46 protein-coding genes and 3 pseudogenes (1 of these 49 cut by a window edge) are annotated in these 42,966 nt (G+C 66.2%); 17 read left to right on the top strand and 32 right to left on the bottom strand.

From position 1 onward, the window contains the following. Positions 1-45 precede the first annotated feature (45 nt). The 3 genes from ACFHWU_RS17125 to rnhA (ACFHWU_RS17115) all read right to left on the bottom strand — a co-directional run bounded on the left by ACFHWU_RS17125 (position 46) and on the right by rnhA (ACFHWU_RS17115) (position 3,776). The gene (locus tag ACFHWU_RS17125; protein WP_416591020.1) at positions 46-1,146 is read right to left on the bottom strand and encodes a hypothetical protein; all 1,101 of its coding nucleotides are present in this window, start codon (positions 1,144-1,146) and stop codon (positions 46-48) included. Positions 1,147-1,808: 662 nt separating this feature from the next. After that, positions 1,809-3,116, bottom strand: coding sequence for a CehA/McbA family metallohydrolase (locus ACFHWU_RS17120; RefSeq protein ID WP_416555270.1), 1,308 nt, complete (start codon positions 3,114-3,116; stop codon positions 1,809-1,811). A 156-nt stretch (positions 3,117-3,272) separates the two neighbouring features. Continuing rightward, a complete protein-coding gene (rnhA, locus tag ACFHWU_RS17115; RefSeq protein WP_416555268.1) occupies positions 3,273-3,776 on the bottom strand; it encodes a ribonuclease HI in 504 nt (167 codons plus the stop codon). Positions 3,777-3,882: 106 nt separating this feature from the next. Here rnhA (ACFHWU_RS17115) and ACFHWU_RS17110 point away from each other — a divergent pair, with 106 nt between their 5' ends. Beyond that, positions 3,883-4,524, top strand: coding sequence for an SIMPL domain-containing protein (locus tag ACFHWU_RS17110; protein ID WP_416591019.1), 642 nt, complete (start codon positions 3,883-3,885; stop codon positions 4,522-4,524). 91 nt (positions 4,525-4,615) lie between these two features. Continuing rightward, the gene (locus ACFHWU_RS17105) at positions 4,616-5,182 is read left to right on the top strand and encodes a hypothetical protein (protein WP_416591018.1); all 567 of its coding nucleotides are present in this window, start codon (positions 4,616-4,618) and stop codon (positions 5,180-5,182) included. Here the strand turns inward: ACFHWU_RS17105 and ACFHWU_RS17100 are convergent. Together ACFHWU_RS17100 and rnhA (ACFHWU_RS17095) are read right to left on the bottom strand one after the other, a co-directional pair. Then, positions 5,138-6,253 (bottom strand): helix-turn-helix transcriptional regulator, encoded by a 1,116-nt coding sequence (locus tag ACFHWU_RS17100; protein WP_416555262.1) that lies wholly within the window; start codon positions 6,251-6,253, stop codon positions 5,138-5,140. The genes ACFHWU_RS17105 and ACFHWU_RS17100 overlap by 45 nt on opposite strands. Before the next feature lie 203 nt (positions 6,254-6,456). After that, positions 6,457-6,579 (bottom strand): annotated as a pseudogene (rnhA, locus tag ACFHWU_RS17095) (ribonuclease HI); the annotation flags it as partial. Positions 6,580-6,722: 143 nt separating this feature from the next. Here rnhA (ACFHWU_RS17095) and ACFHWU_RS17090 point away from each other — a divergent pair. Both ACFHWU_RS17090 and ACFHWU_RS17085 read left to right on the top strand, forming a co-directional pair. Next, positions 6,723-6,944, top strand: a pseudogene (locus ACFHWU_RS17090) (alpha/beta hydrolase); the annotation flags it as partial. 44 nt (positions 6,945-6,988) lie between these two features. Further along, positions 6,989-7,486: a YcxB family protein gene (locus ACFHWU_RS17085; RefSeq protein WP_416555260.1), complete on the top strand. Its 498-nt coding sequence runs from the start codon at positions 6,989-6,991 to the stop codon at positions 7,484-7,486. Here ACFHWU_RS17085 and ACFHWU_RS17080 read toward each other — a convergent pair. After that, entirely contained in the window at positions 7,458-8,441 is a 984-nt protein-coding gene (locus ACFHWU_RS17080) for a helix-turn-helix transcriptional regulator (RefSeq protein WP_416591017.1), read from the bottom strand. The two genes, ACFHWU_RS17085 and ACFHWU_RS17080, sit on opposite strands and share 29 nt — an antisense overlap. Positions 8,442-8,504: 63 nt before the next feature. On the opposite strand from ACFHWU_RS17080, the gene ACFHWU_RS17075 reads away from it, so the two are divergent. Both ACFHWU_RS17075 and ACFHWU_RS17070 read left to right on the top strand, forming a co-directional pair. Then, complete coding sequence (locus tag ACFHWU_RS17075) at positions 8,505-9,446, top strand: alpha/beta fold hydrolase (protein ID WP_416591016.1); 942 nt, start codon at positions 8,505-8,507, stop codon at positions 9,444-9,446. A 65-nt stretch (positions 9,447-9,511) separates the two neighbouring features. Continuing rightward, positions 9,512-10,663 carry a hypothetical protein gene (locus ACFHWU_RS17070; protein WP_416591015.1) on the top strand — a complete coding sequence of 384 codons (1,152 nt, stop codon included), beginning with the start codon at positions 9,512-9,514 and terminating at the stop codon, positions 10,661-10,663. Positions 10,664-10,730: 67 nt separating this feature from the next. On the opposite strand, the gene ACFHWU_RS17065 is transcribed toward ACFHWU_RS17070, so the two are convergent. Further along, entirely contained in the window at positions 10,731-11,675 is a 945-nt protein-coding gene (locus ACFHWU_RS17065) for an NAD-dependent epimerase/dehydratase family protein (protein ID WP_416591014.1), read from the bottom strand. A gap of 69 nt (positions 11,676-11,744) precedes the next feature. On the opposite strand from ACFHWU_RS17065, the gene ACFHWU_RS17060 reads away from it, so the two are divergent. After that, positions 11,745-12,182 (top strand): MarR family winged helix-turn-helix transcriptional regulator, encoded by a 438-nt coding sequence (locus ACFHWU_RS17060; RefSeq protein WP_281553203.1) that lies wholly within the window; start codon positions 11,745-11,747, stop codon positions 12,180-12,182. On the opposite strand, the gene coaD is transcribed toward ACFHWU_RS17060, so the two are convergent. From coaD to ACFHWU_RS17045, 3 genes are all read right to left on the bottom strand, one after another. Beyond that, positions 12,124-12,633: a pantetheine-phosphate adenylyltransferase gene (gene coaD, locus ACFHWU_RS17055; RefSeq protein ID WP_416555250.1), complete on the bottom strand. Its 510-nt coding sequence runs from the start codon at positions 12,631-12,633 to the stop codon at positions 12,124-12,126. The two genes, ACFHWU_RS17060 and coaD, sit on opposite strands and share 59 nt — an antisense overlap. Before the next feature lie 5 nt (positions 12,634-12,638). Continuing rightward, a complete protein-coding gene (locus tag ACFHWU_RS17050) occupies positions 12,639-13,223 on the bottom strand; it encodes an HD domain-containing protein (protein ID WP_416555248.1) in 585 nt (194 codons plus the stop codon). Between the two features lie 469 nt (positions 13,224-13,692). Further along, positions 13,693-14,820 carry a helix-turn-helix domain-containing protein gene (locus tag ACFHWU_RS17045; protein ID WP_416591023.1) on the bottom strand — a complete coding sequence of 376 codons (1,128 nt, stop codon included), beginning with the start codon at positions 14,818-14,820 and terminating at the stop codon, positions 13,693-13,695. A gap of 126 nt (positions 14,821-14,946) precedes the next feature. On the opposite strand from ACFHWU_RS17045, the gene ACFHWU_RS17040 reads away from it, so the two are divergent. Both ACFHWU_RS17040 and ACFHWU_RS17035 read left to right on the top strand, forming a co-directional pair. Then, positions 14,947-15,192: a toxin HicA gene (locus tag ACFHWU_RS17040; protein ID WP_281553199.1), complete on the top strand. Its 246-nt coding sequence runs from the start codon at positions 14,947-14,949 to the stop codon at positions 15,190-15,192. Further along, complete coding sequence (locus ACFHWU_RS17035; protein WP_416555244.1) at positions 15,192-15,536, top strand: type II toxin-antitoxin system HicB family antitoxin; 345 nt, start codon at positions 15,192-15,194, stop codon at positions 15,534-15,536. Before ACFHWU_RS17040 ends, ACFHWU_RS17035 begins: the two co-directional genes overlap by 1 nt. 93 nt (positions 15,537-15,629) lie before the next feature. Here ACFHWU_RS17035 and ACFHWU_RS17030 read toward each other — a convergent pair. Beyond that, a pseudogene (locus tag ACFHWU_RS17030) lies at positions 15,630-15,734 on the bottom strand (transposase); the annotation flags it as partial. A gap of 68 nt (positions 15,735-15,802) precedes the next feature. Here ACFHWU_RS17030 and ACFHWU_RS17025 point away from each other — a divergent pair. Then, the gene (locus ACFHWU_RS17025) at positions 15,803-16,174 is read left to right on the top strand and encodes a hypothetical protein (protein WP_416555458.1); all 372 of its coding nucleotides are present in this window, start codon (positions 15,803-15,805) and stop codon (positions 16,172-16,174) included. 236 nt (positions 16,175-16,410) lie between these two features. Here the strand turns inward: ACFHWU_RS17025 and ACFHWU_RS17020 are convergent, their stop codons facing one another. Together ACFHWU_RS17020 and ACFHWU_RS17015 are read right to left on the bottom strand one after the other, a co-directional pair. Then, a complete protein-coding gene (locus ACFHWU_RS17020; RefSeq protein ID WP_416591013.1) occupies positions 16,411-16,962 on the bottom strand; it encodes an SMI1/KNR4 family protein in 552 nt (183 codons plus the stop codon). A gap of 52 nt (positions 16,963-17,014) precedes the next feature. Further along, positions 17,015-17,290: a hypothetical protein gene (locus ACFHWU_RS17015; protein ID WP_416568187.1), complete on the bottom strand. Its 276-nt coding sequence runs from the start codon at positions 17,288-17,290 to the stop codon at positions 17,015-17,017. A 267-nt stretch (positions 17,291-17,557) separates the two neighbouring features. Here ACFHWU_RS17015 and ACFHWU_RS17010 point away from each other — a divergent pair, with 267 nt between their 5' ends. Further along, positions 17,558-17,752 carry a Clp protease N-terminal domain-containing protein gene (locus ACFHWU_RS17010; RefSeq protein WP_416555442.1) on the top strand — a complete coding sequence of 65 codons (195 nt, stop codon included), beginning with the start codon at positions 17,558-17,560 and terminating at the stop codon, positions 17,750-17,752. 97 nt (positions 17,753-17,849) lie between these two features. Here ACFHWU_RS17010 and ACFHWU_RS17005 read toward each other — a convergent pair whose 3' ends face one another. Beyond that, positions 17,850-18,182 (bottom strand): hypothetical protein, encoded by a 333-nt coding sequence (locus ACFHWU_RS17005; protein WP_416555238.1) that lies wholly within the window; start codon positions 18,180-18,182, stop codon positions 17,850-17,852. Positions 18,183-18,562: 380 nt separating this feature from the next. Here ACFHWU_RS17005 and ACFHWU_RS17000 point away from each other — a divergent pair, with 380 nt between their 5' ends. Beyond that, entirely contained in the window at positions 18,563-18,997 is a 435-nt protein-coding gene (locus ACFHWU_RS17000) for an NUDIX domain-containing protein (RefSeq protein WP_416555440.1), read from the top strand. Between the two features lie 47 nt (positions 18,998-19,044). On the opposite strand, the gene ACFHWU_RS16995 is transcribed toward ACFHWU_RS17000, so the two are convergent. The 5 genes from ACFHWU_RS16995 to ACFHWU_RS16975 all read right to left on the bottom strand — a co-directional run bounded on the left by ACFHWU_RS16995 (position 19,045) and on the right by ACFHWU_RS16975 (position 21,689). Then, positions 19,045-19,782: a hypothetical protein gene (locus ACFHWU_RS16995; RefSeq protein WP_416555236.1), complete on the bottom strand. Its 738-nt coding sequence runs from the start codon at positions 19,780-19,782 to the stop codon at positions 19,045-19,047. A gap of 189 nt (positions 19,783-19,971) precedes the next feature. Next, on the bottom strand, positions 19,972-20,700 hold the full coding sequence (locus ACFHWU_RS16990) for a GOLPH3/VPS74 family protein (RefSeq protein ID WP_416591012.1): 729 nt from the start codon (positions 20,698-20,700) through the stop codon (positions 19,972-19,974). Continuing rightward, positions 20,697-20,990 carry a flavin reductase gene (locus tag ACFHWU_RS16985; RefSeq protein ID WP_416591011.1) on the bottom strand — a complete coding sequence of 98 codons (294 nt, stop codon included), beginning with the start codon at positions 20,988-20,990 and terminating at the stop codon, positions 20,697-20,699. The genes ACFHWU_RS16990 and ACFHWU_RS16985 overlap by 4 nt, the downstream gene beginning before the upstream one ends. Further along, complete coding sequence (locus ACFHWU_RS16980; protein ID WP_416591010.1) at positions 20,954-21,211, bottom strand: hypothetical protein; 258 nt, start codon at positions 21,209-21,211, stop codon at positions 20,954-20,956. Before ACFHWU_RS16980 ends, ACFHWU_RS16985 begins: the two co-directional genes overlap by 37 nt. Positions 21,212-21,275: 64 nt before the next feature. Continuing rightward, positions 21,276-21,689: a DivIVA domain-containing protein gene (locus ACFHWU_RS16975; protein ID WP_416591009.1), complete on the bottom strand. Its 414-nt coding sequence runs from the start codon at positions 21,687-21,689 to the stop codon at positions 21,276-21,278. A gap of 945 nt (positions 21,690-22,634) precedes the next feature. Between ACFHWU_RS16975 and ACFHWU_RS16970 the strand changes: the two genes are divergently transcribed. Both ACFHWU_RS16970 and ACFHWU_RS16965 read left to right on the top strand, forming a co-directional pair. Further along, positions 22,635-23,957: a hypothetical protein gene (locus tag ACFHWU_RS16970; RefSeq protein ID WP_416591008.1), complete on the top strand. Its 1,323-nt coding sequence runs from the start codon at positions 22,635-22,637 to the stop codon at positions 23,955-23,957. After that, entirely contained in the window at positions 23,954-24,829 is an 876-nt protein-coding gene (locus ACFHWU_RS16965) for a phosphotransferase family protein (RefSeq protein ID WP_416591007.1), read from the top strand. The genes ACFHWU_RS16970 and ACFHWU_RS16965 overlap by 4 nt, the downstream gene beginning before the upstream one ends. A gap of 124 nt (positions 24,830-24,953) precedes the next feature. On the opposite strand, the gene ACFHWU_RS16960 is transcribed toward ACFHWU_RS16965, so the two are convergent. Next, positions 24,954-26,522, bottom strand: coding sequence for an AIPR family protein (locus ACFHWU_RS16960; RefSeq protein ID WP_416591006.1), 1,569 nt, complete (start codon positions 26,520-26,522; stop codon positions 24,954-24,956). A 673-nt stretch (positions 26,523-27,195) separates the two neighbouring features. Here ACFHWU_RS16960 and ACFHWU_RS16955 point away from each other — a divergent pair. After that, entirely contained in the window at positions 27,196-28,527 is a 1,332-nt protein-coding gene (locus ACFHWU_RS16955; protein WP_416591005.1) for a helix-turn-helix domain-containing protein, read from the top strand. 83 nt (positions 28,528-28,610) lie between these two features. Further along, positions 28,611-29,219: a 2'-5' RNA ligase family protein gene (locus tag ACFHWU_RS16950; protein WP_416591004.1), complete on the top strand. Its 609-nt coding sequence runs from the start codon at positions 28,611-28,613 to the stop codon at positions 29,217-29,219. A 91-nt stretch (positions 29,220-29,310) separates the two neighbouring features. On the opposite strand, the gene ACFHWU_RS16945 is transcribed toward ACFHWU_RS16950, so the two are convergent. The 7 genes from ACFHWU_RS16945 to ACFHWU_RS16915 form a co-directional block, all read right to left on the bottom strand. Beyond that, the gene (locus ACFHWU_RS16945; protein ID WP_416591003.1) at positions 29,311-30,561 is read right to left on the bottom strand and encodes a hypothetical protein; all 1,251 of its coding nucleotides are present in this window, start codon (positions 30,559-30,561) and stop codon (positions 29,311-29,313) included. A 74-nt stretch (positions 30,562-30,635) separates the two neighbouring features. Then, positions 30,636-31,835 (bottom strand): ATP-binding protein, encoded by a 1,200-nt coding sequence (locus ACFHWU_RS16940; RefSeq protein WP_416591002.1) that lies wholly within the window; start codon positions 31,833-31,835, stop codon positions 30,636-30,638. 278 nt (positions 31,836-32,113) lie between these two features. Then, positions 32,114-34,384 carry a hypothetical protein gene (locus tag ACFHWU_RS16935; RefSeq protein ID WP_416591001.1) on the bottom strand — a complete coding sequence of 757 codons (2,271 nt, stop codon included), beginning with the start codon at positions 34,382-34,384 and terminating at the stop codon, positions 32,114-32,116. 175 nt (positions 34,385-34,559) lie between these two features. Beyond that, the gene (locus ACFHWU_RS16930) at positions 34,560-35,333 is read right to left on the bottom strand and encodes an abortive infection family protein (RefSeq protein ID WP_416591000.1); all 774 of its coding nucleotides are present in this window, start codon (positions 35,331-35,333) and stop codon (positions 34,560-34,562) included. A gap of 191 nt (positions 35,334-35,524) precedes the next feature. Then, entirely contained in the window at positions 35,525-35,944 is a 420-nt protein-coding gene (locus tag ACFHWU_RS16925; RefSeq protein WP_416590999.1) for a hypothetical protein, read from the bottom strand. Positions 35,945-36,077: 133 nt separating this feature from the next. Then, entirely contained in the window at positions 36,078-37,391 is a 1,314-nt protein-coding gene (locus ACFHWU_RS16920) for a caspase family protein (RefSeq protein ID WP_416590998.1), read from the bottom strand. Beyond that, entirely contained in the window at positions 37,388-37,756 is a 369-nt protein-coding gene (locus ACFHWU_RS16915; RefSeq protein ID WP_416590997.1) for an effector-associated constant component EACC1, read from the bottom strand. Before ACFHWU_RS16915 ends, ACFHWU_RS16920 begins: the two co-directional genes overlap by 4 nt. Before the next feature lie 169 nt (positions 37,757-37,925). Here ACFHWU_RS16915 and ACFHWU_RS16910 point away from each other — a divergent pair, with 169 nt between their 5' ends. Then, a complete protein-coding gene (locus ACFHWU_RS16910; protein WP_416590996.1) occupies positions 37,926-39,323 on the top strand; it encodes an IS1380 family transposase in 1,398 nt (465 codons plus the stop codon). Positions 39,324-39,529: 206 nt separating this feature from the next. Here the strand turns inward: ACFHWU_RS16910 and ACFHWU_RS16905 are convergent, their stop codons facing one another. The 5 genes from ACFHWU_RS16905 to ACFHWU_RS16885 all read right to left on the bottom strand — a co-directional run. Further along, the gene (locus ACFHWU_RS16905) at positions 39,530-40,012 is read right to left on the bottom strand and encodes a transposase (protein WP_416591022.1); all 483 of its coding nucleotides are present in this window, start codon (positions 40,010-40,012) and stop codon (positions 39,530-39,532) included. Positions 40,013-40,146: 134 nt separating this feature from the next. Further along, positions 40,147-40,383, bottom strand: a complete 237-nt coding sequence (locus ACFHWU_RS16900) for a winged helix-turn-helix domain-containing protein (protein WP_416590995.1) — start codon at positions 40,381-40,383, stop codon at positions 40,147-40,149. Further along, entirely contained in the window at positions 40,292-40,555 is a 264-nt protein-coding gene (locus ACFHWU_RS16895; protein ID WP_416590994.1) for a helix-turn-helix domain-containing protein, read from the bottom strand. The genes ACFHWU_RS16900 and ACFHWU_RS16895 overlap by 92 nt, the downstream gene beginning before the upstream one ends. Before the next feature lie 263 nt (positions 40,556-40,818). Beyond that, a complete protein-coding gene (locus tag ACFHWU_RS16890) occupies positions 40,819-42,711 on the bottom strand; it encodes a glycoside hydrolase family 13 protein (protein WP_416590993.1) in 1,893 nt (630 codons plus the stop codon). Positions 42,712-42,714: 3 nt separating this feature from the next. Beyond that, positions 42,715-42,966: the end of a sugar ABC transporter permease gene (locus tag ACFHWU_RS16885; protein ID WP_416590992.1), read on the bottom strand. The gene runs 609 nt beyond the window's last position; the window shows 252 of its 861 coding nt (coding positions 610-861); its start codon lies off the right edge, out of view — the gene reads right to left on this strand; its stop codon occupies positions 42,715-42,717.

Genomic DNA, 42,966 nt, shown 5'->3' with positions numbered 1-42,966 from the left:
TGCTGTCCGCGGGCAGGGACTCAACTGTCCGTCAACAAGGATTTTTCAGTGTCCGCTAGCAACGAGCCCACCCGCAGCGAGCCAGGGCAGCAGCCGAGGATCCGCCCAACCGCCGCGCACCACCGCCATGTTGACTCCCAGCAGTACGACCGAGCCGGCAAGCGTCGGTCGCAGTGGTCGGCCTCGGTAGGCGGCGGCGCACAACAGGCACAGTGCGGCACACACGATGCCGCACAGTTGCAACTCGTGCATCCACACCCGCCCCTCCTGGGTCGACCACCCCTGCCAGCCGGCGGGCTCCGAGGACGGCCATGAGCCGTCCGGCAGAGGGCCCGTCCAGGAGTTCTGTACCCCGATGTTGGGGGTCAGGTAGGCCAAGGTGACCGCCCAGGCCAGGACCGAGTAGACCGCACCGGCGAGGGCGGTGCGGTGCCACCACGGGCCACGTGCGACAGCCGGGGTCTGGCCGGTCAAACCTGCGCCGGTCAAACCTGCGCCGGTCACGGTCGGGCTGGTCCGTTCGGACCCACGCTGACCGGGGATGCCCCGGCCGGGATCGGGTGCCGTCGACGTGCTGGTCGCGGCGGCCTCGATCGGCCGGGCGAGTCTGATCGCATGGGCCAGGGCAAGCACCATCGAGACGAGGGTCAGATTGGGCAGGATCGCCAGGGCGGCCTCTATCGGCAACGAGGTGTCGAAGGCGTCGTACGTCAACAGCAGGATCGGTTCGCGTACCAGATAGGTGAGCCACCACCAGGGCTGACCCGCCGCTTCGGCCGGTGTCTGGGGTGCCACCAGCACCATCGTGTAGGCGCTGACCAGCGTCAGGGCGGGAGCGGCCAGCACGGCCGAGCCGACGGCCGACACCAGACGCCTGCGGCGGGACAGCGCCGCGACGCCCGCCGCCACCGGCGGGAGCAGCACCGACAGACAAAGTGCCACGGCGACGGCGAACCAGGAGCCGTCCCAGACCCTGTTCGCGCTACGGGCCAGCACATCGAGGGTGAGCAGGCCGGCTGTCACGGGTAGGGTCGCCCACCCACAGCCTGCCGGGCTGACCGGCCGGCCGGCACGTCGTCGCAGCAGCCGCCGGGCCAGCAGCGTGCCGACGACTGCCGCGATAAGGATGTAAGCCACATAGCTCACGGCGAAGAAGGTAATGACCGAGGCCATCGGTGTACGCGCCACCGCGTCGATCAGCCAGGCCAGGTGAGGACACCGCCATCGCTGCCGTGACCAGCACGAACAGCGGCGCAAGGAACAGCCATCCCGCGTGTATCTGGGTGGGTGAGGGTCTGGGCAGCCGGGGCAGCGGTACCGGATCCGCGCCCGGCGGGCGGGCGAGCGCGAGACTGGCCGCGAAGCGGAGCTGCCGCCACTTCCGCGGCGCAGCGACAGCGCCTTCCCCATGGCCGAGGGCGTACAACTCGCCGGCCCACTCCCGGCTCATCTCCTTCGCGCAGGTGTGCCGGCCAACGCCGCGCCGCCGCAGCCAGCAGCCACTCGGCGATCCGCTGGGGCAAGGTGCTCACCACCCCGGCGCCGATGTGAAGGTGGCGGCGTCGGCGGCCCGAGTGCCACCGGCGCCGCGCGGGCGCAGTTTCGCCCGCAGGGCCGCGAGCTCGGCACGGGCCGCCACGACTGGGCTGACCGGTGGCCTGCATGAGCTCCAAGCCGTACCGGCCAGCCTGCGGATCGTCGAGGAGCACCGTCAACACCTGAGCCACACTGGTGGTGACCCGGACACGTTCGGGTCTATCCCTCAAACTGGTCCGGGTGTCCGCCGACGTTGCCTCCGCCACCTCTGCTCAGGGCTGCAGCCACCATGGACTGCTGTACGCCACCCCGAAGTCGTTGCACGGATGACCGGACGGGCCGGGCGTCGGGTTGGCCAGCTCCGGGTCGGAGACCCGCAGCACGACCCAGTCGCCGTCGGCGACGTCGAGCGGCACGGTGAAGTCGGCGACCGACCCGGAGACGGTGTCGACGACGTCAACGACGGTCGGCACCGAGGTCCCGGGGCGCAGCACCTGGATCCGCAGCGGCTTGCCGTCCCACACCGCACCCCGGTCCAGGTCCACCCGGAACCGGACGTCACCGGCGACCAGCCCGATGACCCCACCCATCCGTACGCCGTTGGCGGCCGCGTCCAGCCGCAGGCCGGACACCCGGGTGGCGAAGCAGCGGCGGGCCGCCATCGCCTCGAACACCGCCGCACGGGTGTTCTCGGCGACCCACAGACCGCTGCGGCCCTTGCCCTCGTGGAAGCCCCAGCTGGTCCCGTGCTCGTCGGTGACCCCGGTCAGACCCGGCCGCCAGCCGGCGTTGAGGCAGGCCACCAGCGGCGATGCCACCCAGGACGACCAGCCCTCGAACAGGTAGTCGTCGGTCCGGTTGAACATCTCCAGGCCGACGAGCTGCTGCCGCGCCGAGGCGTCGTACGAGAAGTTGTCGAACCGGCCGATCTCCCGCCCCGGGTGGTTGAAGCTGGCCAGGCCGCCGGGCCGACCGGCCAGCCACCGGTAGAGGCTGCCGGGGCTGCCGGCCCGCAGCAGGTCGGCGAAGTCCGAGGTGTTCCACACGTTGATGTGACCCTGCAACGGGTGCGACCACTCGAAGCCGCGGATCGCGGTGAACTGACCGGGGTCGTCGGCCGCGTTGGCGAGCGCACCGGTGGTCCGCCACTCCGACCGGCTGAGCCCGCTGATGGCGAACATCGTGGCGTGGTCGGTGAGCGCGGCGACGTCGAGTCCGGCCTCGCGCATCGAGGCGAACGCGTCGTCGGCGCTGCCGTCCCCGTCGGACATCACGGTGTGGTTGTGCAGGTCGGCGTGGACCAGGGTGGTCCCCTGGCTGATCCGCGACGCCCGGGAAGCGCCGGGCGCGGCCATCGCCGGCGCGCCGGCCGACGCCGCACCGGCTGTCATCGCGGTGCCGGCCCGCGCGGTGCCGGGAACGGCGGCGAGCATCAGCAGGCCGCCGGCGGCGGCCAGCATTGATCTGCGTCCGAGGCCGCCGGTCGGGTGCCCGGCAGGATCGATCTGGCCGTACGGAACCTGGTCCGCCTGGTGGTCGTCGGTCGGGTGATGGCAGTGGCGGGAATGTGATCGACTCATGCCAATCATTAAATCGATAGGAAGTCTTCCGGCACGCTACGCCGAACCGACCGGCGGGCGAACTCCAGGCGTCACCCCGCACGTCTCGGCGACGGCCTCGCCGGGAAAGGCGGGCTAGCCGCTGCTCGCCGAGGCCGGGTTCGGCACCGCTGAGTACTACCGCCGGGTACGGCGGCGCGGCTGCGGCACCGGCGGCAGCGCGACTCCCGCAGCCTCCAGCGAGTCCCGCTGACCGCGAGCGGCGAGGCGGTCGGCGCGTTCGTTCTCCACATGGCCGGCGTGGCCCTTCACCCAGTGCCAAACGACCTCGTCGTGGCGGGCGACGGCCGCGTCGAGCTCCCGCCACAGATCCTCGTTCTTGACCGGCTCGCCCGCCTTCGTACGCCAACCGTTGCGTTTCCAGTTCGCCATCCACGACAGGATGCCGTTTCGGACGTACGTGCTGTCCGTGTAGAGGTCGACGACGGACGGGCGGGTCAACGCGGCCAACGCCCGGATAGGGGCGGTGAGTTCCATCCGGTTGTTCGTCGTGGCACCGGCCTCACCACCGCACAGTTCCTTCTCGACCTCGCCGTAGCGCAGCAACGCACCCCAACCGCCCGGCCCCGGATTGCCGCTGCACGCACCGTCGGTCCAGATCTGCTCCCGCGTCGTCGCCACCCCCGTCACCCGGACAACCTACCGTGACCGGGTCAGGGCCCGCCCTGTGATCGCCGGTGCCGCACCGGTCGATGCCGTCGCGGAGCGTCCTTCTAGGATCTGGCAGATGCAACTGATTGAGCGACCCTGGGGTGTGACCGCGTTCGGCGCGGCAAGTGTAAAGGCCATGCCGAGCCTGGTCCGGGCCAGATTCCGGGTGGTACGGGTGGAGCAAACTCCCTCTGAGGCTTTCGCTACCGCAGCCGAAGCGGTACGCGCGGTGCGTCAGGTATTGCGGGAGCACGGCGTCGTCGACAGTGCGGTGGAGCGTTCCCGCCTGGATCTGAATAGTTCGTGGAGTGGCTACGGCCCGGAGCGGGTGTTTCTCGGCTACCAGTGTCAGGCGTCGTTCGCCATGGAGTCGGACCGGATGGACCTCGTCCAGCAGTTGCTCGACGACGTCGTAGCCGCCGGCGCAAACGAGATCGAGGCGGTGGACTTCGACGTCACGACCAAGGGCGAGATGCGCGCAGAGGCTCGACGCCAAGCGGTTGCCGCCGCCCGGCGCAAGGCCGAGCTGTACGCCGAAGCGGCCGGTGTCCGGCTCGGCGCGGTCGTGCACATCGACGACGTCGATCCGGAGAATGTGGGACACGAGCGGTACCGTGGGCACGGATCGGGCGGGCAGGCTTCCGCCCAGGATCTCGCGCCCGGGCACGTGGTGGTCTCCGCTGCGGTGATCCTCGGCTTCTCGATCACCCACGACTGAGAAAGTGGGCCGGCGGGTCCGCAGCCGGTGGCCGGCGCAATACGACGTTCGTCCCGTTGGCCCGTGCGCCGTCCGTCCCTACGGTGCGACCATGGTCAAATTCCGGTCCCGCCTCGCCTTCATAGCTGTCCTCTCGACGATCGCCCTGGCCGGGTGCACCGATTCGGGGTCCCCCGGCGAGCCCGCCGATACGACCGTCAGTAGTGACGACGGGACCACCGCGACCGCCGATGCGCAACCGGGGTCCGACGACCCGCCCGCCGACGGCGACGGCTACGAGCGATCCGACGAAGGCACCGGGGCGGTCACCGTCGACGGCACCATCCACCAGGACTTCGAGGGCGAGTGCGAGTTCATCAGGGATCTCGGTGTGCAACCTGTCGAGGATCCCTTCGCCGAGGACGTCCGGCTCCTTCTCGGCGTCGACAACTTCGACTCCGGCGACCCCGACGCCCAGTCGTTCACCGCCATCTCGAATCAGACGTTCCGGCACGTCAACCAGGAAAGCGGCTTCAAGAGCACCTTCGACTCGATCGAGATCGCCGGGCCGGTCACCCAGGGCGCGAGCGAGGACATCGCGCTGGTACGCCTGGTGGGCTCGACCAGTGCCGGCTCATCGGTCGAGATGGAGATCGTCTGCATCCTCGACAAGCCGTGACCGCTGGAAATCATCCGGCCCGCCCGTAGGCCGGGGCCCGAGCAGGACCGCCACGAGAGCCGCCCGGGACTGTACGCCGACGACGCTGAACGTCGCCTCCAGGTGTTTGCGCACCGTGGAGGCGGTGATGCCCAGCGCCCGGCCGATCTGCACGTTGGTCGCGCCGGCAATGACCAGCCGGGCGATCTCGGCCTGCCGGCCGGTCAGGCCCAACTCCCGGCAGCGGCGGCGGCGTACGGCGTCCCGGTCGCGCAACATCAACGAGTACGGGCCGACCGCCGTCGTGGCGACCATCGCCTCGACCGGGCAGTCGGCGGTACCGAGATGGATCGGCCTGGTCATTCTGCCGACCTGCCAGCGCGCCCCGATGGTCTCGCGGAGCCGCCGCCAGAACCACGTCGAGGTGAGGTCGGCTCCGACGCGCAGGTCGAGCCCGACCCGGTCACCGATCGCCTCCGCCTCCACGCTCGTGGTCAACACCGTGCCGCCCTCGGCGAGCCGGACCACGGTCCACCCGTCCGCTGCCAGGACGACGTCGTTGGCGCGGGCCCGTCCCGACCCACTGACCAGCCGGTACAGGTTGATCAGGTGCGGGCGCAGGTCGCACAGGACCTGATACTCGTCGGCGCTGAACGGCGAGCCGTCACGGTTGACCGTGAAGCCGGTCACCAGCCCGGGTTGGTTGAGGACGCCCAGTGCGGCCTGACTCTCGATGCCGTTCGCGGCGTAGAACTCCTGGAACAGAGCGGTCTGGCGAAATGCGTCTTTCGGGTCGACGTCCGCCCAGGACGCCACTGAGCCGCCGCCGGCAATGTGTGCGACCAGCGGGTTCTGTCGTGCGATGCGGCCGAGCGGTGCGGCGTACCGCTCGAACCACTCGATACCCGGGTACGGCCACAGGTATCCGGATACCACCTCGGTCCTGAGGTTGACCTCCGTGTACGACACGCTGACACAGGGCATGAGGCGGAAAAGCTCGCGACAGCCAGCCTCCGCGAACTCGCCAAGGTCGCGGGACCGGCTGACCGCCTCGACCACCGTCAGGAGGGCACCCGACCCGACGGTGGTCATCGCCGTACCACCGGCACCCGGTCGGTGTCGGGGAGGTGGGACGGTCGGAGGCAACCAGCAACGCTCATCCGCACAGTGTGCCCGACCGCTGCACCTCGACACCTTGGCGATACACCCTAACCATGATCAAATACCACATCTCAGGCGCAGTCGTGGACCGTCAACTGCGGCGTGGCGCGGCGCTTCGACGCGGCTGCGGCACCGGCCTCGCCACCGCACGGCTCCTTCTCGATCTCGCCGTAGCGCAGCAACGCACCCCAACCGCCCGGCCCCGGATTGCCGCCGCACGCGCCCGGGAGGCACTGGCCGAAGCGGTCTACCGCCAGAAGGTCGCCACGCTGTGCCGGCGCGCCCGCGAACTGCAGGCCACGCTGCCCGCAGCGGAAACACTGGCGACCGGTGGCGCCGGGCCGTTCCCGCCGGATTTCGGGCGTCCGAACGGCGCGGGCGGTCGTGCTCGGTCCGGTGCGCACGAGGTGTCGTACGGCTGACCGACGAGCGGCGGTTCGACGTACCGGTCGTGCTGGTGTGCCCGGAGTTCACGCCGGCCCATGCGCAGGAGATGATCACCGCCGGGCAGGTCCCCGAGCTGGCCCGGGCCAAGGACCTCGACCTGGTCGACATCGACTCCGGGCACTGGCCGATGCTCACCCGACCCGCCGAGCTCGCCCGGATCCTCGCCGATGTCTAGCTGCGGACAGCGGCGTTGGCGGGTACGGGCACTATCGTGCTGGGGTGCGCATCCGTTTCGACGTCCCGGCCGATCCCGACTACCCGGGCAGGGCGGCCGCCGCGCTCAGCCGGGTGCGGCTGGCCAAGTACGGCTACATCGGCGCGATCCTGGCGGTGACCGGGGTGGCCGCTTTCGTCGCCGCGCGGGAGTACGGCTGGGGCGAGCAGTTCTCGCTGCTGTGGATGTCGCTGGTCACCGCCGGCGTGCTGTCGATGCTGTACGGGCCGTGGGTGCGCTCACGCGCCCGGCGCCGGTCCGGCGAGTACGCGGTCGACGGCGGCTACGACATCACCGACGACACCATCACGATGCGCAGCGGTACGGAGTTCGGCGACATCGCCTGGGACAGGGTCAGCAAGGTGCTCGACACTCCCGGCTTCTGGATCGTGTACGTGGGCCGGATGCCGGCGACCGTGATCCCCCGTGAGTTGATGTCCGCCGACGACGTCGAGACGTTACGGGACTTCATGGTCAGCCGCGGCCTGCTCCAGACCGGGTAACGGGGCCTCGGCCGTACCGCTCGACGAGCGCGGTGCCGATCGAGGCCAGCTGGTCCCGCACACCGGCGGGGCCGGCGACCTCGAGCCATTCGACCAGCCAGGCGAGCTCGCCAGCAAGCGTGTACTCGCTGTAGCCACGGATCACCACCTCGACGCGGCCGTCGGTCGTGGGGCCACACACCTCGAGCCGGTCGCCGAGAGCCATCCGGAGCGTGCCGATCCTGTCGGGCGCGCAGACCGCCTGGATCTCGACGGGCATCCGTCTGCGGTCGACCTCGTCGGCGATCTCCCGCCAGCTTTCGGCGAGGTCGAAGTCCGCCGGCCGGTGCACGGCATCGTCGGTCGGCTCGACGGCCGACACCCGGTCGATCCGGAAGGTCCGCCGGCCGGCCTCGGTGGCGGCGACGAGGTACCACCACGGATCTTTGGCAACGACGCCCAGCGGGTGGACGGTCCGCTCGCTCACGCTGCCGGTGCTGTCGACGTAGCCGAGCCGCACCTGGACGCCCCGGATCACCGCGTCCTGGAGTTCGTCGAGGAAGCGTGGCGGCGGGCGGTCGGCCCGGCTGGTCCCCCACCGTTGCGGGTCCACGACGATCGACGACGCCGCTGCCTGCGCCTGGGCCCGGAAGGGCTCCGGCAGGGCCTGGACGAGCTTGCGCAGCGCTGCCTTGACCTCCGGTGTCGCGGCCGAGGCCGGGCCGGCGACCAGGAACAGGGCGCGGGCCTCGCCTGCGGTCAACCCGGACAGGTCGGTACGGGCACCGCCGACGAGGCGCCAGCCGCCGCCACGCCCCTGCGTGGCGTACACGGGCACCCCGGCCATGGCCAGGGCGTCGAGGTCGCGGCGGGCGGTGCGCTCGGAGACCTCCAGCTCCCGGGCGACCTCCGCCGCGGTCACCTGCTCGCGCTGCTGCAGCAGCAGGAGTACGGCCACCAGCCGGTCGGTTCGCATGCCGCCAAGATTGTCAGATAAACCGGTCATGAGGTGACCGGTTATGGTCGGCAGGATGGCGACATGAACTTTCCTGAGCCAAGTCTTGTCCCCGTCAACGGCGTGCAGCTCGAAGTCTTCGAGGCTGGCCGTCAGAACGCCGGTAAGCCGATCGTGCTCTGTCACGGCTGGCCGGAGCATGCCTTTTCGTGGCGCCATCAGATGCCGGCCCTGGCGGCGGCGGGCTACCACGTCATCGTCCCGAACCAGCGCGGCTACGGTAATTCGTCGCGCCCGACCGAGGTCACCGACTACGACATCGCGCACCTGTCGGGTGATCTCGTCGCGCTGCTCGATCACTACGGCTACAACGATGCCACCTTCGTCGGCCACGACTGGGGTGCGATGGTCGTCTGGGGGCTGACCCTGCTGCATCCGGACCGAGTCAACAAGGTGATCAACCTGAGTCTGCCGTACCAGGAGCGCGGCGAGACGCCCTGGATCGAGCTGATGGAAGCCGTACTCGGCGGCGACTTCTACTTCGTCCACTTCAACCGACAGCCAGGGGTTGCGGACGCCGTGTTCGACGAGAACACCTTCCGGTTCCTGCGCAACCTCTACCGGAAGAACCTGCCCCTGATGGAACCTCAGCCCGGCATGGCGTTCATCGAGCTGGCCAGGGCGGACACACCACTCGGCGAGCCGGTGATGAGCGACGACGAGCTGGCCGTCTTCGTCTCCGCCTTCGAGCCGACCGGGTTCACCGGCAGTATCAACTGGTACCGCAACCTCGACCGCAACTGGCACCTGCTGGCGGACGTCGACCCGATCATCCGACAGCCCACGCTCATGATCTACGGCGACCGGGACCTGATCGCGAAGTCCGACCGACTGGCAGAGTTCGTGCCCAACGTGGACGTGGTCACCCTGGACTGCGGTCACTGGATCCAGCAGGAGAAGCCGGAGGAAACGACCCGGGCAATCCTGACCTGGTTGGAACAGCAGGACGGCACCCGGGACAGGTAGACCCTGACGGCGTCCTGACGACCCAGGGTGGCCGTCGGCCCGAGGAGTAGATCTATCCTCCTTGGATGGAGAGTTCCGAGAGCAGATACCGTTGGGAGACCGCCAGCGCAGGGCAGATCCCGCCCGGCGCCGTTCCCCACGGCTACGAGGAGAACGGCGCGCTGCACGTCGGCAAGGTGCGGCCCGCTTTCGGCGCGGCCAACATCGGGTACGACAGGAACGAGTGCACGGTCGCGACGTGCGAGGTGCTGCTGGACCCGCAGCCGGCTCCTGCCCCGCGTGTCAGCGACCGCGCCGGGGTCCAGATGGAACCCACCTACGCCGACTTCGGCACCGACCCGGCACGCACCGGCAACGTCAGCATCACCGACATCGACCGGGCGAGGGACGCCGACGGTCACCTGGCCGTCGGGGCAGGCGGCTCGGTCGAGCTGGAGTTCGACGTACCCGACCCGGAGGTCGTCGGCGAGGCATGCGTCGCCGTCGTGGCGCTTGCGTCGATGCTCTCTGACTCGCCCGGATACGCCCCGCTCACCGTTCGCCTCAACGGCAGGCCACTGGCCGACCGGCTGCGGATCCCGAATGGTGGCGGGCTGCCGCAGCGGCTGATCTTCGCGGTCCCGGCTGAGGATCTGCTGGCCGGCCGCAACACGCTGCGGGTGGAGAGCGGTAACGACGCCGAGAGCATGCTGTGGCTGTACCGGGTGACGATCGACCCGATGCACGCGCACGACCAGGCCAGGTCGGCGCTCGAGAGCCAGCTGACCGCGGAACCGGTGCTGAGGTACGCCACCAGTCGGGGTGAGGTCACGATCTTCATCGACCGGGGCGAGCATTGCCTTCTCGAGCACGTGGCCTGGGCGGACGAGTCCGGCGCCGAGTACGCCGTCACCTTCGAGGCCCAGCAGGCTGCCTTCTACGGCTGGCGTCGCCAGCCGGGCAAGCGACCGAAGGAGTTCCGCGGCCAGCTCATCGAACGTAGTCCCGCCACCAGCGATGCCTCGCGATACGTGGCCCAGGAAGGCTGGGGTGGTGGCTGGTACCCCTCGCACGACCTCCTGCTCGCGGTGGGGGTGGGTGGTCGCCCGCTCACCCGGTTGGCCTGGCGCGACAGCCGGGGCGGAAACGGCACGATCGCCTTTGACGACGGCACGTTCCTGGGAATTCGCCAGCGGGTCGGAGCGGGCCCTGTCGGCTACCGGGGCCGAATGAGGTAGGAGCAACGCTGCCGGGCATCCCGGCCAGGCCGGACCACACCCCCTCACCCACACAGTCGGCCGGGAGTTACCGCTGGTTTCCCGCGCGCAGCCAGGCGATGTAGTCAGCGGCAGCCGCGGCGGTGTCGTACCGGGGGTTGAATCCGGTGTCCTCGTGCAGGCGGGTGATGTCGAGCCAGCTCACCGGGCGGCCTCCGCCCGAAGGAAGTTCGCACCGGAAGCCGGGGTCGACGGAGGCGATCGCGGTGACGACGTCGGCATTGCTCGTGGCACGACCAGAGGCGACGTTGTATGTCGAGTGGGTCAGCTTCTCGGCGAGCTGCAGCAACGCGAGTGCGCGACCGGTGTCCTTGACGTAGAGCAGGTCGAGAGCATCTTCGGCGTGCGGCGGTGCGAGGAGTCCGGACAGGTCGGGTTCGCTGCGCCGGGCTGCGGCATGAGCCAGGGAGGGCGCGGCGAAGAACGGGTCGGGCAGGTGTCCGCCGGGACCCCAGGTGCCGGAGATGCGGGCGTTGACGATGTCGACGTCTGTCACGTCCGAGAGGTGGCCGGCGAGGAGTTCGGTGATCTTCTTGAACGTCGGGATGGCGTGGCCGTGCCCCAAGGGGATCGGCACGTCCTCGGTCAGCGCGCCTTCAGAGGTGAAGCCGTAGACGCCGATGGTGCTGGCGGTGACGACGCGGCGCACACCCCAGGTCCGCGCGACGCGGACGATGTTGAGGAACGCCTCCAGGGCTCCTCCCGTCGCTCCGATCGGGTCGACGTCGGTCGCCGGCCAGGGCAGGGCGAGGGCGAGGTGCACGATTCCGGTGATCGGGTACCGACGGCCGACGGCGAGCAGCGCATCGAGGTCGGCGACGTCGGCCTGGACGACGTGGATGGGCAGGTCCGCCAGGTGTGGGAGGACCTGGGGGGTGCGGCGCTGGAGCAGGACGCACTCCTCGCCGGCCTCGGCGAGGGCGCGGACGGTGTGGGAGCCGATGAAACCGACCCCTCCGGTAACGATGATCATGACGAGCCTTTCGCAGTAAGTCTGATCGTCAGCAGTACTGACGATCAGACTATGCATAAGATGGGAGCCGTGTCCACTGAGCCGAGCGCCACCGCTGACCCGCACGAGGTCTTGGGGTACCTCCTCAAGCACGCGGCCCTGAAGCTCACCGCGTTGACCGACGCAGCGCTCGAGCCGCTGGGGATCGACAGCAAGGACTTCGGAGCGCTCCGGGTCCTGGCCCACCGGGAACCGACCTCGCAGCTGCAGGTGGCGCAGACCCTCGGTATCGACCGCACCACGATGGTCGCCTTGCTGGATGTGCTTGAGCGCAAGGGCATCATCACGCGACGACCGGACCCCACGGACCGGCGCAGGAATGTCGTTGAGCTCACCGAACAGGGGTTGCAGACCTACGACGCGGCACAGGTGGCGTACGGGAAGGCCGAGAGCGCGTTCCTGGCCGGGATCAGTCCGAGTGCAACAAGTCAGCTTCGCCGGACACTGCGGACCCTCGTGGAGAACTGACCCGACCCCCAGCGTCGTACGACGCACGGGCCGACTTCGCCGCATGCTGTGCTCGTGCGACGGTGGACGAGATGGCGGCCAGCTGCGGACGGGTCGGCAACCAGACGGTCCGGACACCGAGCCGCTCGTTCATCGCGGCGAGCTGGTGCTCGTAGTGGACGTCTGCAGCCGTACGCACGCCACGGACGATGACCGTGGCACCACGGCGCAGGCAGTAGGTGGCGGTCAGGCCGGCCCACGCGTCGACCTCGACGTTGCCCCAGTCCGCCGGGAGGGCGTCGCGCACGCGTACCGCCCTGGCCGTGGCCTCGGCGGTCGGTTGCTTGTCGGCGTTCACCGCCAGCAGCACGATGATCCGGTCGAACATCACCCGGGCACGGGCCACCAGGTCGCCGTGCCCCGGGGTGAACGGGTCGAACGTACCGGGATAGACCGCCAACGAACCGCGCACCGACGTCAGCCGTCCGTGATGGGGTAGCTGTTCTGGAAGGCGAGCCGCTGGTCAGCGTCCGCCGCGATGCCGTCAAGGTGATCGTCGAGGTTGACGAAGGCCTGCCAGGGTTCCTGCCCGGAGGCGGCAGCGAGACGGTCGACGACGAGTTGTTCGAGGTCGACGACCCGATTGGCTTTCCAGATCTTGTCGGCGAGGCTGACGAGCAGGTCTTCGCACTCGATGCCGGGCGACTGCCAACTGGCGTGCGTCGCGGCGAAGCGCGCCAGGTACGGACCGACGCCGGCGTCGAGCAGGATCTGTTGACCGGCCGGCTCGTGCCGCGAACCCGGCCCGGACAACTCCGCCACGTAAACGGTCTTGCCGATGTCGTGGGTGGCAGCGCCGAAGAGTACGGCGTCGCGATCGACGGCCAGGGCCGGGTAGTGGACGGCCAGCCAGCCCGTGAGCTGGGCGGCGACGTCGTATACGGCGCGCAGATGCGCGGCCAGCCGCGGCGGCGCGTCGAGCCTGAGCAGAAGGTCACCGACCGGAGCCGGCAGCGGCCGCAGCGGCGGATCATCCAGGGCATGGCGCAGCGTCAACGGCATATCTGCTCCATGGCGCTCGGCTGTTGGGTCCCGGCGAACAATCGTAGGGCGCAATCAACTGACCACGTGCCGCCGGTAGCGCGCAGCCCGCTGATCGGTCCGCCAGCACCAGGGGCGTTCGGGCAGTTCGACCTTGCGTCGTACGTTGGCCGGGCATCTGGTGTCCGAGGGGTACCGGACAACCTGGACCGATCGGGTGGTCCTGATCCCTGAGGGTGAAACCGGCTGACCGCGTGGATGCCCGCAAACCTGCGCCTGACCTGGGCGGAGGTCGCGGAGCCGGAAACGATCGAGGCCCAACTCTGTCCGGAGCGTGCACCCGCCGCTCAACGTTCGCGGAGTCGACCCCGGGCACCTCCAGGCGGCTGTGGTCGCAGCCCGGAGCTCGTACAACCCCAGCAGCCGCTTCGGATGCTCCGTTGTGGTGACGCCTACGCACGTCAAAATTGCCCCGTGAGGTGTCTGAGCGTCACCTCGACGCGCGTCTGCCGTCAGCAGCGCTTCGATGGGCATCTGGTGCGGGGGTGGGCAGGTCGTCGAGGGTCACGGTGCCGTGCAGCAGCTCGACGACCCGATCGGCGCTGATCACGCGACGCCGGTAGGCACGCATCGCCGCCTGCGCGTACGCCGGGGCGAGCGCCGGCGACCGAAGCTCCTGCGCGAACCGCGCGCCCCGGACCTCAAGGTAGTCGCCGGCCGTCGGCCGCTGCACCTGCAGCAGCTCGAACTCGGCCCGGGAGATCAGCTCCAAGGTGTACGCGTGGGAGACAACCGCCGACCAGCTCACCCGGTACTCGGCCGCCAGGACGATCAGCCGTTGCCGAGGGTGGTCCCACTCGCCCGACAGCTCGGCCCAGCGGGCCCTGACCGACGTTCGTGGCATCAGGAAGTGGATCGCGAAGGCGTCGATCAGCGCTTCGCGGTCGGACCGACCGGAGCCGCCACCGACATCCGCTGTGTACTCGTCGGCGAGCAGGTGGTGACCGAGCTCGTGCGCGAGATTCACCGGCCGCTGACCGGCGATCGCGGCACCGTTGACCAGCGCCACGCCCACCTGACCGGTCCGCAGATAGCCGCAGTCGATCACCCCCGGACCCAGGTCGAGCGAGAACGCGAGCAGGCCCAGCCGTTCGACCATCGCCTGCAGGTCGACCAAGGGGCCGTCCCCACAGCCGAGCAGGGCGCGCGCTTCGGCCGCGCCGGCTTCCGCTTCGGCGAGTGTGGTGACGCCCGATTGCAGGCCTGTGGCCGCCAGCGTCAGTGCTCCGACGTCGGACAGCAGCTCGACGTCGCGGCTGACCTGGTCCAGCGCGTCTTCCAGTCGCTGCACGTCATGGTCGGCCGAGATCCCGGCCCGCCGGCTGGCGAGGGTTTCCGCCGGGGCGGTGAGAAACCATTCGACGGTACGGCCGAGCAGCTCGGCGATCCGCGCCAGCTCAAGCGCGTCCAGTTGACGTTGGCCGAGCTCGACACGGGTCAACGCCGAGCGATGGACGCCAAGTCGTTCGGCCAGCTCGCGCTGGCTGAACCCGGCCAGCTCGCGGGCGGCGGCCACCCGGCCACCCACCTCCACCCAGCTTCGCAACGGCGCACGCATCACAGCCCCAATCTTGCCTCGCCGGTGTGAAAATCACACCGCTGAAGGATAGATCGGCAAGATCTAGTGCGCCTTCCATGCCCCGACAGGTTGCAGCTGTAGTACCACCGGCGGTACCATCAAGCCATGCCGTCCGTAGAGAAGCTCGTCGAAGCGATGCGAAGAAGCCAGCAAAACATCGCCTACAACGACCTCTACCGGGTGTGCGAGCACTACTTCGGGAAGCCGCGACAAGACAGCAGCTCCCATGCGGTGTTCAAGATGCCCTGGCCAGGCGATCCGCGAGTCAACATCCAGAACGACAAAGGCAAGGCCAAGGCGTATCAGGTGCGGCAGGTGCTCAAGGCGATCGAGAAGAAGGAGGTGCTGTGATGCAGTCCGCTGACCGGCCCGAGGTGTCTCACTTCACCTACCGCGTTACGTGGTCGGCCGAGGACGGCGAGTTTCTCGCTACCTGCGCCGAGTTCCCATCCCTCTCGTGGCTGGCATCCTCCCAGATCAAGGCTCTCCAGGGACTTCAGGATCTACTGCGTGAGGTGCTCGCCGACATGGAGGAGCAGGGCGAACAGGTGCCGCAGCCGTTCGCTGACCGCAGCTACTCAGGCAAGTTCAACCTCCGCGTCGGTGAGAGCCTGCACCGCGAACTCGCTATCCGCGCAGCTGAGGACGGCATGAGCCTCAACCAGTACGTCTTGCGAAAGCTCAACGCTGCCTGAACATAGAGCTACCGGAATGCGGGCCAGTGCTCCGGCCTTCAGGCCGGGGGGGTAGGCCCGCGCTGGGAGGGCCGCCAGGGCCCGAGCAGTGCCCTAACCTGGCCGGTTCTGCCGCTCGATGTACTGCTTCACGATGCTCGGTGGCGCGCCGCCGACGGAGCCGGCGAAGTACGAGCCCGACCAGAGAGCTTGTTGGCCCGGTGGTAGTGGCGTGCGAGGTCGGGGAACTCCTGCCGCGGGCTCTGGCAGCCAGCCCGTACTCGTTCGTGCGCCAAGCGGTCGCCGACCATCCGCTCGCCGACGCACGAACCCTGTCTACCTTGCCGACAGACGACCTCGACCGATGGGATCGCAACCGCCTGATCGCCACGATCGCCCGGCACCCGAACGCCGACCGGACAGTGCTGCTCGGCGTACTGGCGCAAAGGCTGATGATGCTGCGGCTGCCTGACGTCAGGCCGTATGCCTGCGCACTCGCCCTCGCGGAGCGTCCCGAGCTTGAACCCTTCGAGGTGTCAGCCCTCAACGATCAGCCTGGCGCCTCCCGCCGGATGCGCCACGGTGTGCGTCGTCGCCTGGCCATTCGTCCACCAGCCCACCGGTCGTTGTCGTCGCCGGACTACGCCGATCGATCATGATCAGGCTCCTGCCTACTGCCGGCGCGCGTGCTCACGTGCCGGCGGGTAGCCGGGCTGGTCTGGCATCCAAATGTGTCGTCGAGGTGAGGCTGACGCACGTCAAAATCGTGAGGTGAGGTATCTGAGCCTCACCTCGATGAAGTCCCCGCCGCCTCAACACCCGTGTCCGCCGCCCGCAGTACGGGCGACGAGCTCTGTCGTCACTTATTCGGGCGATCCCATGACGTCCGCTTCTCTCAGCACTCGTCGTCGTACTCGCTCTCGGGCCGCAACACCAGCAGGAAGGACACGAAATCTGGGGCGAGCACGGTCACCTGGTAGTCCCACTCTTGATCTACATGGACCACCTGCGGCTCGCCGTCCGGGCCGCAGTCCCGGTAGTCGAACGCGATCATGTCGTGCCCAGCAGAGGGGCAGGTCGCGAAGTACACGCCGATCGGCGGATAGGCCCATTCCTCGATCCAGAACCGACTGCCGGCTTCACCTGCCAGCGAGTATCGCTTCTTCCTCCCGATCCCCATGATGCCGTCCACGGCGACGTGATCCTGCGCCCATGTGGTCCGGCTCGGCGCAGGGCAGCACGGGTCACGCGGTATCCCGCCGTTGTGCGACCTCATCAGCGTCAGGTACGACGTCGGCAGACGGAAGCCCAGTTCGGCCTGCACCGACGCGATCAGAGCGTCCGACGGCGGCGCGTCGACGTAGGTGTCAAGCGCGTACTCGCTGTCGTCCCAGAACGAGGCCACAGCAAGGCCAGGATAGGCGTGCTGAACGGATTCATGGAACATAGTGCTCCTTGCGACCGGTGACGATTGCCGTGCCGTACCTGTCAGCTGGCCATCATGGGCTGCTGGTTCGCAGCGACGCTTCGATGGGCATCGGGTGCGGGGAGGGCAGGTCGTCGAGGGTCACGGTCCGGTGCAGCAGCTCGACGACCCGGTCCGCGCTGATCACGCCGCGCCGGTAGGCGCGCATCGCCGCCTGCGCGTACGCCGGGGCGAGCGCCGACGGCTGAAGCTCCTGCACGAACCGCACGCCACGGACCTCAAGGTAGTCGCCGGCCGTCGGCCGCTGCACCTGCGGCAGGTCGAACCCGGCCCGGGAGATCAGCTCCAAGGTGTACGCGTGGGAACGGCCGCCGACCAGCTCACGCGGTATTCGGCGGCCAGGATCGACTGGATCGAGGCCTGCTCCATCGCAAGCCGTCAGATCGGGCCAGTCGCCTCCATAGACGCCGTGCCGCCACTCTCGCCTTTCCGACTCGCCTCGACGGGGGCGTCGTGGAGCGGGATGCCGCCCTACAGGCAATCCGGCTCGGCCGCGCGCGCACCGGCACCGTCGAGGTGTTGTTGAGCATCCTGGAGCTGGACGAGCAGCTACACGCTGCCGGCGTGGACCTGCCGGAGCCGGTCGCCGAGCACAACACCGCCGGTCAGATCCGGTCACCCGTTCGCCGGCACGACACACCTGCTGGCGGGCATCCTGCGGGACCGCGACGGCCCAGCCGCTCGACTACTGCGCGGCCTCGGTGCCGACCCCGAGGCCATCTTCGAGCAGACATCCGTACGGCCAGATTGACGAACCGCGCAGCACACCGCTCCCGTGGCGGATGCGTTGGCTACCCGTTCTCTTGGCTGAGCTGGAGACAGGAACGGCTTCCGGGGACAGCCCAGGGTCACAGAAACCTGACGCCGGCTCTCGTGATGTGCGCCGCGAGAACCCTGTGTCCTCCATCGTCGCGCCAAGCTTCGGCGCGCCCACTCTCTCGCAGCAGTTCGTCACCTGCCACAAGGGTGCCGTGATCCCATTCGGCTGGCCAGCCGTCGAATCTGCGCACCTCGACGAGGCCTCGGGCCACCAACGAGACCAGGCCCGGCCCGAGGATTTCAGCGAACCAACTCGCTGACTCGGCCTCGTCCCAGCCGAGTTCCCACAGGGGAAGCGGCGAATCCTCCAGGGGGCAGAGGACCAGCTCTTCTGCGCGGTCCAGACCTTTGTCACCGTCCATCGAGTCCCTCCTCGGTGAGATCCGGTGCTCCCCACGCTTGAGCTGGATCAACCGCGATCCACTCATACCGGCGGGGCGTACTGGCTCCAGTGCGCAGCAACTCTTCGACGCGCTCGGAGATGTCGTCGTGCCCGCTCCGACCGGCCGCACGGGCAGCAAGCGTCCGCTGGCCAGACGGGCCAAGCTCTGCCGAGGAGCGCAACGCTACACGGACGTCGGCGACGGTCAGGCCCGGTAGATCCTCCACGAGGTCAGCCTCGCTCACTTCCTCAGCGACCATTCCAACGGCATGGCAGCACCGTATCCGGCCGACCGGCAGCTCCACGGGATCGACGCCACCCTTCGGCGTGCAGCAGTAGGCTGCTCGAGTGGCCGTACGAGTGGATGCTCGGATTGCCGGCGTGATCCTGGTCGATCCGGCAGGTCGGTTGTTGTTACAGCTCCGTGACGGCAATACCAGCGTCGACCCGTACCGCTGGTGCTTGCCGGGCGGGAACGTCGATCCGGGCGAGGATCCACTGACGGCCGCTCACCGGGAGCTGATCGAGGAAACCGGCCTCTCCGTGCCGGAGCTGCGCCTGTTCTGGCGGGGCCTCGCCCCGTCGGCGAAGTTCCCCGGCGCGGTTGGCGAGTTCTCGATCTTCTACGCGCCAACCGACGCCACGGACGAGGATGTGGTCTGCGGGGAGGGTGCCGCGATGCGGTTCGTGGCCGGCACCGACGTGCGCACCTTGGAGTTCGGACGGGCGTACGGCGAGATCGTCCCGAGGTTCCTGGACTCTCCGCTGTACCGCGAGCTGATCACGGCAGGTTGACCGATGGCAGGCAGCCGGGTGGATCGCTGCCACGGTTGGGCCGTCCGTCAGGAGACGCGTGTTGCGTGGGGCGGCGCGAGCAGATCGTCGATCGCTGCGTAGAACTCCTCGAAGCTATCGATCCGGTCGAGCTTCCCCAGGTAGCGGCGAAACGCCTGGCTGAAGTGGTCGGCAAGCCGACCAATTTCCTCGACCGCCTCGGCAGCCTTCACTGTGAGTTTGCTGGTGAAGCCTAGATCGTGCGCCACCGTCAAGTCCACGAGAATGTCACCGGGCTGCAGGATGTCCGCCAGGTTCGGGCGGTCATCCTGGTTGAGGGCTGCGATCAGAGGCTCGGTCCGGTCTGGATCGGAGAGCGCGAAGAGCGTGAGCTCCGAGCTGGCATCGAACGAGACAGCCAGGTGCAGGTTGAGGAGATCGTCGAAGCTGTCGAGCGTGAACAACCCAGCAAACCCAGCGTGGTCGCGTTCCCACTGATCCGGCGGTGGCCGCATTGGGACGCAGGCTCGGCCAGGGACGAACCCGACGTCGGCCGCAGGCCACTCGGAGGACTCAGAGTCGACCTCGTACTCCCAGCGGACCAACTGCACCGCTCCCCGGACGATGCCGAGGAGCCGCGCTGCTTCATCCCGGTAGTAGGCGGGTATGGCGTACCGACTCCGGCCGGCGGTGAGCGCCCACGCGAACGCCCGCCAGACCGCGAGCGCTTCCCCGTCGTTGTTGTTGATCGCGTACCGACGCCACGGGTTCCGGTGCGGCTCCTCGGGATAGTCCTGCTCCCACAACCCCGTCCACGCCGGGCCAGGCAGCTCCGCCTCGGTCGGACGAGCGACGTAGACGTGCAGCCCGTCTCGGTACTCGTGATCGAACGTCAGGAACCGCTCCCGGTCAGCCATGGCGCCAGGATGCCAAACTCCTGCCGCCGAGCGTCGAGCCCGCTTGTCAAGGGGTAACGGAGGGAAGGCTGGGGATGGTCAGCGGCGGCGGCGGTGGGCGGCGCCGTCGAGGCGGTGGCGGGCGATGGTGAACAGTTCGGTGATCTCGGCCGGCAGCCGGGCGGCGGTCTCCCGGTGCAGATGCCGGCGGGCCGCCGCCGGCAGGCCGGTGAGCACGAAGTCGTCCAGCCCGGTCACCAGGCACAACCCGCCCAGCCGCGCTTCAAAAGCCGGCAGCGGTTCGCGGCGCTGTAGGCGTACGGACAGGCGGGCCCAGGCCCAGGCGGCCCGGTTCGTGTCCGTCGGCACCTGGACCACGGCGGTGGTCAGCAGCCGGCGACGTACCGTCCGGGGCCGGACCACACCCGCCGCGGTCAGCCGCCGCGCGACCTGCCCGTGGGCCCGCGGCGCCAACAACGCCAACCACGTCCCCACCCGCCGGTGTCGCGGCTCCGCGTCCAGCCAGCGCAGGATCCAGCCGCCGAGCGCGTCCACCGGCACGTGCCGGGCGGCCAGCCACAACCGGCCATCGTGCACCCGCAGCGCGCCCGCGTCGACCAGGTCGGCCAGCAGCGCGGCGGCCAGACCGTACCCGACCGGCCCGGCCGGCAGACGCGGCCGACCCGTCACATCATCGGCCGCCAACAGGAAGAACTCGTCCGCCAGCAGCGGCGACCGGACCCGTACCGCCGCAGCCGGCACCGGCACCCCACCACCGGAAGCTACAGCGGCGGCGGCCGTGGTGGCCTGGGTGCGGTAGACCGTCATGCCGGCTCCCGTCGCCGCGCCCAGGCGATGAACCGCGCGTACGTCTGCGCCGGGGTCAGGTCGGGCAGGTCGCGGGCGGCTTCGGCGGCGAGCTCGGCGACGTACATGCAGCGGCCGATCCGGTCGAAGCTCGCCAGCAGCTCGGCGCGGGCCGGTTCGCACGGCCACGGCCGGCGGCAGGCCCGGCACCGCCACGACGGACGCCACGCCACATGCCCCACCCCGGCCGCCACCGCCGGCACCACCCGCGCGGTCACCGGCCGGCCCGCCGCCGGGACCGGCCGGGCCACACCCAGGTCCGCCGCAGGGTGACGGTCCGCACCGGCTGCGGCGCCCACCGACGCCCGGCCGCCTCGACCTGCGCGGGCAGCAGCCCGCCGGTCGGGCATGCCGGGCAGGTCAGGGTACGGCCACAGCCGGGACACCAGCGGTGCCGATGCCGACACAAACTGAACCCGACCACCGCGCCGACCAGCACCGCGATCGCGGCGGCGAGCACCACATCCAGCATCAACGTACCCCTCTCCCTGCATCGTCCACTGTGTTTACCGCCCGGCGGGTCCGGGTCGACCGGATCAGGCCGGCATCCCGGCCTGGAACTGCCGCGACTGCCAGTCCCGCAACGCCTGCTTGATCCGCACGTTCTCGTCCCGGGTGACCGCCAACTCGGCCCGCACCGCCGTCAACTCGTCGGCGACCAGGTGCAGGAAGGCGCGTACCTCGGTCGGGTCGCAACCGCGCCGGGTGCGGACCGGGAACCGCCGGTCGCGGACCAGCCCGGGGCTGATCGACGGCCGCACCACACTGGCGCCGTAGTAGAGGTGGGTGGCGGCGTTTCCGCCGTGCCGGGCCGGCGGACGCGACCCGCCGCCAGCAGCGGCGGCGGGAGGCCGGGCGGCCGGCCGGGTCTGGTTGGCGAGGCTGGCGAGCAGCCGGGACTGCCGCCGAGTACGCCGAGGGAACAGGACAAGGTCGAGGAGTCTGCGCACGGGTGGGACCGCCCTTTCGAAGGTCACGGGATCGCCGCTACATCGCGGTTCGGTGGGGAAGGTGGGATGGGCGGCCCGACCCCGAACGGGGGCGCGGAGGTCGGGCCGCCCGCCCTGCGCACGCAGCCACAAACGGCAGTACGCCCACAGGGCCGCTGGTACGGACGTCTCGGCGGCTCACGTTCCGCCGAACGCCGACAATCGGGAGCACTCCTGGGTTGCGTGCAGTGGCCGACGGTGCCGCGTGCACCGGCCTGGCCGGGGCGTCGATGGGGTTCGCCGAGGTAGCGCCGATCGTCGAAGAAGCAGCTGAGCGCCGCTCCACGGGATCGACGCCACCCCGGCGGGTCTCCCGCAAAGGCCGAGCTGGGGCACGATTTCGGCATGCCCGCACGTCAGTTCGAGCCGCACTACCGGCGCATCATGGCCGACATCCGGCAGCGCATCCTCCGGCACGACCGGGGCCTGGTCGTCGGGCAACCGGGGCGGCACGCACCGCTTCCAGCATCACAACCCCTTTCCGGGTACGTCCACTGTGTTGGCCGGTGGGCCTGGGCTTCTTCGCGGGGCCTGCCGCCGCCGGTCACGGGGGGCTTCCGGTGGCGGCAGGCCGCGTCGGGGTCCGGCAACGTCAGCGGTACGGCGCCTGTGCCGAACCCCGCACACACACCGTGGCCGATGACTGACCTGCTGCGGTAGGCGTCCCGCCCGGGACGGGGCGACGCTCCCGCGCTACTGGAAGGGATGCTTCCCGTTGCGGGAACCATCCCCTGCCTCCCCTCTTGACAATTCTCCGTTGACGTATTCCCTGGTGGGGTCACGAATTGCTCGACACAGATGGTTGAAGGCGGCATTCACCAAGTGGGATACTGTCCAAAATCGATTACCGCCACAGGCAGTTCGCGCCACCACGCATCAGATCGTGCGCCACACTTCGGGGGTGTCATGCAGAACCATCCGCTCACCGCAGCACGCGAACGCCTGGGCCTGACCCGCCGGCAACTCGCCGACGCCGTCAACAAGATCCTCTACCCCGATCCCGGACAAGCCGCCCACAGCGCCTTCACCGCCAACTACCTGGGCAAACTCGAAAACGGCAAGATCCGCTACCCCGCCGAGGACTACCGCACCGCCCTGCGCATCGTCCTCAACGCCGACACCGACGACGAACTCGGATTCCGCCGTCGGGATATCAGCATGCGAACGAAAGGCATGCTCGCCGTTCGATCAAATCGATACGAGTCCTCGGCAACAGGGCTGAGTCCCGCCGCCGCTGCTCCGTTGACGTCCGACGCCATCCCGTTGATGTCGTTGCTCGGCCCGCAGGTCGTTGACGAGTTGCCGCGTCAGGTCAGCCAGGAACACATCGCGCAGGTTCTTGAGGCAGCGGAGATCTTCGAGCAGTGGGACAACGCGCACGGTGGCGCGCTGGTCCGGGAGATCGCCGACGACAAGCTGCACCGCTTGTCCCGGCTGCTGGAGGTGAGCTGCCCGGCGCACCTGCGCCCCGCGCTACACAAGGCGCTGGCCCAGTTGGCAGGGGTCGTGGCGTTCATGCTTTTCGACGCCTACCACCACGAGGCGGCACGGCAACGGTTCACGTTCGCCCTGCGCTGCGCCAGCATCGGCGGCGACTGGCACCAGCGCGCGATGCTGCTGTCCAGCCTGGCCCGGCAGGCGGTGTGGTGCGGTCAGCCCGACGACGGGCTCACCCACATCGAAATGGCCCTGGTCCGCGCCGACTGGCTCACCGCCTCCGAGCGCGCCATGCTGCACACCGTACGAGCACGGGCACTCGCCAAACTCGGTCCGGGCAGAGCACAGGAGGCGCTGGCCGCCGTCGGCGCCGCCGACGAAGCCTTCGCGCACGCCGCACCAGCGGAGGACCCGCCGTGGATGTGCTTCTACGACGACGCCCAGCACCACGGCGACACCGCCCACGCGTTATTTGACGTCGCCCTGCACACCAGCCTCGTTACGGAGTCGGCCGACCGGTTCGCCTACTCAGTGGAGCACCATCTCCCGGCGTACCTGCGGTCCAGGGCGATCTCCCGCATCAAACTGGCGTCCCTCACGATGGTGCAAGGTGACCCGCTGGAGGCCGCGACGATCGGCAACCTGGCCCTCGACGACGCCGGGCCGGTCCGCTCGCTGCGCGCCGCCGACGACCTGCGGGAGCTGCACCGGATGGCCGGGCCGCACGGCAAGCTGACGGAAGTGCAGGAGCTGCGCGCCCGGATCCGGGAGACGGTCGGAGCCGTCGCATGACGGATCCGCAGGAAGCGCTGCTGCTCGCCTGCCAACAGGTCGGGGTCGACGCGACCGGCGCTGAGCTGATCCGGTCTGCGGAGAACGTCATCTACCGGCTGCCCGGCGGCGTCGTCGCTCGCGTCAGCCGCGACGGCCAGCTCGCCACCGCCGGCAAGGAAGTCCGGGTGTCCCGCTGGCTCAACGAATCCGGGACACCGGCGGTCCGCGCGATCGACGATTTCCCGCAACCAGTCGCGGTCGACGGGCGAGCCGTGACCTTCTGGCATGAGCTGCCGCCGCACCGGGAAGGCAGCATCGGCCAGCTAGCCCAGGTGCTGCACCAGCTTCACCGCCTGCGGCCCCCGGCCACCCTCGAACTGCCGCCGCTAGCACCGTTCGTACGCCTGGAGCAACGCATCGCCGAGGCGACCGTGTTCTCGGCCGATGACCGCGCCTGGCTGCTCGATCACCTGCACGGCTTGCAGGAGCGTTACCGCGAGCTTCCTCCTGGCCTCCCTCACGGTGCCGTGCACGGCGACGCCTGGGCCGGCAACATCGTCGACACCGACGCCGGACCCGTCGTGCTCGACCTCGAACGATTCGCCTTCGGCCCACCCGAGTGGGACCTGGTCTCCGTCGCCGTCGACCACCTGACCTTCAGCGCCGAGTACGCGCCGGGCTGGACCGAGTTCTGCCACCACTACGGCTACGACGTCACCGGCTGGCCGGGACTCTCGGTCCTCCGCGACGCCCGAGAGCTGCGCAAGGTGACCTTCGCGGCGCAACTCGCGCGAGACAACCCAGCCCTACGCGACCAGGCCCACTACCGCCTCGCCTGCATCCGTGGCGAACACGGCGACCGCCCGTGGGGCTGGCAACCCGTCCCATGATTCGTCTTCTCCGCGGCAGGAAGAGGCATACCCGGCCCGCGATCGGCTACCGTCGGCTCGGACAGGATGTCCGAGCCGACGAGCTCACTACCTACAGCTATTTAACGGGAGCGGCTGGGTATACCTACAGAAGCTTGGCTTGTGAGATCAGAGACGCTACGCGCTTTTGATTCTTGAAGACGTTTCCCGGGTACGCATTCGCCGGGAAAACCCCTACGATCGCCGCCACATAACCCCTGACCTCGACCCGTAAATTGGCGAGACTCAGGTCAAGATCGCTCGACGGCTCTTTTAGGAATTTGTCACCCAACTTGCGCATCACTACATGCGCGATAGGTCGTCTGCCATGAAGGGCAACCCCCGCTTCAATCCCATCCGACTCACGCTCCATTTCATCCAGGATGTCGTCAACCTCCGACACAATCCGGACTGCTTTACTCAGTCTAAGTGGATCAGTCTGATCATTGAACAAGGCTTTATATATGGAGGCATCAGAAAAGAGTCGAGATACTTCTCTCTTCGCGGTTATCGAATGCGCAAGGTTCGGTGAAGCACATGCCAGCGCTACTGCCGCCTGACGCAGTTCGATCACCTTTCCGAAATCCTTAGACTTCGGCACTTCGGCCGAACGCAGGATGTACTCATACCCCAACACCTGCAGTTCACGCACTAATCTATGCTGCTCGCGGTCAAGAAAGGCAAAGTCCTGGCTCGAAACCTCATTCTGAGTATTCGCATACCGCGTTATACGCCGACCCAACTCCTCCTCGTTCTTGGGCACTTCGATGCACCTCACAAGAACAAAGGCATTACCCAGGTTCGGTTCGGCCTCACTTCCCTTGACGGCTCCGAGCGTTGAGACCGTCTGCGCGCCGTTAACAATACTCGCTCTGGTGAGCTTGAAGTATCCGACGTCACGATTGAGCGCACCACCAGGCCCAATTGCGATCGACTCCGCAAGGATTGTAATCCCATTATTGTAGTATGCGAATTGTTGCGGCTCAGACTTGATGGTCTGCAATATACCTTCGTTGATATCCGACCGAGGAATAACGACGCGAATGTTCTCAGCAAACAGGTCCGATCCATGAGCTTGATACCAATTGGCGATCTCTGCTGCACTCACTCGGCCGTAGTAGATCTTATGCGGTTCCGACGCTCGGCCCCAGTCAAGCATCTGTAGTTCGAGGTCAATTGCTGCGCGCGTCTGGTCTGAGATCGAATTAAACAACATTGCCTGCGACAGGTGCAGGTGCGTCGCCAAAGGCTCGGTATCCTCGAGGTCGTTCAACTTACCCAGGAGTTCGACGATCGGGTCTTCGACAGCCGGCACAAGAGGATCGATCGCAGTCGACGCAGTAACTAGTCGAATTCGAGCACCTGGCTTTATAAGCAATTTTCGGAGTGCGGTCCTTGTATCCTCCGACGCATGCACCGGCTCACCCTCAGCCTTCATTCCCAAGAGCACTTGTACGCCTTGAAGGAATTTCAGGACATCTCCGAGAGCCATCGATCCAGTTCCGTCCTGTCGCCATTTCGACTGGACGAAAACGATGAGCTTCAAGTTCGGATCTACCCCAACGGCGTCGATTCCGCGATCATCAGTACCGTCAGTAATCTCAACTATGCGATTATTGTCGTCGTCGGACCCCAAAACCATATGAACGGCATGTACAGCCAGAAGTCGGGACATGTTGGCCACATCATTGAGATCGGGTTTCCAGTAACCCTTCTCGTAAAGTGATCGAACATGTGTCTCAATTTGACTAACGTGAAACCTACTCAAAGTTGCCTCCCTGACCCAGGGCTACTATCCGGCGCGGGTAGAGAGGTACCCTAGCCTAATAGGCGTGGTGACAAGCGCGCGGGCCGTAGCTGGAAGCTAATCACCGAGGCGCCGCCGCGACGATGGAACCACGTCCAGGCCGTGGACCCAGAGGCATCCGGAAGCCGTCTTCCAGGTAGATCGCGCCCGCTGGATCGCTGCGGCATGGCCCCTCGACATGGGTTCCGGGGGCGTCGCAACTTCCTGCCATCACTCGCTCGGCGGTGCACGGTGGCTGCGGGACCCGGTCATGAACTGCGGTCACTCCTGCGCCGTGTTTGAAGTGGAAGGACGCCAGCTTCCGGCGGCGGCCGGCGGCGCGCCCGCACTACTGGAAGGGATGCTTCCCGTTGCGGGAACCATCCCCTGCCTCCCCTCTTGACAATCCGTCGCTGACGTATTCCCTGGCAGGGAAAGGAATTGCCAGACGCAGATGGTTGAAGGCGGCATTCATCGGGTGGGATACTGTCCAAAATCGATTACCGACACGGGCAGTTCGCGCCACCACGCATCAGATCGTGCGCCACACTTCGGGGGTGTCATGCAGAACCATCCGCTCACCGCAGCACGCGAACGCCTGGGCCTGACCCGCCGGCAACTCGCCGACGCCGTCAACAAGATCCTCTACCCCGATCCCGGACAAGCCGCCCACAGCGCCTTCACCGCCAACTACCTGGGCAAACTCGAAAACGGCAAGATCCGCTACCCCGCCGAGGACTACCGCACCGCCCTCCGCATCGCCCTCAACGCCGACACCGACGACGAACTCGGATTCCGCAACCCCCGCACGGTAGCGCGGCAGGATACTGCTGTTGTCGGTTCCGAGAGCAGTGCCGTCTCCGACAACAGGAGGGTCGTACCCGCTACCCGGAGCGTAGGTATTGCCGGCGGGCTGGTCGAGCAGCCCTCGGTCATCCTGGCCCGGATCCGCGAGAACAACGACGCGAGCGTCAGCCATGCTCTGCTGGACACTCTGGATCTCTACGTTTCGGACGTCGTCGCACGCTACGAGGAGGAAGGACCGCTCACGCTGGCCGCCGACGTGGTGCGCCAGCGACGCTGGGTGCAGAGCCTCATCCCGCTGCGGATACAGCCCCGGTACAGCGCACGGTTGCTCGCCATCGCCGGGCAGCTCTCCGGGCTGCTCAGCTACATGTCGGTCAACCTCGGCCAGTTCAGCTCCGCGCGGGCCTACGGGATCGAGGCGTTCCAGCTCGCCGACTACGCGGACGACCGGGAACTCAAGGCATGGGTACGGGGCACGCAGAGCTTCGCCGAGTTCTACGACGGGCAGTACCGCAAGGCGCTCGCTTACGCCGTGGACGGCCGCCGGTTCGCCGGCCGTGGAGCGCAGGCGGTACGCCTCGCCGTCAACGGCGAGGCACGCGCGCACGCGAAGCTCGGCCAGACGCAGGAGGCAGAACAGGCGATCGGCACCGCGTACGCGGTGCTCTCGGACCTGTCACCTGAGCCTGGCATGAGTTCGTGTGTCTCGTTCGGCCTCTACAGCGAGGCGCGGGTGGCGTCGAACGCAGCGACGGCGTACCTGGCGCTGGGACGCACCGAGCAGGTTCTCGACCTGGCCGGCCGCGCCGTCACGATCGTCGACACGTCACCTTCCGTGTGGAGCCAGGCCCTGGTCCGGCTGGACCTGGCGACAGCGCTGGTAGGCGGGGACCGATCCGATGTCGAGCAGGCCGCCGACGTCGCCCGCCAAGCGATGCGAGCCTGCCAAGGCAACCAGATCGAGTCGATACGTCAGCGTACCCGCGACCTCGCCACCACGATTAGGGAGAAGTTCGACGATCCCTGCGCTGAGTCGTTCGTCGACGAGGTGCACACGTGGCTCGGCGAAGGCCGAGGAAACCGATGACTGCCCAGTCCGAAGCACCGGACCACGACCACGGACGCCCCTGGGCCGACCGGGAGTGGGCGCAGTTCCAACAGGTCCAACGGATGGTCAACCACTGGGACCGACCGGGGTGGACGCCGGGCCGGCGCTCCTACCACTGGCTTGTGATGCTGGGTCACGTCTCAGCCCTCACCGCCATGGCGACCCACTGTCAAGAGCAGCTGCGCGACCTACCCCACCTCGACCTGGTCCCGACGGCCAGCCTGCACATCACGATGCATCGACTCGCCTTCACCGACGAAGTCTCACCCGAGGTGGCCGCAGCAGTAGTCAACGACGTACGCAGACGCTGCGCCGACCTGCCCCCCATCCCGATCGAGATCGGGCCGCTCGCCGGATCGCCCGGGGCCGTCCGCTTCAGTGTCGGTCCCCCGGAACCCGTCAGCAGGCTCCGCGACCTGATCCGAGATTCCATCGCCGAGGTACGCGGCTCAGCAGCCCTACCCGGACGGGCAAGCAGGTTCGTCCCCCACGTCAGCATCGCTTACCACAACGCCGCCGCCGACGCGCAACCCCTCATCCAGCGAGTGGCCAGCCTTCGGAATCTCCGCCCGGTAACCACCGTCATCCAGGCCGTTGACCTGGTCAAGCTACGCCGCGAGGGCCACAAGTACATCGCCTCAAAGCACGCCGAAGTCTTGTTCCTAAGCTGATGGCCGGACATTCGTCCAGCGGGACCCGACTTCCAATAGCATCGGGAAATCAGCGCATAGGGCACAGCTGGTCAGGCCACACCAATGGCCCTTACCAGTAAATTGCCACAAACTCAACCTCCATCTTTCGGGTCGTGCGAACCGGCCTGATTGGTTGCCCCCCCGAATAAACGGATTCGACCAGGGAACCCGCCGAGATTTCCGATATCGTCGTCTCTCGGAGACGTCGGACATCCTCTCGGTCAGAATTTTCATCTATGGCGTTAACCACTAGATCGAATGCAGACCTACGCGAGTCTATGTCATCCATCTTGAATTTACCCGAGGCCTCGACAGCAACCGTCGCTAGCGCGACTCTGTCGATCTCAGTACCTTTAAGTGCTGCGACGCCTTCACCAAATCGCACAAAATGGCGCACAAGATCCAAGGATTGCGGACCTTCAGAGGGATCCTCGCGAGACGAAAGTTCCTCATCGAAACCATCAGGTAGCATTTCGATAAAACGGACGAGTTCGCCAGACAATCCACCAAGAACGTCTGCCAATTTTATCGGGTTCCAAGTGTCAAGAAGAGCAGATCGCTCCACTCGCATATATGCCGTGTATGCAAGGTCCCCGAAAAGGACACGCCTCAAATCCCTTGAGTACGATTGAAAGTCGGTAACACCCACAACCTCAAGAGGGTGGCTGTTTCTTTGAACCTCACCTTGGGAATTCAACACACGTCGATCAACGATGCATTCCTCTCCATCGATATACACGACGTTGAATCTGGTGCTGACACCCTGCACCGGAACGAGCCCAAACAGAAGTCTGTCGATAACCTCGACAATTGGAAGCACCTGGTTGTAGTCGCCATCCCCCAGACCGAAGAGTGATTCACGGCCCTTGACAATCTCAACAATAGAAGAAATCGCACTTACCAGGCGGTACGTCTTGTGTGCCTCAAGCTCGATTTCGAACTCAAGGACATCACCTCGCTTGATATCTCGCACCGGAAGGATTTGAGAGCACTTTCGAAGCCTTTTCTCATTCCTCAGAAGCTCCGCAAACGTCTCGATCGAGCCTTCACGCACCTGCCGTCGACCGACGGGCTCCCTCGCCAGGTGAATGTCGTCTATTCCACCTGTCCGCAAGTCACGAAACGTACTTTGGATGACCGATCGCCTGACTACCTCCTTTGAAGAGCTGTCGGTCCCACGAACCCGAGACTCAGTCCCGAGCTTAGCGCTGGCAAAGGAAATCCCAAGAGTCGACTTCCGTTCTACCTCAGTAGTCCTGTTTAGAGTGTCCTTCACCGACTCGGCTATTGATCCGTCGCGTGCGGCAACCAGGCTCGTCACGCTAACCTCATCAAGGTAGACAAACTCACGACGCTGTCGGCGCCAAGTGCGATCACGGTTTCGGTTGCGAAAAATCACTTGGTTTCACCTGCCGCGCGACGGGCTGAAACGCGCTGGACTCGCGGAATCGCCTCACGTACATCCTCAAGGCAGAGTGACCTCCGGCCATCGAGCACAGCCAAGATCGCTGCCTCCGTCCAGATTGCCGAGAGATCCGCCGCCGTCCAGCCTTTCGTTAACCCGGCAAGGGTCGTCATATCTGGACGTTCGGAGAAAACAAGTCGTCGCGATGAAGCCTCCAGGATCGATATTCTATTAGCATCGTCAGGCATCGAGAACTCCAATTTGTGGGCAATACGACCGGGACGCAGAAGAGCTTCATCAAGCGCACCCGGGAGATTGGTCGTTGCAATGACAATAACTTGTTGAAAGCTCAGAAATCCGTCTAGGAGGGACAGGAACTGGCCCACAAGCCGGTTGGTCGCCTCGTGGTTGCTCCCACCCCTCTGCGTATACAGGCTGTCAATTTCATCAAAAAAGAGGATGGCTGGTCGGTTCTCCCTGGCATGGTCAAATATGTCGCGAAGTCTCCGCTCACTTTGACCAACAAACTGATCCACAATGGCAGGACCACTGATATTGTAGAAAGTTGCAGCTGTAGAATTTGCCAATGCCTTGGCAAGGAAGGTCTTTCCAGTCCCTGCCGGCCCGGTAAAGAGGATCCCCTTGATAGGTTTCGCTCCGATTACCGTTAGAGGATCGTCGGGGTCGAGCGCTACGCGGACGAGGTCGTGCGCGCGACGAACAATTTCCGGGGAACCACCGAAGTCACTGAGAGTAATTTCACTATCCCCTGCCGGAACGATCAGATCGCCAACGTCAAAATCATCACGATTTAGACCAAGTCGGTCAATTGGATGTTCGGAAAGTACCTCCGCCGGATTACCGGCCTGGTCGATCCTGATCACTTGACCCTCAACGAATGGCTTGCCTTCATGCACGCCAAAGTGACGAAGCTGGCCATTAACGTCGATGACAGCACCCGATGAGTTGACCTTCTTTACTGTACCGACTTCAGAGGATGCACCCCATAGGTCATCATCGACCCGGTGCACCCGGCCATTATCTGGACACAAAAGAATGTCTCCAACAGACCATCCTTCCTCGTTCGACGAAGTGAAATAGCCAGATAGGCCGCCCATGAAATCGACCCAGATTTTTGAGGACTCGGGTTCAATTCTACGAATTCTAGCGATACGGCCAATGCTTTCCATTCATCAACTTCTTCCCGATAGGCTGTGAGCAAAGTACTGACACGCGGCCTTACGCTACAACCGCTCCTGCAGGAGACTCAACCGCCACACAGCTGAGTCCCGGGATTCGCGGGTATTCCGGTACGTGACGAGCGGCGTGTGTCGGGGAATCCCGTGCGCTGACGGAGAGCGCCTGCGCCCCTTCTTTGTTGCGCAGGCCAAGCGGGCCGCCGCCGCCATGCCTACCTATTCCGAAGCTGTTTACGATTTGCCGGAATTACTGTATCATTCCAGAAAAATCATGAGTGGTCGCGATTCAATAGCTCTTCGTCGACACGGTCCATCGGCATGGCTAGTTCGTCACGAGACAGCAGGTCAACGAATCGATTCTGCCGTGTCATCTGCACCTCCTCGTCTTGGGGACTCCAAGCGAACGGATCAGTATTGTGCATAAGAATCACTTGCTCTGCGTGAAGTTGGTCATCGGTGAGTAGCAGGCGAGGCCGGTCCGGAAGCGCTCGTGCGAACTGTACTAGTTCGGGACAGTCACGGGCCGGCTGCGTGACAGCGACGATATCGTACGGCGCCTGGAGCTTCTCTGACAATGTATCCAAGGACTCGGCCATCTTCTGGTCCACTCCTGCAGCGCGACGTTTGACCTCGACAGGTACAAGACTCCCGTCGGCGAACAGCAGGACGACATCGGCCTCGCCGATGTTGTTTCCGGCGTCGAAGAAGTTGACTCCCGGGTGCGCTCCCACGAGGGCATGTCCTTCGAAGAGGCTAACCAGCCATCGCAAGGCGAGCAGATGCCCCAAACTATCCGTTTCTAGGACACGCCGCAGGACCTCACCGATACGGTAGGTGAAATTCAGCGCGTCGGGCTTGTACGGCTGAGTGATCATGCGACCGCAACCGGGGCAGGCAATGGGTGGCGGGATCGATGCCATGGGTAGCCATGATTTTGCTCGACACTCGACGCATTCCACCGTTGCCCCGCGAACAAGCAGGTGGTGCCGCTCCGCCCACACGACCCAGTTGACGGCTGCTTGTCTCCTCCCGAATACCTTGGCAAACCTGTGGAATGGCAGTGCCCGCCCTTCACCCGAAGGGGCGATTACTGGATCATCACGACCCAGGTGAACTGCCGCCGCCTCGATTTCTTCCTCGGGAACAGCGAGTGCTCGTAGCTCTTTGTGGGCGCGCGTCCAGCGCTCTTTCCACCACGACATACCGCTACGTTCTGCAAGCTCGTAGAGTAGCTCGATCAACGGACGGTGTGTAAGGTACCGGATGCCCTCCACGCCTCCGATGACCCGAATCAATGTTTCCGCTGCTACGCCCGGCTCAGACGTTTCGATACGAAGTCCTCGACTTTGTGCGACCGCAGCGAGAGACGTCCAAGTAGACGGCCATCGAACCGTCACCGCTTCGAGGCGCCGAACCGGCGGCACATTCACCTGGGAGGATCCGGCCTGAAACCGATCGCCGAACTCGGCACCGCGCATCGTTGGATCGGCAGGAAGTAGGTGCCCACGTACGCTGACGTCGACGACAAGTTCTGGCTGGCGCCAGAAATTCTGAACGGGCCGTAGAAAATCGCGATCCGCATCGGAAACCACCACGAGTCGAGCCTGACCCTGCGACCAGTGCGCTACTCCGTTGCGTGACCTACCTGGCGGAGGCCCGAAGGTCAAGACGCTATCATAAGCGACTGCCGTCATACCTGCGCTGACCGCCAAGTCAGCGAGCTGTTCGGGCGCGAGTGACACACTTGTCACATAGCACCGCCCGCCGCCGAACCCGAAGGGGGTGGCTCTTCCTGGCTTCCGCAACTCCTGCAACGCCTGCTCAGTGGCTGCGGTTAGGGGCAGGCCAATAGGCAACACATGACGGTCTCCATGCGCTGCACGAAGGTTCCACAGCAAAGCGAGGTCGTCGATCGAGTCAGGGCTTACGATGACGATGATATTCGGACCAGCGGCGCGACGCAGGATGTTGAGCTCTGGTAACGGGCTCATCCCCCTTCCCAAATAGCTGATATCGGGTACCTGCCCTGCCGCCAGGCCGATATTGCTCACCATCCGTGGCGACATTGGTTGGTACTCTTCGAGCCGCCGCAGTAGGTCGTGGAGTGAGCCGACAGCCGACTGGCGTTCGACCGGCATTATCTGCTCAAACCGTATGCCGCCAGGCTCATGGGGACCCATAAGCGTTGAATCGGGTTCCTCTGGCAGGATCCCGAGGACGGCGGCATAGATCAGCTCCCAGGGGTCACCCACTTCCAACACAGGCACATGAACAGGACGCCATTGATCAAGTGGGGTGGTCCTGGCGATCATAAGGACCGGGAAATCCCACGGTGTGCCCCGCCTGACCCGGTACGGGAGCTGAACGTCCACCTCGTGCAGTCCGCCCACCAGGTCGATTTGCTCAACTTGGAGTAATTGGGCATACTTCGGGGGAAGGACGCCGCCGGCGACAGGCAGTATCGGTTGACCAGCGCCGCCCCACGTTTGGCACAGGCGGATGATCTCCTGGCGGAGTTGAGCGGGCCGTTCAGCGTCCACCGGACGTGCGGAGCGCTCCGGACGTAGTCTTGTCGTGATCTCCTGTGTACCGGTGAGCAGGTCTCTGTCGAGTAGGCCACGCATAGGAGTCGCATCATAGCGTCGGCTGATGCTGCGTCATCGAGCGCCCGGGTGGATACGCCCGGCACATGCGACAACCGTGGGGCACAGCTTCCTACGGAGTGTCCCCAGTCGCCGGCCTCCTCCAAGGTGCGTTCGGATCGGTAAGGGTGTCCAACAGGAGTTGGCACCATGTCCGTGCCGCCCCCACGGCTAGGTGCGCATGCCTAGCGTGCAGCCCCATCCTCGCGTCCGCCCGCCCGTGGCCGGTGCCCCAGCCCTCGTTGCGTAGTTCGTTTACACCGAGCGCGACCGTCATCAGCCCACCGAGCACCCGCTTGACCGACGAGCTGCCGTCAGGGCCGGCTGCTTGCTGCGGGTGAAGTCGCAGTTCACGTTGGGCGAGGTCAACCAAGGCGGGAAACTTGATTGTCTTCTCGTCAAAGGTAATCCCGATCTCTACGAGAACCGTCTTCGCTGTGGCTTCGATCAGTTCCTTCGCCGAACCAATAGCCTGTGCAGGGTCCTGCGGCAGGGCACGATCGATCCGTTCGAAGGAATCTAGAATAGCTGCCGGATCACGCAACCCCACCAGCGAACGAGGGAGGCTCAGTGGCAGAGGCGTTGGCAGCTTCAATCGACTGTCATTACCTAGCTTGAACCCATAACGTTCTAGAAAAGTTCGGGCCGCGTCCAACGCTTCATCCGTCAGCGCAGTCAACAGCGTCTCGTACACACGCAGGACGCGCTCGATCTGTACAGGATCCGTCCAATCGACGTTGTCTTCGTACTCGCGCCAGAGCCCACGGCGGACACCTTGTTCATCATTCGGGTCGCCAGACGGAACGAACCCCTCGTCCTGCCACATGTTCGCGATCTCGCGATGCACGGACCATCCGGAGGCAAGATCACGGAAGTAGCGTCGGACTGGACCTGGGACGAGCGGACGAACACCCACGGACGGGAATCCTATCGGAATCTGAACCCGCACGGTCAACGCGATATCGCCATGCGTCTCAAATCGGTAGTAGCCCGTGAGTCAGCTTCCGGCAACAGCATTCGAACGTGGTTGGTACGAACTCATGGTCCTGCCGGAGCAGACCAGTGCGTCAGGGGTAGGCGCCACAACTGGAAGGTGGGGCCGTCGGCGGGCAGGGTCAGGGTGCCGTCGGCGGCCGGGCGTAGCGGTGGTGCGCCGCCGTACAGGTTGACCAGTGCCGGAGCAGCAGCGTCCGGCGGGGCCACCAGACCGGACAACCGCACCGGGGCACCCGACGCCCGCCGGGCCAACGCCAACACCGACCCGGACGGCGACTCCCGCAGATAGACCAGGGCGTCGTCATCGGCGTACACCCAACGCAGGCCGCCGTGCCGCAGCTCCGGCACCTCCCGACGCAACACCACCAACGCCCGATACACCCCGAACGTCGCCCCGTCCCACGAGCCCGGCCGATCCCACGGCATCGGCGTCCGCGAACCCTCCCCGTTGTCGCCCCGCAACCCCAACTCATCCCCGGCAAGAGGGCACGCGTCCACTGCGCAGCATTGTTCTGCCGAGTAGTGCGCCCGACCATGGACGCGTGCGATCGTCGTCTTGTCAAAAGAACGGACCTCAGGAGCATCACTCCGAAAATCAAAGAAGATCGGGTAGTGAAGCAATTAGCCGCGCAATCCGAATATCGTCCCTCTTTCCGAACATGTTGTTTGGATAGCTGACGTTCAAAATCTGGTCATCGCCTTTGAAGAACTCAATCCTGATCCAGGTATGCCTAATTGGAATAATGCCGGTACTGACCGGCCTCCAAAAGCTGTACTGCGTTGCTTTTCCCTTCATTTGAACGAGTTCCACGTAAGGCAGGAATGTGACTTTTCCATCATGACGAAGTCGCAGTCCCCAAGTAGTAATGAGTATCCCGCCGATTCCGTAGAACGCTATGCGGGTGTAGTACTGCACGAAACATCCGATACTCTCATCTGGGTCGACGCCGAACATCTCTCGAACCCTATTCATTTTCTGTTGATCGATACGCGGAAATACATAAACTCTGGATCTTTCGACAGAAGCGAAGAGGTTCGCGATGCGATCCAGCGGCACGGTCTCCGCCCCTCGATCGGGATCGACATGCCCAGTCAGTCGAGGTCGCTGCGTTCGATTCGGAAAAATCTTGAGGTCCGCTACTTCCGTGCTGGACTGCACGGGAGAGTGCACCTCCGGCTTCAATCCGGAATTTGGATCTTCTCGTATGAGCTGGCAGATGCGCCGAGCCGATAGGTGGCCATGAGTTTGCGAGTCGCCGCGGCGCAGTATTCTGAGTAGCGTACTGGTGAATGCCGTACCGGAGCTGTCGTTAAGTAGTTTTGTTACGTTACGGGGCCCGCTCGCACAAAGAAGTGACACACCTTGAAATGAGGACGAAGTACTCACAATGTCTTGGGCAACTTCGTTGAGCTGCTGTTGAGTCGAACTCTGCAGCTGCGAAAGGGCCTTACCCGCAAAGCAACAATCCAGAATGAACAGCTTTGGCCCGGTCGGTAGTACATTGGAGACGACAGAGGCGAGGGTCTTCGGCCGAAAGCTAGACTCTGCTTCCAGGCCATCAATTGAACTTCGAATTATCAGGCAGTAATCTTCGAAATTCGAAGTACCAAACAACCCACCGTGACCGATGTAATATATGATCACAAGGAGCTCTCGATGGCTCGCGCCCGGAATTGACTTCAAGTTGACTTGGATGAACCGGCGAATACTCTGATATTGATCGAGTACGGAATCGTCACTGCCGAAAAGCCATAATATATTGGCGTCGGCTAGGTGCAGCCCGTCCTTTGATCTCAGGTACGCCCGAAGCGCATCCGCCGAATCGGAGAAAGCCGATGATGACTCAAATGCAGGAAGGTTCGGCCAGGAACTCGCACCGAGCGCGATGGCGACTATTTGGGTTGTCATTCGGTGTCGTGGCCGATCCTATCAAGGATCTCTCGCCGTTCTCGGGTGCTGAGATTGCCTTCGAACTCAAATTCGAATGATTCTCCATCCGGCAAAACGCGTTTCAATCGCACCTTGGCTCGTCGCCGCAACTGTAACCAGGAGAAGATGCCTTCGATCACGGCGTGAGCCGCCGCCGAACCCAGGATGACGCCCAAAATAGCGCCGGAATCTTGATGGGTCGCATCGTCTCGCAGTCGAACGGTGCGGATCGCTGACTCATTACTACGGAGATGTTCGCCGAGCTCTGTAGCCATATTAGATGCCGTCGCTTGGTCGACATCCAGAATCTTGATCTCGATGTCGGCATCGTTCGTCGTCGTCATAGGAGGCATGCTATCTCGGACTACAGCGGTTGAATAGTTGGGTCTCTAGCCTCAGCCCTTCATTATGGGTGGGTCCACATAGTGGATCTTGAAAGACAGGTGCCTTCTGACCTGGGAAGATAGGACTTGCTGAGGGTCTCATCTATCCCGGACGGAAGGCACCTGTCAGGTGAAGGCTACCGGAACACGCCCGAAGATCATCGTCAGCGGCGACGGACGTGGCGTGGTCGGCCACGCCGGCGCCCGCCTGTTGACCGACGTCGCCGACGCGGCGGGATTGACCGGGGCGTTCAGCGAAGTCCTGTCCGGGTCACGGCAACGGCGGGGCGGTCACGACCCGGGACAGGTCGCGGTCGACCTGGCGGTCACGATCGCCGACGGCGGCGAAGCGATCGCCGACCTGGCGGTCCTGCGGGACCAGACCGGCCTGTTCGGCGCGGTGGCCTCGGACGCCACCGCATGGCGCGTCCTGTCGAGGATGGACAGCGAAGCGTTGGCGCCGCTGCGGACGGCCCGCGCACGGGCACGGGAGGTCGCCTGGGCGCAGATGGCCGAGACCCGCGACGGCATACCGGCCGCGACCGCCGCCGGCCAGCCGATCCCCGGTCTCGTCCTGGACCTCGACGCCTCCATCGTCATCTGCCACTCCGAGAAGGAATCAGCCACCCGCACCTGGAAGAAGACGTTCGGCTACCACCCGCTGTTCTGCTTCCTGGACAACACCCGCGAGGCCCTGTCGGGGCTGCTACGCGAGGGCCGGGCCGGATCGAACACCACCGCCGACCACATCACCGTCCTGGACGCCGCCGTGGAACAGATCCCCGACACCCACCGCCACGGCACCGAAATCCTCATCCGCTCCGACTCGGCCGGCTGCACCCAGGGCTTCCTCGCCCACATCCGCAGCCTGCGCGAACAGCACATCACCACCTACTTCTCCGTGGGCGTGGCCGTCACCGAACCGGTCCGGCACGCGATCCTGGCCGCCACCGGCTGGATCCCGGCCACCGACGCCGACGGGCAGCCCCGCGACGGCGCGGACGTCTGCGAGATAACGGGACTGGTACCCGACGACGGCTACCCCGACGGCACCCGGTTCATCGTGCGCCGTGAACGCCCCCACCCCGGCGCGCAACTGTCGCTGTTCGACACCATCGAAGGGTTCCGCCACCAGGTCACCGCCACCGACACCCCACCAGGGCGCGGAAGCATCCAGTACCTGGAGGCCCGACACCGCGCCCACGCCCGCGTGGAAGACCGCATCCGCACCGGCAAGGACACCGGCTTCGGCCGCTTCCCCTCACGGATCTTCGCGATCAACGCCGCCTGGCTCGAACTCGCCCTCACCGGTATCGACCTGATCGCCTGGACCCAGCACCTGCTCCTCGACGGCGACCTCGCCACAGCCGAACCGAAGAAGCTGCGGTACCGGCTACTGCACGTACCAGCCCGGATCACCCGCACGGCACGGCGCACGAGACTACGCGTCGCCGAAGGCTGGCCCTGGGCCGAGCAACTGGTCACCGCGTTCACCCGACTCGCGGCACTGCCACAGCCGATCACCTGAACACCACGACCACGATCCCGACCGACAGCTTCTGGAGGAACCCGACCCCGCGTCGGGCCACCACCATGCCCAGACACCGATCGACCGACGAATCAAGATCAACAAGCCGTCAGGCATCCATGATCAACACTTAATGCAAGACCGAGGCTAGTTGTCAGGGGGTTCCGGTTCGAGGGTGAGTCCGGTGTGGGCGAGGAAGCCGGGTATCAGCTCCGGCCGGTACTGGATGCGTTTGAGCCGGTTCGGATGATCGCGGCGAGGTGGTCCACGCCGTCGACGGCGAGGTTGCCCAGGCCGGCTTTCACCGTCGACCACAGACTCTTGACGGGGTTGAGGTCCGGGGCGTACGCGGGTAGCTGGACCACGGTCAGCCACCGGTGACGGGCGGCGGTCAGGCGACGCATCGTGGTGCTGGTGTGGGTGTTGACCCCGTCCCAGATCAGGATGATCGGGGCGTGGAGTTGGTGGTGCGCGGCGGTGATCAGGGCGGCGTAGTCGTCCTCGGACAGGCTGCGGCGTTCACCGGTGCGGTTGCGGTGCACGCGGAGCCGGTGGAGGACGTGGCCGCGCCGGCCGGGTTTGAGGCAGACCAGGCCGGCGATGGAGACCCGGCCCGAGCCCTTGCCGTTGACCCGCACGACGGGTGTGTGTCCTCTGCGGGCCCAGGTGGTGGCCCGGGGTGGTCGCAGGGTCTGTCCGGCCTCGTCTTCGAAGACGATCCACGCCCCGGTCGCCGCCGCTAGCCTCGTACCTTGGCCCAGGTCGTGGCCCGCCAGGCGGCGATAGCGTCGGCGTCGCGCTGGACCGCCCGATGCTTCGGGACCTACGGGGTGTAGCCGATGCGGTGCAGCAGGTAGGACACTCCGCGCAGGGTGTAGGAGGTGTAGAACAGCCGGCCGATCAGCGTGGCGACCCGGCGAGTGTCCAGCGTTGATCCTCGCTCCAGCCGTGTTCGGCCAGGCCGAGGTCTAGCTCGGCGCGTAGCCGCAGCAGCTGGTCGGGGGGGTGAGCCGGCAGGTGGTTCCGCCGGGTCCGGTCGAGGCGAGGGCGGCCATTCCACCTGTCTGCCAGCGGCGTCGCCACTGGTAGGCCGATTTCGTCGACACTCGCAGCCGGGCCGCGACCTTGGTCGCGGGGACACCGGTGGCGAACATCCGCGCCGCCTGCATCCTCACCTGTTCCCGCTTGGCCCGCCCGCCAGCGGACAGGCCACCACTATCGGCGTACCTCATACCTCCGGCATAGACCGGCCACCGTCGATGGTCACGCAGACACGCCGCCTGTGATCAACCAGACCCGAACCGACCAACAGACCCCAGCCATTCAACCGCTGTAGCGCCCCGCGCGTTCGGAGGTGATGAGCAGGCCGTTCCGGTGATCGGCGGCCCACCTGCGCGACGGCCGCACGCGGGAAGCCGATCAAGTCGGTGGCCTCGTTCACTTCGGCGCTATCCGCCCTGAGTACCTGACGACAGTCAGCCGATGGGACTTGCCGTCAGGGGAGGTGCCAGAGTTGGAAGGTGGGCCCGTCGGACGGCAGGATCAGGGTGCCGTCGACGGCCGGGTGTAGCGGTGGCGCGCCGCCGTACAGGTTGACGAGGGCCGGAGCAGCAGCGGACGGCGGGGCCACCAGGCCGGTCAGCCGCACCGGAGCACCCGACGCCCGCCGGGCCAACGCCAACACCGCCCCGGTCGGCGACTCCCGCAGATAGACCAGGGCGTCGTCATCGGCGTACACCCAACGCAGCCCGCCGTGCCGCAGCTCCGGCACTTCCCGACGCAGCGCCACCAACGCCCGATACACCCCGAACGTCACACCGTCCCACGAGCCCGGCCGGTCCCACGGCATCGGCGTCCGAGAACCCTCCCCGTTGTCGCCCCGCAACCCCAGCTCATCCCCGGCGAACACCATCGGCGTCCCCGGCAACGTGAACTGCAACCCGGCCGCCACCTCCTGCCGCGCCGCGTCCCCCACCACCGTCCGCACCCGGGCCGAGTCATGCGAGCCGAGCAGCTGCCACGAATGCACCAGCGACCGCCACGACACCAACGCCCCAAAGGCTCGCATCGTCGCCAACGCCGCCGGCCCCGACCGGGCCGGCACCCCACCCGGTACGCCGAGGAAGTCCGGCAACCCCAACGATGATGACCGCAGCCAGCTCCACACCGGCCGGGTGAACCCGGCATAGTTCATCGTGCCGTGCCAACCATCGGCGTCCAGGTCACGGGTGAAATCGTGCCCGTGCTCGGCGACGATCAGCCCGTCCGGCCGAGTCTCGGCCACCGCCCGACGCAGCAACGCTGCCACCTCCAGGGTGAGCGCGTCGGCCCCGCGCCGGCCGGTCATGTTGGCCACGTCGATCCGCCAACCGTCCAACCCGTACGGCGGCAGCAGCAACCGCCGCGCCACCGAGGCTGGCCCATCGACGAAGCGTCGCCGCAGCTCAGCGCTGCCCCAGTTGAGTTTCGGCAGCGACGTGAAGCCGTTCCAGCACTCGTAGTCGCCGTCGTCGCCGAAGTAGTACAGCTCCCGCTCCGGCGACGACACGTCCGACACGGCGGCGCTGAACCACGGGTGGGCGTCGCCGGTGTGGTTGCTGGTGATGTCGCCGAGCAGCCGCCAACCACGAGCGTGCACCGCCGCCGACAGCCGCGCCAGGGCCTCGTCCCCGCCGAGCAGCGGGTCGACGTGGTCGAACGCGGCGGCGTCGTACCGATGATTGGACCGGGCCGGGAAGATCGGCGTCAGGTAGACGGTGTTGACGCCGAGCCGCTCCAGGTGGTCGAGCCGCTCCCGGATGCCGCCCAGGTCGCCGCCGTAGAACTGGTGCGGCGTTTCCGGCCCGCGCCCGACGACCGGGGTGTCCCAGTCGCACGGGATCGCCCACTCCGGCAGCTCCCGCCCGTCAGCGCCAGCCGACCGGGCGAACCGGTCCGGGAAGATCTGATAGATGATCGCGTCGGCGGCCCAGTCCGGCGGCGCATCGTGGGTGACGAGCCGGAAGTCGGTGGCGTCCGGCACGTCGTGGTCGACCTCGCCGACCCCGGTCAACCAGCGCCGCCCACCCCCGCCATCAGCAAAGCCGCCAGCAGCAGACCCGGCCGGACCGCCGCCGGCCAGCAGGAAACGGTACGGCGTGACCGGGTTACGGGCCTCCACCTCGCCCCGCCACCACACGTCCCCGTTCGGATCGCGCCGGTCGACCACCGCCTCGGAGAAGCGCGGCTCACCGTCGGCTGTGGAGCGTACCCACAGCTTGTCGACCGGCCGCGCACCCGCCGGCACCCGGACGAAGACCGACACCCGATCACCCAGGTTTAACCCGGCGGCGGCACCCGGCGCATACAACGACGATCCGTCATGGTGCGCCTCGAACAGCTGGCCCACAAGCTAACCCTTCACAGACCCGGAGGTGAGACCGGAAACGATGTAGCGGCTGAGCAGCTGGAACACCAGCACCGTCGGGACCGCCGTCAGCAGCGTGCCGGCGGCGAAGATCCCGAAGTTGTTGTTCCGCTCCCCCGCCACCAGGCCGTACATGCCGACCGCCAGCGTCTTCGCCTCCGGGTTGGTCAGGAAGACGTTGGCGATCAGGAACTCGTTGATGGTGTTGATGAACGCCAGCAGCCCGGTGACCGCCAG

The sequence above is a fragment of the Micromonospora sp. LOL_015 genome, from assembly GCF_048060275.1.
Lineage (GTDB): Bacteria > Actinomycetota > Actinomycetes > Mycobacteriales > Micromonosporaceae > Micromonospora_E.
This window is presented reverse-complemented; position numbering and strand designations above follow the sequence as displayed.

Bases quoted from the DNA above. Each gene is read 5' to 3' on its own strand.
- ACFHWU_RS17120 (WP_416555270.1), bottom strand. From the start codon at position 3,116: ATGAGTCGATCACATTCCCGCCACTGCCATCACCCGACCGACGACCAC.
- ACFHWU_RS17110 (WP_416591019.1), top strand. From the start codon at position 3,883: ATGCAACTGATTGAGCGACCCTGGGGTGTGACCGCGTTCGGCGCGGCA.
- ACFHWU_RS17105 (WP_416591018.1), top strand. From the start codon at position 4,616: ATGGTCAAATTCCGGTCCCGCCTCGCCTTCATAGCTGTCCTCTCGACG.
- ACFHWU_RS17100 (WP_416555262.1), bottom strand. From the start codon at position 6,253: ATGACCACCGTCGGGTCGGGTGCCCTCCTGACGGTGGTCGAGGCGGTC.
- ACFHWU_RS17080 (WP_416591017.1), bottom strand. From the start codon at position 8,441: ATGCGAACCGACCGGCTGGTGGCCGTACTCCTGCTGCTGCAGCAGCGC.
- ACFHWU_RS17075 (WP_416591016.1), top strand. From the start codon at position 8,505: ATGAACTTTCCTGAGCCAAGTCTTGTCCCCGTCAACGGCGTGCAGCTC.
- ACFHWU_RS17070 (WP_416591015.1), top strand. From the start codon at position 9,512: ATGGAGAGTTCCGAGAGCAGATACCGTTGGGAGACCGCCAGCGCAGGG.
- ACFHWU_RS17065 (WP_416591014.1), bottom strand. From the start codon at position 11,675: ATGATCATCGTTACCGGAGGGGTCGGTTTCATCGGCTCCCACACCGTC.
- ACFHWU_RS17050 (WP_416555248.1), bottom strand. From the start codon at position 13,223: ATGCCGTTGACGCTGCGCCATGCCCTGGATGATCCGCCGCTGCGGCCG.
- ACFHWU_RS17045 (WP_416591023.1), bottom strand. From the start codon at position 14,820: ATGCGTGCGCCGTTGCGAAGCTGGGTGGAGGTGGGTGGCCGGGTGGCC.
- ACFHWU_RS17040 (WP_281553199.1), top strand. From the start codon at position 14,947: ATGCCGTCCGTAGAGAAGCTCGTCGAAGCGATGCGAAGAAGCCAGCAA.
- ACFHWU_RS17035 (WP_416555244.1), top strand. From the start codon at position 15,192: ATGCAGTCCGCTGACCGGCCCGAGGTGTCTCACTTCACCTACCGCGTT.
- ACFHWU_RS17020 (WP_416591013.1), bottom strand. From the start codon at position 16,962: ATGTTCCATGAATCCGTTCAGCACGCCTATCCTGGCCTTGCTGTGGCC.
- ACFHWU_RS17005 (WP_416555238.1), bottom strand. From the start codon at position 18,182: ATGGACGGTGACAAAGGTCTGGACCGCGCAGAAGAGCTGGTCCTCTGC.
- ACFHWU_RS16990 (WP_416591012.1), bottom strand. From the start codon at position 20,700: ATGACGGTCTACCGCACCCAGGCCACCACGGCCGCCGCCGCTGTAGCT.
- ACFHWU_RS16980 (WP_416591010.1), bottom strand. From the start codon at position 21,211: ATGCTGGATGTGGTGCTCGCCGCCGCGATCGCGGTGCTGGTCGGCGCG.
- ACFHWU_RS16970 (WP_416591008.1), top strand. From the start codon at position 22,635: ATGCAGAACCATCCGCTCACCGCAGCACGCGAACGCCTGGGCCTGACC.
- ACFHWU_RS16965 (WP_416591007.1), top strand. From the start codon at position 23,954: ATGACGGATCCGCAGGAAGCGCTGCTGCTCGCCTGCCAACAGGTCGGG.
- ACFHWU_RS16960 (WP_416591006.1), bottom strand. From the start codon at position 26,522: ATGTCCCGACTTCTGGCTGTACATGCCGTTCATATGGTTTTGGGGTCC.
- ACFHWU_RS16955 (WP_416591005.1), top strand. From the start codon at position 27,196: ATGCAGAACCATCCGCTCACCGCAGCACGCGAACGCCTGGGCCTGACC.
- ACFHWU_RS16950 (WP_416591004.1), top strand. From the start codon at position 28,611: ATGGTCAACCACTGGGACCGACCGGGGTGGACGCCGGGCCGGCGCTCC.
- ACFHWU_RS16940 (WP_416591002.1), bottom strand. From the start codon at position 31,835: ATGGAAAGCATTGGCCGTATCGCTAGAATTCGTAGAATTGAACCCGAG.
- ACFHWU_RS16920 (WP_416590998.1), bottom strand. From the start codon at position 37,391: ATGACAACCCAAATAGTCGCCATCGCGCTCGGTGCGAGTTCCTGGCCG.
- ACFHWU_RS16915 (WP_416590997.1), bottom strand. From the start codon at position 37,756: ATGACGACGACGAACGATGCCGACATCGAGATCAAGATTCTGGATGTC.
- ACFHWU_RS16895 (WP_416590994.1), bottom strand. From the start codon at position 40,555: ATGAGGTACGCCGATAGTGGTGGCCTGTCCGCTGGCGGGCGGGCCAAG.